This is a genomic window from Leptospira sp. GIMC2001, assembly GCF_028462125.1.
GTDB lineage: Bacteria > Spirochaetota > Leptospiria > Leptospirales > Leptospiraceae.
In genome coordinates this window covers 1,714,097-1,771,767 of sequence record NZ_CP115468.1, presented here as the reverse complement: position 1 = coordinate 1,771,767, position 57,671 = coordinate 1,714,097, and the positions used below count along the sequence as shown (strand labels likewise).

58 protein-coding genes and 1 pseudogene (1 of these 59 cut by a window edge) are annotated in these 57,671 nt (G+C 31.9%); 44 read left to right on the top strand and 15 right to left on the bottom strand.

All coding sequences use genetic code 11. The features are described 5' to 3' along the window. Positions 1 to 405: the 3' portion of a hypothetical protein gene (locus O4O04_RS09560; protein WP_272535671.1), read on the top strand. The gene continues 312 nt to the left of window position 1, outside the view; the window shows 405 of its 717 coding nt (coding positions 313-717); its start codon lies beyond the left edge, outside the window; its stop codon occupies positions 403 to 405. A gap of 185 nt (positions 406 to 590) precedes the next feature. Here the strand turns inward: O4O04_RS09560 and O4O04_RS20420 are convergent, their stop codons facing one another. Both O4O04_RS20420 and merTP read right to left on the bottom strand, forming a co-directional pair. Then, positions 591 to 794, bottom strand: coding sequence for a GDCCVxC domain-containing (seleno)protein (locus O4O04_RS20420; RefSeq protein ID WP_081431666.1), 204 nt, complete (start codon positions 792 to 794; stop codon positions 591 to 593). Further along, a complete protein-coding gene (merTP, locus tag O4O04_RS09555; RefSeq protein WP_012476322.1) occupies positions 785 to 1,414 on the bottom strand; it encodes a mercuric transport protein MerTP in 630 nt (209 codons plus the stop codon). Before merTP ends, O4O04_RS20420 begins: the two co-directional genes overlap by 10 nt. A 103-nt stretch (positions 1,415 to 1,517) precedes the next feature. Between merTP and O4O04_RS09550 the strand changes: the two genes are divergently transcribed. The 19 genes from O4O04_RS09550 to O4O04_RS20480 all read left to right on the top strand — a co-directional run bounded on the left by O4O04_RS09550 (position 1,518) and on the right by O4O04_RS20480 (position 20,350). Continuing rightward, positions 1,518 to 1,901 carry a MerR family transcriptional regulator gene (locus O4O04_RS09550; RefSeq protein WP_012389160.1) on the top strand — a complete coding sequence of 128 codons (384 nt, stop codon included), beginning with the start codon at positions 1,518 to 1,520 and terminating at the stop codon, positions 1,899 to 1,901. A gap of 257 nt (positions 1,902 to 2,158) precedes the next feature. After that, entirely contained in the window at positions 2,159 to 3,328 is a 1,170-nt protein-coding gene (locus tag O4O04_RS09545) for an IS91 family transposase (RefSeq protein ID WP_272535668.1), read from the top strand. A gap of 265 nt (positions 3,329 to 3,593) precedes the next feature. Then, on the top strand, positions 3,594 to 4,364 hold the full coding sequence (locus O4O04_RS09540; RefSeq protein ID WP_272535667.1) for a hypothetical protein: 771 nt from the start codon (positions 3,594 to 3,596) through the stop codon (positions 4,362 to 4,364). 203 nt (positions 4,365 to 4,567) lie between these two features. Beyond that, entirely contained in the window at positions 4,568 to 5,074 is a 507-nt protein-coding gene (locus O4O04_RS09535; RefSeq protein ID WP_272535666.1) for a DUF2628 domain-containing protein, read from the top strand. A gap of 506 nt (positions 5,075 to 5,580) precedes the next feature. Then, positions 5,581 to 6,666 (top strand): WG repeat-containing protein, encoded by a 1,086-nt coding sequence (locus O4O04_RS09530; protein WP_272535664.1) that lies wholly within the window; start codon positions 5,581 to 5,583, stop codon positions 6,664 to 6,666. Positions 6,667 to 6,936: 270 nt separating this feature from the next. Then, on the top strand, positions 6,937 to 7,410 hold the full coding sequence (locus O4O04_RS09525) for a hypothetical protein (protein WP_272535662.1): 474 nt from the start codon (positions 6,937 to 6,939) through the stop codon (positions 7,408 to 7,410). 186 nt (positions 7,411 to 7,596) lie between these two features. After that, positions 7,597 to 8,613: an SIR2 family protein gene (locus tag O4O04_RS09520; protein ID WP_272535661.1), complete on the top strand. Its 1,017-nt coding sequence runs from the start codon at positions 7,597 to 7,599 to the stop codon at positions 8,611 to 8,613. Between the two features lie 209 nt (positions 8,614 to 8,822). Continuing rightward, a complete protein-coding gene (locus O4O04_RS09515) occupies positions 8,823 to 9,035 on the top strand; it encodes a hypothetical protein (protein WP_272535659.1) in 213 nt (70 codons plus the stop codon). A gap of 25 nt (positions 9,036 to 9,060) precedes the next feature. After that, entirely contained in the window at positions 9,061 to 9,999 is a 939-nt protein-coding gene (locus O4O04_RS09510) for a hypothetical protein (protein WP_272535658.1), read from the top strand. Between the two features lie 123 nt (positions 10,000 to 10,122). Next, a complete protein-coding gene (dgt, locus tag O4O04_RS09505; RefSeq protein ID WP_272535657.1) occupies positions 10,123 to 11,508 on the top strand; it encodes a dGTP triphosphohydrolase in 1,386 nt (461 codons plus the stop codon). Further along, positions 11,501 to 12,313, top strand: coding sequence for a hypothetical protein (locus O4O04_RS09500; protein ID WP_272535656.1), 813 nt, complete (start codon positions 11,501 to 11,503; stop codon positions 12,311 to 12,313). The genes dgt and O4O04_RS09500 overlap by 8 nt, the downstream gene beginning before the upstream one ends. Positions 12,314 to 12,529: 216 nt before the next feature. Further along, positions 12,530 to 13,579 carry a hypothetical protein gene (locus O4O04_RS09495; RefSeq protein WP_272535655.1) on the top strand — a complete coding sequence of 350 codons (1,050 nt, stop codon included), beginning with the start codon at positions 12,530 to 12,532 and terminating at the stop codon, positions 13,577 to 13,579. After that, positions 13,576 to 15,108 carry a PIN domain-containing protein gene (locus O4O04_RS09490; protein WP_272535653.1) on the top strand — a complete coding sequence of 511 codons (1,533 nt, stop codon included), beginning with the start codon at positions 13,576 to 13,578 and terminating at the stop codon, positions 15,106 to 15,108. Before O4O04_RS09495 ends, O4O04_RS09490 begins: the two co-directional genes overlap by 4 nt. Further along, a complete protein-coding gene (locus O4O04_RS09485) occupies positions 15,086 to 15,454 on the top strand; it encodes an ASCH domain-containing protein (protein WP_272535652.1) in 369 nt (122 codons plus the stop codon). Before O4O04_RS09490 ends, O4O04_RS09485 begins: the two co-directional genes overlap by 23 nt. A gap of 264 nt (positions 15,455 to 15,718) precedes the next feature. After that, complete coding sequence (locus tag O4O04_RS09480) at positions 15,719 to 16,423, top strand: YqjF family protein (protein ID WP_442915939.1); 705 nt, start codon at positions 15,719 to 15,721, stop codon at positions 16,421 to 16,423. A 73-nt stretch (positions 16,424 to 16,496) separates the two neighbouring features. Continuing rightward, positions 16,497 to 17,417 (top strand): SH3 domain-containing protein, encoded by a 921-nt coding sequence (locus O4O04_RS09475; protein WP_272535650.1) that lies wholly within the window; start codon positions 16,497 to 16,499, stop codon positions 17,415 to 17,417. Between the two features lie 209 nt (positions 17,418 to 17,626). After that, the gene (locus O4O04_RS09470) at positions 17,627 to 18,454 is read left to right on the top strand and encodes a DUF2971 domain-containing protein (protein WP_272535649.1); all 828 of its coding nucleotides are present in this window, start codon (positions 17,627 to 17,629) and stop codon (positions 18,452 to 18,454) included. A gap of 191 nt (positions 18,455 to 18,645) precedes the next feature. Next, on the top strand, positions 18,646 to 20,016 hold the full coding sequence (locus tag O4O04_RS09465; RefSeq protein ID WP_272535647.1) for an ATP-binding protein: 1,371 nt from the start codon (positions 18,646 to 18,648) through the stop codon (positions 20,014 to 20,016). Continuing rightward, a complete protein-coding gene (locus O4O04_RS20480; RefSeq protein WP_442915938.1) occupies positions 19,991 to 20,350 on the top strand; it encodes an HNH endonuclease in 360 nt (119 codons plus the stop codon). Before O4O04_RS09465 ends, O4O04_RS20480 begins: the two co-directional genes overlap by 26 nt. Here the strand turns inward: O4O04_RS20480 and O4O04_RS09460 are convergent. Beyond that, complete coding sequence (locus tag O4O04_RS09460) at positions 20,347 to 21,603, bottom strand: IS256 family transposase (RefSeq protein ID WP_272532316.1); 1,257 nt, start codon at positions 21,601 to 21,603, stop codon at positions 20,347 to 20,349. The genes O4O04_RS20480 and O4O04_RS09460 overlap by 4 nt on opposite strands. A gap of 585 nt (positions 21,604 to 22,188) precedes the next feature. Here O4O04_RS09460 and O4O04_RS09455 point away from each other — a divergent pair. The 5 genes from O4O04_RS09455 (at position 22,189) to O4O04_RS09435 (ending at position 27,814) form a co-directional block, all read left to right on the top strand. After that, positions 22,189 to 22,794 carry an AbiU2 domain-containing protein gene (locus tag O4O04_RS09455; RefSeq protein ID WP_272535646.1) on the top strand — a complete coding sequence of 202 codons (606 nt, stop codon included), beginning with the start codon at positions 22,189 to 22,191 and terminating at the stop codon, positions 22,792 to 22,794. A gap of 255 nt (positions 22,795 to 23,049) precedes the next feature. Beyond that, the gene (locus O4O04_RS09450; protein ID WP_272535644.1) at positions 23,050 to 23,784 is read left to right on the top strand and encodes a hypothetical protein; all 735 of its coding nucleotides are present in this window, start codon (positions 23,050 to 23,052) and stop codon (positions 23,782 to 23,784) included. A 274-nt stretch (positions 23,785 to 24,058) separates the two neighbouring features. Next, complete coding sequence (locus O4O04_RS09445; RefSeq protein WP_272535643.1) at positions 24,059 to 26,536, top strand: P-loop NTPase; 2,478 nt, start codon at positions 24,059 to 24,061, stop codon at positions 26,534 to 26,536. A 219-nt stretch (positions 26,537 to 26,755) separates the two neighbouring features. Then, positions 26,756 to 27,310: a hypothetical protein gene (locus tag O4O04_RS09440; protein WP_272535642.1), complete on the top strand. Its 555-nt coding sequence runs from the start codon at positions 26,756 to 26,758 to the stop codon at positions 27,308 to 27,310. Between the two features lie 327 nt (positions 27,311 to 27,637). Beyond that, complete coding sequence (locus O4O04_RS09435) at positions 27,638 to 27,814, top strand: hypothetical protein (protein WP_272535640.1); 177 nt, start codon at positions 27,638 to 27,640, stop codon at positions 27,812 to 27,814. On the opposite strand, the gene O4O04_RS09430 is transcribed toward O4O04_RS09435, so the two are convergent. Continuing rightward, positions 27,803 to 29,059, bottom strand: coding sequence for an IS256 family transposase (locus O4O04_RS09430; protein ID WP_272532316.1), 1,257 nt, complete (start codon positions 29,057 to 29,059; stop codon positions 27,803 to 27,805). The genes O4O04_RS09435 and O4O04_RS09430 overlap by 12 nt on opposite strands. 193 nt (positions 29,060 to 29,252) lie before the next feature. Here O4O04_RS09430 and O4O04_RS09425 point away from each other — a divergent pair, with 193 nt between their 5' ends. The 7 genes from O4O04_RS09425 to O4O04_RS09395 all read left to right on the top strand — a co-directional run bounded on the left by O4O04_RS09425 (position 29,253) and on the right by O4O04_RS09395 (position 35,205). After that, on the top strand, positions 29,253 to 29,690 hold the full coding sequence (locus tag O4O04_RS09425) for a hypothetical protein (protein ID WP_272535639.1): 438 nt from the start codon (positions 29,253 to 29,255) through the stop codon (positions 29,688 to 29,690). Between the two features lie 263 nt (positions 29,691 to 29,953). After that, entirely contained in the window at positions 29,954 to 30,571 is a 618-nt protein-coding gene (locus tag O4O04_RS09420) for a hypothetical protein (RefSeq protein WP_272535638.1), read from the top strand. Beyond that, on the top strand, positions 30,543 to 31,373 hold the full coding sequence (locus O4O04_RS09415) for an SH3 domain-containing protein (RefSeq protein WP_272535637.1): 831 nt from the start codon (positions 30,543 to 30,545) through the stop codon (positions 31,371 to 31,373). The genes O4O04_RS09420 and O4O04_RS09415 overlap by 29 nt, the downstream gene beginning before the upstream one ends. A 132-nt stretch (positions 31,374 to 31,505) precedes the next feature. Beyond that, the gene (locus tag O4O04_RS09410) at positions 31,506 to 32,018 is read left to right on the top strand and encodes a hypothetical protein (RefSeq protein ID WP_272535636.1); all 513 of its coding nucleotides are present in this window, start codon (positions 31,506 to 31,508) and stop codon (positions 32,016 to 32,018) included. A 1,026-nt stretch (positions 32,019 to 33,044) separates the two neighbouring features. Next, positions 33,045 to 33,707: a suppressor of fused domain protein gene (locus O4O04_RS09405; RefSeq protein ID WP_272535634.1), complete on the top strand. Its 663-nt coding sequence runs from the start codon at positions 33,045 to 33,047 to the stop codon at positions 33,705 to 33,707. Between the two features lie 280 nt (positions 33,708 to 33,987). After that, positions 33,988 to 34,665: a hypothetical protein gene (locus O4O04_RS09400; RefSeq protein ID WP_272535633.1), complete on the top strand. Its 678-nt coding sequence runs from the start codon at positions 33,988 to 33,990 to the stop codon at positions 34,663 to 34,665. A gap of 312 nt (positions 34,666 to 34,977) precedes the next feature. Further along, positions 34,978 to 35,205, top strand: a complete 228-nt coding sequence (locus tag O4O04_RS09395; RefSeq protein WP_272535632.1) for a hypothetical protein — start codon at positions 34,978 to 34,980, stop codon at positions 35,203 to 35,205. Positions 35,206 to 35,569: 364 nt separating this feature from the next. Here O4O04_RS09395 and O4O04_RS09390 read toward each other — a convergent pair whose 3' ends face one another. Beyond that, positions 35,570 to 36,826 carry an IS256 family transposase gene (locus O4O04_RS09390; RefSeq protein ID WP_272532316.1) on the bottom strand — a complete coding sequence of 419 codons (1,257 nt, stop codon included), beginning with the start codon at positions 36,824 to 36,826 and terminating at the stop codon, positions 35,570 to 35,572. A gap of 506 nt (positions 36,827 to 37,332) precedes the next feature. Between O4O04_RS09390 and O4O04_RS09385 the strand changes: the two genes are divergently transcribed. From O4O04_RS09385 to O4O04_RS09350, 7 genes are all read left to right on the top strand, one after another. Beyond that, positions 37,333 to 38,079: a DUF6602 domain-containing protein gene (locus O4O04_RS09385; RefSeq protein WP_272535631.1), complete on the top strand. Its 747-nt coding sequence runs from the start codon at positions 37,333 to 37,335 to the stop codon at positions 38,077 to 38,079. A gap of 632 nt (positions 38,080 to 38,711) precedes the next feature. Further along, complete coding sequence (locus O4O04_RS09375) at positions 38,712 to 38,933, top strand: hypothetical protein (protein WP_272535629.1); 222 nt, start codon at positions 38,712 to 38,714, stop codon at positions 38,931 to 38,933. 834 nt (positions 38,934 to 39,767) lie between these two features. Beyond that, the gene (locus tag O4O04_RS09370) at positions 39,768 to 40,076 is read left to right on the top strand and encodes a helix-turn-helix domain-containing protein (protein ID WP_272535628.1); all 309 of its coding nucleotides are present in this window, start codon (positions 39,768 to 39,770) and stop codon (positions 40,074 to 40,076) included. Between the two features lie 2 nt (positions 40,077 to 40,078). Next, the gene (locus O4O04_RS09365) at positions 40,079 to 40,558 is read left to right on the top strand and encodes a HipA N-terminal domain-containing protein (protein ID WP_272535627.1); all 480 of its coding nucleotides are present in this window, start codon (positions 40,079 to 40,081) and stop codon (positions 40,556 to 40,558) included. 68 nt (positions 40,559 to 40,626) lie between these two features. Next, a complete protein-coding gene (locus O4O04_RS09360; protein ID WP_272532316.1) occupies positions 40,627 to 41,883 on the top strand; it encodes an IS256 family transposase in 1,257 nt (418 codons plus the stop codon). A 17-nt stretch (positions 41,884 to 41,900) separates the two neighbouring features. After that, on the top strand, positions 41,901 to 42,749 hold the full coding sequence (locus O4O04_RS09355) for a type II toxin-antitoxin system HipA family toxin (protein WP_272535626.1): 849 nt from the start codon (positions 41,901 to 41,903) through the stop codon (positions 42,747 to 42,749). Between the two features lie 143 nt (positions 42,750 to 42,892). Next, on the top strand, positions 42,893 to 43,552 hold the full coding sequence (locus O4O04_RS09350; protein ID WP_272535625.1) for an HAD family hydrolase: 660 nt from the start codon (positions 42,893 to 42,895) through the stop codon (positions 43,550 to 43,552). Here O4O04_RS09350 and O4O04_RS09345 read toward each other — a convergent pair. Beyond that, positions 43,536 to 43,979: a hypothetical protein gene (locus O4O04_RS09345; protein ID WP_272535624.1), complete on the bottom strand. Its 444-nt coding sequence runs from the start codon at positions 43,977 to 43,979 to the stop codon at positions 43,536 to 43,538. The two genes, O4O04_RS09350 and O4O04_RS09345, sit on opposite strands and share 17 nt — an antisense overlap. A gap of 643 nt (positions 43,980 to 44,622) precedes the next feature. On the opposite strand from O4O04_RS09345, the gene O4O04_RS09340 reads away from it, so the two are divergent. Then, on the top strand, positions 44,623 to 45,012 hold the full coding sequence (locus O4O04_RS09340; RefSeq protein ID WP_272535622.1) for a hypothetical protein: 390 nt from the start codon (positions 44,623 to 44,625) through the stop codon (positions 45,010 to 45,012). Between the two features lie 625 nt (positions 45,013 to 45,637). Here the strand turns inward: O4O04_RS09340 and O4O04_RS09335 are convergent. From O4O04_RS09335 to O4O04_RS09330, 3 genes are all read right to left on the bottom strand, one after another. After that, positions 45,638 to 46,813, bottom strand: a complete 1,176-nt coding sequence (locus O4O04_RS09335; protein WP_272535621.1) for a hypothetical protein — start codon at positions 46,811 to 46,813, stop codon at positions 45,638 to 45,640. After that, positions 46,813 to 47,133: a DUF2085 domain-containing protein gene (locus O4O04_RS20475; protein WP_442915958.1), complete on the bottom strand. Its 321-nt coding sequence runs from the start codon at positions 47,131 to 47,133 to the stop codon at positions 46,813 to 46,815. The genes O4O04_RS09335 and O4O04_RS20475 overlap by 1 nt, the downstream gene beginning before the upstream one ends. 62 nt (positions 47,134 to 47,195) lie before the next feature. Next, complete coding sequence (locus tag O4O04_RS09330; RefSeq protein WP_272535619.1) at positions 47,196 to 47,561, bottom strand: hypothetical protein; 366 nt, start codon at positions 47,559 to 47,561, stop codon at positions 47,196 to 47,198. Between the two features lie 118 nt (positions 47,562 to 47,679). Here O4O04_RS09330 and O4O04_RS09325 point away from each other — a divergent pair, with 118 nt between their 5' ends. From O4O04_RS09325 to O4O04_RS09315, 3 genes are all read left to right on the top strand, one after another. After that, positions 47,680 to 47,964 (top strand): helix-turn-helix domain-containing protein, encoded by a 285-nt coding sequence (locus O4O04_RS09325; RefSeq protein WP_272535618.1) that lies wholly within the window; start codon positions 47,680 to 47,682, stop codon positions 47,962 to 47,964. 846 nt (positions 47,965 to 48,810) lie between these two features. Further along, on the top strand, positions 48,811 to 51,171 hold the full coding sequence (locus O4O04_RS09320) for a hypothetical protein (protein ID WP_272535617.1): 2,361 nt from the start codon (positions 48,811 to 48,813) through the stop codon (positions 51,169 to 51,171). Positions 51,172 to 51,320: 149 nt separating this feature from the next. After that, positions 51,321 to 52,598: a reverse transcriptase/maturase family protein gene (locus O4O04_RS09315; RefSeq protein WP_272535616.1), complete on the top strand. Its 1,278-nt coding sequence runs from the start codon at positions 51,321 to 51,323 to the stop codon at positions 52,596 to 52,598. A gap of 125 nt (positions 52,599 to 52,723) precedes the next feature. Here O4O04_RS09315 and O4O04_RS09310 read toward each other — a convergent pair whose 3' ends face one another. After that, on the bottom strand, positions 52,724 to 52,909 hold the full coding sequence (locus O4O04_RS09310) for a ribbon-helix-helix domain-containing protein (protein WP_272535614.1): 186 nt from the start codon (positions 52,907 to 52,909) through the stop codon (positions 52,724 to 52,726). Beyond that, entirely contained in the window at positions 52,906 to 53,766 is an 861-nt protein-coding gene (locus tag O4O04_RS09305; protein WP_272535612.1) for a tyrosine-type recombinase/integrase, read from the bottom strand. The genes O4O04_RS09310 and O4O04_RS09305 overlap by 4 nt, the downstream gene beginning before the upstream one ends. A gap of 195 nt (positions 53,767 to 53,961) precedes the next feature. Here O4O04_RS09305 and O4O04_RS20415 point away from each other — a divergent pair. After that, positions 53,962 to 54,321 (top strand): annotated as a pseudogene (locus tag O4O04_RS20415) (integrase core domain-containing protein); the annotation flags it as partial. A gap of 308 nt (positions 54,322 to 54,629) precedes the next feature. Here O4O04_RS20415 and O4O04_RS09300 read toward each other — a convergent pair. The 4 genes from O4O04_RS09300 to O4O04_RS09285 all read right to left on the bottom strand — a co-directional run. Further along, positions 54,630 to 54,905: a hypothetical protein gene (locus O4O04_RS09300; protein WP_272535611.1), complete on the bottom strand. Its 276-nt coding sequence runs from the start codon at positions 54,903 to 54,905 to the stop codon at positions 54,630 to 54,632. Between the two features lie 5 nt (positions 54,906 to 54,910). Further along, on the bottom strand, positions 54,911 to 55,567 hold the full coding sequence (locus O4O04_RS09295) for a hypothetical protein (protein WP_272535609.1): 657 nt from the start codon (positions 55,565 to 55,567) through the stop codon (positions 54,911 to 54,913). Positions 55,568 to 55,734: 167 nt separating this feature from the next. Then, positions 55,735 to 56,046, bottom strand: coding sequence for a hypothetical protein (locus tag O4O04_RS09290; protein WP_272535608.1), 312 nt, complete (start codon positions 56,044 to 56,046; stop codon positions 55,735 to 55,737). Beyond that, a partial coding sequence (locus O4O04_RS09285; protein WP_272535606.1) for an RHS repeat domain-containing protein occupies positions 56,043 to 57,671 on the bottom strand: 1,629 nt, incomplete at its 5' end. The genes O4O04_RS09285 and O4O04_RS09290, both read right to left, overlap by 4 nt.

Below are 57,671 nucleotides of genomic sequence, written 5' to 3'. Positions count from 1 at the left end.
AGTCCTCAACCAAAACCAAATGACGGAGACGACATTCTTTACTTTTTTGAAAACGGACAACTAATACGAATACATTGTGAACAAATAGAACTCGGAATAAAAATGCCTACCGAAATTTCCGACAACAACTTTGCTTATAACAACTTGACAGAAGAAGAAGCATTTTGGGTTATGTGGTATTTCTTAGACGGACATTATGAGTTGGCAGGTGGAGAATTTGACCTATCAGACATTTTGAGTGCTTCACAACCTTTTGAATTTGATGACAACGGACACTTCGATGGACAAGTTAAAGGTAATAGACGAGTTGCACCAGCGGACAGCGGAATGGTTTGGCATTGGAATGAAGCAGTAAAAAAATATAGAGAACACGGACGACCAAAACCAACACCATTAAAGAAATGAGAAAAGCGGCATATAACAGCACCTACCCGCAAGCAGGGGTTTCGTGCTTCGTAGGACAGCGAAGAGGTAAATTTGAAGTTCGGTTTTTCGTAGGAAGTTCAGTGGTTAAAATCCCTGCCTGCGGGTAGCTGCGGAACGTTATGCGACATTTTCAAAGTCAAATTTTAAATTAATTATTTAAGGAATTAACAACATCCTTCAATTTGTTTCGGAGGACATTTCACTGTTCCAAAAGAACAAAATACACAGCAATCGCCATTCTTAGGCTTCATGTAATACAAACAACTATCACATGTATAAAAATGTTGGCATGCATTTATAGGCATCTCTTCTTTCTTTCTAAACCCGCACTCTGGACAAGTTATAGTTGATAATGTAATTATTTCCATTTTCGTTCACCTTTTATATTTATTACTTTATATCCAACTTTATTCTGTATAATATCCTTAAATTCTTGAATACCGACTTTTCTTTTATCATATACTATTTGTGTAACTCCCTTCTTATAATCCGAAGTTACTTTTAAAACTCCAGTTAATTCCACTAAAGCAGTATTCACACTATATTCGCAACCAACGCATGTCATACCTGATATCACAAATTCGGCAACTACCAAGTGTTCACTTTCTAATTTTCCTTTTACTTCATTTACTGATTTCAAAATTGAACTATAATTTGGAAATAGAAATAAAAACAAACTGAGAATCGTGACAAAAGTTAAGTATATTTTACTGTAAAAAAAACGATTGAAGATACTTCTTTCGCAATCACAATCCAAATCAGATTTTTTGGATTTAGTAATAAGATTATACCATAGTAAACTAAATATTACCATAGATAGTATTATCAAAAATGATCGATAAGGTTCTAACCATGAGAAAGTCGAAGCAATTCCAGAGAATCCTCCAATTACTCCAACAATAGGAGAAACACAGCATAATGAAGAAGATATCGCTAATAAAAAACCAGCACTCACTTGAATCCTAAAATCGTTAAATATCTTGTACATGGCAATTCTCCCGAATATATTTTCCTTGCTATATATATGTGACAACATTATAGTTTACTAGAAGGCTTACATTTTTTTATTATTCTCAAAAAAAGGTAATTTTATGCATATCGGAGAGTTTTCAAGAATTTGCAAAATATCAAAGGAATCCATTCGATACTATGAAAAAGAAGGACTTTTGAAAGGGTCTAGAAAGGAGAATAATTATCGAGTTTACTCTAAAAAAGATATACGCGTAGTCGAATTGATCAATTCTCTTAAAAATTCTGGATTTACACTTTTTGAAATTAGAAGTTTTTTAAATTTATATGACTCGGATTCCAAATGCAAAGAAGTTCAAATTAAACTAGAAAACAAATTACTTATCATAAAAGACAGAATTTCTGAACTTATTTCTATTCAGGAAAAGCTTAATAAATCTATCCTAGAATGTGAAGACAATCCCAATAAAAAATTCTGCAATATTGTCTCAAGTTCCCATTTATAGCAAATTGAATTAAATTTACATTATTTAATTTTAAAATAATATGTTAGAATCTTGAAAACGTCGCATAACATCGGCTAAACACTGCGCTTCGGGTCTACGCCCTTGCTTGGCCTGCGGCACATTCCTCTCCGTCACGATTCTTGCTACGCAAGAATACGTGCCGACGCTAACGCCTACTCCGTAGGCTCAGCTCCGAGGAACGTCGTTTAGCCTCGTTCGTTATGTGCAATTGCCCAATGATGCAAGTCTAATATAAAATGAACGATTTCCAAAAGTTAGTGTATAGGAATTTTTCAAAAATTGAAAACACTAATCTCCCAGAGCACGTGAAGAAAGTAGTAGATCAGATAACATTTTGCAGAACGAATGCAGTTCCAGGAATAGTCTTCAGTTGTCCAAAGCATAGACTTTCCATATTCATGCGAGAATCGTGCAACAATCGTTCTTGTCCAGCGTGTCAATATCAGAACCGGGAAGAGTGGAAGTCTAAAACAAAGCAACTCGTCTTAGATACGGGACACTATCATATGGTGTTCAAACTACCAAGTTTCTGTTATCCATACATACTTAAATATTATAAGGAATTCATCGAGATATTATTTTCCTCTTCCAAGAAAACAATAGAAAAGATATTAAACTATTCGAACTATTCACACTCAACGCAAGGGATCATTAGTGTATTACATACTCACGGAGAAGAAAATCAACTTCATCCGCATATCCACATGATAATGAGTGATGTTGGTATATCAGAGAATGGAGAAAGACTAGTTCACTACCATAATGAATTATTCGAGCTACAGAATTATGATTCCATCTATTTGACAATCCTAAAGAAAGCTTTAATCGAGCTACATAAAAGGAATCCAGACATTGGAGATCTATTCCTAAGGCAAGTTGTAAAAATGAAGGAACAGAGAATATTCATATCTGACAAATACGAAACAGCTGAACATATCATTGAATATTTAGGAAGTAAAATCAAGGGAAGCTCTGTTTCATTAAGTTCAATCGATTCTATTGAAGATGGTATAGTTCGCTTTAAAGGCAAGACCTCTCTCACTGAGATGAATGAAGGAGAGTTTCTACGTCGATACTTACTTCATATATTACCACAAGGAACGAAGTCAGTTCGATATTTTGGACTTTACGGTTCTGCCAGTCGTCGTAAATTACAAACTGCTAGAATACTACTTTGTGAAGAGAAATTCTACTCAGATGATTATTATGACAGTTCTAACTACGAAGAACGAAGAGAACCAGATACGCTCATTCAGCCTCACAAGACTTGTCCATTGTGCCAATCCAAAATGCTGATTACAGAAACAGTTGCAGCATATTGCGTCCCAAGGATTGTGTATCTGAGTTATGGGAAGGATCCACCACCTTCGGAATATGAAGATCAGTTCCGTAAGCTCATTGCTTGACACAGAAAAGAAGTATCAAACTCCATAGAGAGAAGAGCCGACTTTCTCGCGTCTTGGAAATCGTAATGAGTGGGCAACAACACATAACAACGACCATCCGCTGCGCCCTGAATTTCGTAAACTCATCCAGGGCTTGGTCTTCGACACATAAATCCTGTCACGATTCTTGCAAAGGCAAGAATACGTGCCAACGCTAACGTCTCCTTTGGAGACTCAGCTAGGATTTACGTCGGATAGTCGGACCGTTATGCGTAATGGATTTAAAATGCACAAATTAATAATAATATTAATAATAAATATATTTTTTACCGTAATTTCCTGTAATCAAAATAAAAATATATCTGATAATCATCCTATTTTATCAAATGTATTAAAAACAAATAGTTTTAAGGACAGTTCTGGTATGCATTCTATGTATTTAGAAATCTACAATGATAATACTTTTATTTTTGCATACGGATCAGAAGGATGGTATTGGTATAATAAAGGTAATTATATAGTTGAAAATGAATTATTAAAATTAAAATCAACTTATTGCGGATCTGACAGTTCTATGAAACAAAATTGTAAATCTACATTTTTAAGCGGAGTTTGCTATATTCAAAGTTCACCCGAAGATTTAGAATATGAATATCAACTTGTTTGCAAGTCTCAGAATAAATTCAAAATCTATACGAATTTCGATAAACCAAACGATACTATCATTTTTCCAATAAAAAGTCATCTTAATCCAATAAATAGTAAGCGTAAATTCAAAGGCATTTCAGTTGTCACATTAGGTAATGTCGTCGGTGAAGTAAGTGAGCCAGTCATTATCCGGACTGGACCTGGAGTCGAATTTTCGAAAGAGGAATATATAGTTAATGCGTATGATGGACCTTACTTGAATAGCATTCCTAAAGGAACAAAAGTTGTAATTCATGCACGAACAGAGCAAAAAACAAAAGTAAATAACTGGGAAAATTATTGGTTATTGATCAGTGTAAATGATAATTACAAAGTTTGGGTATATGGGGAATTCATCTTATTTAATTAAAATCCACTACGCATAACTTCGGATTGCCGTTTCGTTCGGGTCAAGCCCTCACTACAGGCTAAAGCCACATTGGTCTTAGTCACTTCGATTGCTAAGCAATCTCGTGCCAACGGTAACGTGTCCTGCGGACACTCACCTACGACCAACGTCGGCAATCCTACTGCGTTATTCGAAATGTCGTATTAAAAAGGAGAATTAAAAAAATGGAATTAGAAAACGATCAGCGTTCGATAAACGACCAAAGTTTGATTGAAGACTTTTTAATCATTGTAGATGAAAAGAAAAATAATGAGTATTATACCTCTCAATTTTGTGTAACGAAAGAAAATCGAAGAAATATTTATAAATTCAATTTTGCCGCATTAATTTTTGGACACTTTTGGATGCTTTATCGAAATATGATTCTGTTAGGAATAATTTATGGAGCGATTGAAATATTTATTATGATTTATTTGCAAAATATATTACAAATTGACTCCATGTTTTTCATTTTAATTTTATTTTGCTCCATCAGGATAGCTTTCGGATATTACGCAAATCGTATCTATATTGATTTTGCACAAACTAAAATTAGATCATGTCCTATCGATAAATCTAAAATAGATAATCGAATAAAATGGTTAAGGGAAGAAGGTGGAACTTCATATTTTGCCCCGTTTACATTTATGCTACTTTCTAACGCGTATCATATTTTTAATAGGATTTTTTAAAAATATGAAAATTGACTTGTAAGTAAAATAAATTATTTATTCTTAAAGATTTAAATATTCAATTGAAAAAACATAATTTCTAATATTAAACTTATTCCCCTGAAGCAATATTATTAACTTTAATGAAACTTAGTATTTATTGGAAAAATTCAGCGAATTCTGAATTTCAATATCGATTGTGATGATAAATAAAATTTAATGGATTTAATCTGACATTTTAATTCAAAATATTGATTTGAAAGAATCGAAATAAAATTTTTCAGAAAATTCTATGGTTAATATTTTAAGAACGATCGACACTTCGAATAACTCCGCGTTGCTGGACACGTCCTCGCTCCTTTGACCTGAATGAAGAGGAGCTTCAGACCCATTCGGGTGTCACTTCGATTGCTTAGTTCGCTTGGCTCACGCAATCTCGTGCCAACGCTATCGTCTCCGTCGGAGACTCAGCTATCCCGAACGGCAGCAACGCTCCTCGTTATTCGCAATTTTTAAACGGAAGTCTTATGAAAAGATATTTACTATATTTTATTCTAATAATTATTTATAATCCTTCTTTATTTTCAGAAGAAAGAGTGAAATTATATATTGCTTACTCAGAAGGAAAATTCGGATATATTGATTCAAATGGAAAAACAAAGATACCTTTTAAATTTCAGAGTGTGACCAATTTTAGAGGTAAATTTGCAAGAGTGGAAATTGATAATAAATATCATTTTATTGATAAGTCCGGAAAAGAATATTTTTTTGACAATACATATCAAGCTGATTATCTTTTTGATTCTGAAGGTTATATGATTTTCGAATCTTTAGAATCATGCTATCTTGTGAATGAAAATTTTGAAAAAATATTTCCTGCTTTTGCTGGTCGATGTGAAGAATTCGGTGAAGGACTAATGGCAGTACAATTTGATTTTTTTGACGATTCTTCTTATGGATATTTTAATCCAAAAGGAAATTCTATAAAAGGTAAATTTGATTGTGCAAAAAGATTTTCGGAAGGAAAAGCAGCTGTTTGCAGCATTAATAAAGAGAAAGTTTCTAAGATTGGTTTTATTGATCATAATGGAAAATTTGTTATTGATCCTATTTTCGATATTCCTTTGTTAGAGGATCAATTCGGTTTAGAAGTTTCATTTTCAGAATCCAGAGCAAAAGTATTCTCAAATAAAATTGGTAAGTTTGGCTATATTAATGAAAAAGGAATACTAGCTATAGATTATAAGTATCTTCGAGCATCGCACTTTTCGGAAGGATTAGCTGTAGTTTCAAATCCAACCAATTTTAATAAGCAAGAAGTGAAAGAATATATTGATAAGAATGGAAAAGTAATTATAAGTGTGATGGCTATTGAGGCCTATCCTTTTAAAAATGGTATTGCCCGGATTAAAGAATTACCTGGAAAATATTATTGGATAAATAAAAAAGGTAAAAGAGAATTTGAAATTAATTTACAAAATGAATTTATTGAAATTAATGATTTTGACGGTGATTTAGCTTTTTATTTTTCTAATAATTCCAATGAAAGTGGATATGTTAATCGAAAAGGTATGAAAATATTTACTTGGACTTTTACGTTTCCGAAGAACTAAAAACTGCGAATAACTCCGCGTGCTCGGAAACGTCTTCGCTCCTTTGATCTTAAAGTAGAGGAGCTTCAGACCCATTCGGGTGTCACTGCGATTGCTTCTTCGCTTTGCTCAGGCAATCTCGTGCCAACGCTAACGTCTCTTCGAGAATCAGCTATCCCGAACGGCGAGCACGCTCCTCGTTAGCCGTAATGGTTAAATAATCCTTCTTATAATATAATTCTAGTTTTAGTATTGCTTTTTCTATAGATTTTTTGGATATTGAAAAATCATATGCATGAATTAAAAGATAAAAGTGATTTTATTTCTAAGTATTTAGATTATTTAAGTTTAGGCGACAAAGATAAGTTGTTTGAATTTAATTTAAAAACATCTTATTTTTTCATAATTTTATGGTTTATTGTTCTTCTATTTTTTACAGGTTTTTTGATTGTATCAGATAGAAAAATTCTATCTATAGCTCATGATTTAACCAAAATTTTTAAATATATTGAAATAAATTACGTTCATTTAAAAGTTTTTAACTTAGTCATGCTAATAATTTCTAGTAATAGATTAAACGCTGCTTTTAATAGAAGAAATCGTTTACTTAATAATCTCCAAGGTTTTAGAATTTTATTAGATTATATGCGTGTTGATGAAAAAGATTTATTTAAAAATTTACAAATAATTTTTCCTAGAGTAGATACTATTGAATTAATGAATTTTTCTAAATCAGCTTTTAAAAGAAGATCTTTAAAAAAATAACCACTACGGCTAACTTCGGATTGCCGTTTCGTTCGGGTCAAGCCCTCACTACAGGCTTCGCCACATTGGTCTTAGTCACTTCGATTGCAAAGCAATCTCGTGCCAACGGTAACGTGTCCTTGCAGGACACTCACCTACGACCAACGTCGGCAATCCTACTGCGTTAGAAGTAATTATATATAAATAATGAATAAACACCAAAATATCGTTTTTTTTATTGGAGCTGGTTTTTCTGCACCGTCAGGAATTCCCATAATGGGGAATTTTATTAATAAAGCAAAAGATCTTTATTTTTCAGATCCTGACTCTTATTTAATCATTCTTGAAACATTACAATTAATAGAAAGATACTCATTAGTTAAAAATTACATGAACGTCAACTTATTCAATATTGAAGATCTCCTTTCTATAGCATACATGGATTCCTTAATACAAAAAGACACAAAGTCCTTAGATAATATTACCCATTTTATCAAGACGGTCATTACCTCCTATACCGATCCTAATTCAAATCACTTAAATTCTTTTACCAAATTAGTTACAAATATTAAGATCTCCAATACCCAAACGAAAGCTATTATAGGTTCGAAGAGTTATACACAGTTTAACCCAGATGGAATAAAATTTGCAGATACAAAATTCGCTATAATCAGCCTTAATTACGATATGTTAATAGAAAATGCTCTTTCCAATAATTTATTAGAAATATCTAACTATTATTCAGTTAGTCAGCGTATAAATCCTTTTGAAAACTTAATTAGACCAGTAAAATCGCCAAAAAATGAAGGCGTACCTTTTGCTAAATTACACGGCTCTCTTGACACAAGAATTATACCTCCTACATGGAATAAGAATATTGAAAAAGACATTCATGAGGATTGGGAACTCGCTTCGGAGGTTATTAGCAATGCAACACACATAATATTTCTAGGCTATTCATTACCGGTGACCGATAACTATATCAAATTTTTATTTTCAAGTTCGCTTAGCAGAAATAATAAGCTCAAATATATTTCTGCAATAACAATTGACAACGATAACAATACGAAAAATAGATTTAATGCTATGTTTGAACAAAATTTTACTTTTCACAATACAAATTTAGAAAATTTTTTTCTATTTACTAAAGAAATGGATCGAAGCATATACTTTGACTTCGACAATTTTGACGTTAATTTTGCAAAGTTTGTTTCCATGCTTTAAATTCCTCCGGCTAACTCCGGGTAACTGAAAACATCCTCGCTCCTTTGTCCTGGATGAAGAGGAGCTTCAGACCCATTCGGATGTCACTGCGTTTGCTTCTTTGCTAGGCTCAAGCAATCTCGTGCCAACGCAAACGTCTCCAACGGAAACTTAGCTACTCCGAACGGCGAGCACGCTCCTCGTTAGCCGAAATTAACAAAAGGATTACCATGAAATACATATTAATAATTTTATTACTTAGTTTTAAAATTTACGGTCAAGAAAATGACATACCAACAAAAAGTAGTGAAAATATTAAAACTACTGAACGTAGGTTAGAAGAATTAAATAGGAATATTTTAATAATTAATGAAGAGATTCTAAAATTAAAGTATACAGAACATGAGCTAAAATTAACTAAATCGGGATCAGGGCAATCATGATACATTATTTACCAGTATTGGAACAGTGTTTACAATTTTTTCAATTTTACTAGGTACATTTGCAGTGGGTTTGCCAGCTTACGTGTACTACTACAATATAAAACCATCAAGAAAGATTGCAAAAATTTTAAAAAATAAATTCAATGAGTATTATAGAGAATTCGAAAAAGAGCAAATTGACCAAGCTATAAATAATCTTTCATCATCGGATTTTTCATTAAAATCTTTTTCTTCTACAGCTTTATTACTAAGGCAAACCTATGATTTTTCACGTGAACAAATATTTAATATAATTGATATCTCGCAAAAAGAATCTGATTTTAACATAATCAATAGCATGGAAGTTATCCTTGCAGCCCATCCAGATCCTTTAGTAGATAATTATTTCCAAAACCGATTTTTAAACACAAACCATATTAATTATGCGATGAAGTATTTTTTATTTTCAGGATTTGACAAGTTTATTTCTGTATTTTTGCAAAAGATAATTTCCTCTCCTCCTGAGAAAAATACGTTCATAAGCGTAATCTCTTCTCTAAAATCCTTATCGGAAAATGCTACTATTGAATTATTTAATAATGAATTATTTACCGAAATGATTAATAATGAAATACTACTAAAGAACAAATCTTTTATAGAAAAATTATTTTTTGAATCAAAGTCTCAAAATGATTATGAAAAAACATCCTTATTTTTGAAAGCAAAAGAACTGCAAATAGACAGAAATTTGAACAAAGAAATTTTAGAGTCAGGCATTAAGAAGAGCGAGTATGATATCCAAATAAAATTAAAACTCGAAAAGTATGGACTCGTCAGAAAGAATAATTTAATATTAGATAAAGACGGTAATGAACAAAAAAGAAAGATTTTTGCTTACGGTGCATTTGGACCAATAACGGTAAATGAAGTGATCGTTATAGACGGTATTAATATTCCAATTGAAGAAATTCCGATAGATAAATAGTATCAAATTCGGCTAACTCAGGCAATCTCGAACCAATGCTAACTTCTCTGCTAGACTCAGCTATCCCGAACGGCAAGCACGATCCTCGTAATGCGATATTATCACTAAAATTAAGGAGTTTATATGAGCGTTTGGAAAAAATTAATGAATGATGAAAGAAGGAAGACAAAGGATTCTGAAATTAAGAATAGAACTGAGATTGAAAGAGATTATGATAGAATTCTTTTTTCTACTCCAGTTAGAAGATTAGCTGATAAAACACAAGTCTTTCCACTAGAAAAAAATGATAGTATCAGGACAAGATTGACTCATTCACATGAAGTTTCAAATCTAGCTAGGTCTATCGGAACAATCCTGGCATATGAGCACCATGAAGAACTTAAGTTACCGGAAGATTTTAATTATAAGCGAAATTTACCAGCACTTTTAGCTACTATTGGATTAGCGCATGATTTAGGAAATCCGCCATTTGGTCACCAAGGAGAAAAAGCAATACAAAGCTGGTTTAAAGATAATAAAAGTAAAATGTCATCTCTAAATAAAAGAGAAAAGAATGATTTTTTATTATTTGAAGGAAATGCGCAAACGTTTAGATTATTAACGAGATTGCAAATTTTAGATGACGATTATGGATTAAATTTAACTTTTGCAACCTTAGCTTCTATTATAAAATATCCATTAGATTCTTACTGTTTTACGAAGAAAAAGACTAAAGGTAAGATTTTTAAAAAACATGGATATTTTTATTCTGAAAAAGAAATTGTTGAGGAAGTTAAGAAAGCATGCGGCTTAAAAATGGATCAGAGACATCCTTTGACATTTATTATGGAAGCATGTGATGATATAGCATATTCAGTGCTTGATGCAGAAGATTCAGTAAAAAAGGGTATTGTTTCTTTTAGTGATCTAATTGATTTTTTAGAATTTGAAGAAGATGATAAGATAATTAAAGAAGTGGTTAAATCAGCTAAGAATAAAAATATGGAATACAAAAAGATAGGGTTATCACCCTTAGAACTAAATGATATTTCGATGCAAAAATTTAGAGTATTTGCTATTAGCAGCATGATAGCTCAAACTAAAAATTCATTTCTGAGTAACTTTGATAATATTATTAATGGAAATTTTGTAGAAGATTTAATATCGAAAAGTGAAGCAAATACGCTTTGTAAAAAAATAAAAGATTTTGATGTTAGGAACGCATATAAAAATAAATCTGTTTTAGAGATTGAATTAGTTGGATATCAAACTATTAGGGGTTTAATGGATTTAATATGGAGTATTTTTGAAAATGAAGATAAAATCATTAAGAGAAAAATGAAAAATACCACTCCGCTTGCAGCTTATATTTATAGTAGAATTTCAGAAAACTATAGAAGAGTATTCGAAAGTAAAGAAAATAAAATGAAAAGTGATTATAGAAAATTTCAACTAATGACGGACATGATATCTGGAATGACAGATTCCTTTGCGATATCTATTCATGAAGAATTAAAAAAGTATGCTTGAAGATTCGTTTGTATATTCTGAATATTTATTAAGGAAACGTTTAGAATATTTTTTAACAACAAATAAATTAAACAGAAATGAGATTAAAGAATTTATAGAGTTTATAAGAAAAGAATCGAATGTTGTGATATTTGGTGGAATGTTGCGAGATTTATCACTTTCTGATAATAAATTATTTAGATCAGACATTGATCTAGTGGTAGATTCTATTAATCAAAGAGAATTATATAAATTAATTAAGAAATATAATCCCATTATGAATAAATTTGGAGGATTTCGAATTTTATTGAATAAATGGAAGCTGGATATCTGGTCATTAAGTAATACTTGGGCGATAAATGAAGGATTGGTTATAGGTGATAATTTTACTGATTTACTAAAAACATCATTTTTTACCTGGGATGCAATAATTTATGAAATACCAACTAAAAAATTTAAATATTATGATAATTATTTTAAAGATCTTAATTCGGGATTTATCGATATAAATCTAAGAAGTAATCCAAATCCAATTGGGATAACAATTAGGACTTTAAGGATGCTTTTTATGAATAAATGCAAAATATCTTTTGAATTGTTAAATTATATTATCCCGTATTTAAAAAAAATGAGGCCGGAAGACATAGTATCATTCGAAAACAAATCTTTTGAAAAAAAGATTCTCAATAAAGAAAAAATAGAATTGATTAATAAATATATTCATGAGCATGTTCATTCCTATATATATGAACCTTTTGGTCTTCCAGAATTAGAACCACGGTTGCCTTGGAATTTTCAATCCATTAAGAATGCAAACATCGCATAACTCCGCGTGCTCGGAAACTTCGTAGCAATTTTGCCCAAGATGAAGAGGAACTTCAGAATGATTCATTTGTCGCGTCGATTACCCTACTCTTTTAGCTCACAACAATCTCTTGTCAACGCTAACTTCTCCTTTGGAGACTCAGCTATCCGGAATGGCGAGCACGCTCCTCGTTATTCGTCATAACGTAATTTATTATTTATTTACAAAGAGGAACAAATGGAAAATAATTTTTTTGTGTTCACTGAAGCAGATTTAAATATTACTTTCGATAGATTTCATATATGTACTTGGGAATTTATTAACAATTCAGCGCTAATCGAATTCGGCGGAGAAATTAATAATTTTAACCAGATCACAAAGGATCAGATTACAATAGAATTGTTTATTCCCTGGATAACAAAAAAACATACAGTAGTTGACTTGTATAATAACTTAAAAGATTCAGAAAATAGTCGATTTATATTTAACGATTCTGTGTTAAGCACGAAGTCCTTAGACGGAGGTAAAAATAAAAATGGAGTCATACAAGAATTCGAAGAAAGAAAACCATTGTGTATCATTCCAATCAAAGATTCTATAAACGCTGACAAAAGAACAATTAACGTTCAAATAGACCTTAAACCTATAAAAGAAAATCAAATTAAAGATCAAACGAATATCTATTTTAGATTCTACATTGAGGTAAGTAACCATTTACTTTCAATTAGAAAGAATGGAATAAGTAGATCAACAGTAATTTATGATATAAAAGTAAATGAAAAGCGAAATCTTCCGCCAGATTTTTCAAGGAAATCTTTTTGTAAAATAAATAAATGCTTCTATTTCAATATACTACCAAATTCTTTTGAAATGGCTTTTTACGATACAAATGCTCTAAAAAACGTGAGAACACTCGAGTTTGATTCCTTTAAAAAATATCTTGATGATAGCCGAGTTAAAGAGAACGAACTTGTCGTAGTATTCAACAAAAAACAAGGAGAAGAAAGTTATTCCTTCTTTTCTATATATTCAAAAGAAAGAATTGGACCTGGACAATTTGCACTTGCAACGTTTGTTAACTTAATATGTGGTATATTATTATTTCTACCAAATCATAGAGCTGGCTTAGAGAATAATTTACCTTATATTGACTTAGTCACTCGTCTTCCCGTTGAAGTTTACATCTCAGCAATAATCGGTTTTACAATTGTTATTTATTTTATATGGCCAAAAATCACATCTTTGTACGAAAAATTTATTTCAAAATTTAAAAGAAGAAAATTATGAATGTATTATTAGATACAAATATAGTAATACACAGAGAAGCCAGTCAGATTTTAAACAAAGACATAGGAATTCTTTTTAAATGGCTTGAGAAAGGTAAATATACAAAATTTATTCACCCTGTAACCATAAAAGAGATTGAAAAAAATAGTAATGTTTCCACAAGAAATACATTTAAAATTAAATTAGAAAGTTATCAATTACTTAAAACGACTACTCAGTTAAACTCTGATGTCATGATGGTTTCAGCTAAGTTTGACATAAGTGAGAATGATCGAAATGATTCAATATTATTAAACGAAGTTTATACCGGAAGAATTGATTTCTTAATAACAGAAGATAAGAAAATTCATACAAAAGCAGAATACTTAAATATAAGTGACAGAGTATTCAAAATAGACTCTTTTCTGGAAAAAGTAGTTTCAGAAAACCCAGACTTACTTGATTATAAAGTTCTTTCCGTTAAGAAAAAATATTTTGGAGAAGTCAATATAAATGATCCATTCTTCGACAGTTTTAAAGAAGATTATGCTGATTTTGAAAAGTGGTTTCTAAAGAAATCAGATGAAATTGCTTACGTAACAATAAATCGAGATAAAATTTTATCTTTCTTGTATCTAAAGGTTGAAGATAGGAATGAAAATTATTCTGATATTACTCCAAATTTTAATCAGAACAAAAGGCTAAAAATAGGTACTTTTAAAGTTATAAACAATGGAGTTCGTCTAGGGGAACGATTTATTAAAATAATTTTTGATAATGCTCTTCAATTTAAAGTCGATGAGATATACGTAACTATCTTTGAAAAAAGAGAAGAGCAACAAAGACTAATATCTTTACTCGAAGAATGGGGATTCTATTTTCATGGAACTAAATCAGGAACTAACGGAATCGAAAAGGTGTACGTTCGAAATTTTCTACCTAAATTTAATAGTCAAAACCCTAAACTAACATTCCCTTACATATCTATGAATAATAATATTTTTATGATTCCGATCTATCCCGATTACCATACAGAACTACTGCCAGATTCAATATTAACTACTGAATCTTCAACAGATTTTGTAGAAAATCAACCGCATCGAAATGCAATAAGTAAAGTTTACATATCTCGCTCGATTGAAAGAGGTATCAGTAAAGGAGATCTAATAATTTTCTATCGAACCGCAGCCAAAGATAGATCAGCATATTATAGTAGCGTGATAACTACAATTGCAATTGCAGAAGGAAAAATTGATCAAATTTTGGATGAAAATGATTTTATATTGAAATGTAGAAAAAGAAGTGTTTTCTCAGATGAAGAAATTGGTAAATTTTGGAATTGGAATAAAGACAATAGACCATTCATAATCAACTTCTTATATACTCAATCATTTCCAACAGGAAAGAGAATAAATAGGCAAAGGCTTCTTGAGCTAGGAATATTAACCGGACATAGCGATGAGATCAGAGGCTTGAAAAGAATCAATAAAGAACAATTTAAATTAATTTTGAAGGAAACAGAAACAAATGAAAGTCTTATTGTCGATTAAACCTGAATATGCCGAGAAAATTTTCAATGGAACAAAAAAATTCGAATTTCGACGATCCATTTTCAAAAACAAAGATATTAAAACGATTGTAGTTTACGCTTCGTCACCAATTCAAAGAGTAATAGGTGAATTCGAAATTGACTACATTGTAAATGCAGACTTAAATAAATTATGGGATAAAACCAAAAACCACTCTGGAATCTCAGAAAAATATTTTTTTGATTACTTTAAAAATAAAAATAAAGGTTATGCAATAAAAATAATAAATACAAGGCGATATAAGAAACACTTACTGATAAAAGAAGACCTTAAAGTATCACCCCCACAATCCTTTTGCTATTTGTAAGATTATTAAATAATACAAAGTTTATCTGATATTCTCCTGTTCAGCAATATTTAAATGAAACGATACGCCATATAACTCCTCTTTGCTGAAAATGTCGTTGCACCTTTTTCTTTAAATTAGAGGAGCTTCAGACCCATTCGGGTGTCACTGCGATTGCCCTGCTCGCTTCGCTCACAGCGATCTCATACCTACGCTAACGTCTCCTTTGGAGACTCAGCTCTCCCGAACAGCGAGCACACTCCTCGTTAGCCAACATCCTTTAAAATGGATACAGTGAAACAAGAATTACTAAATCATCTTGACCATCGACCATGGGATTTACCAAAGAGAAAATGGTTTTGGTACCAAGAATGGAACAATGCGATATTTCTACATTACAAAGTAGAAGATAATCTTTTAAGAAAATTCATTCCAAAGAACTTAGATTTAGATTATTTTAATAACGAAACTTGGATTTCAGTTGTAGCTTTCACAATGAATAAAATTCATATTCGAAATACTTTTCAAATCAGACCAATTTCCAATTTTCATGAAGTTAATCTCAGAACCTATGTAAAAATGGATGAAAAACAAGGTGTTTATTTTTTGAGTATTGAAGCCGAAAAAATTATTCCTACAATTTTAGCCAATATGATGTCTGGATTACCTTACAAGCATTCGAATATTTCAAGAAATCCTGATTCCTTCAGATTAACAGGGAAAAGAAGTGAAATTAATATTAAATATAATATTTCGGGTAAAAAAAATCCTACAAAATTAGATCAATGGCTGACCGAAAGATACTGCTTATATAAGAATCACAATGAAAATTTAAATCGATTAGAAATTCACCATAAACCTTGGGAATTAATGAGTATTAATATTACAGGTCTAAATATAAAATACAATGAATTTAGACATTGGGTCGATTTTAATAAACCTTTCTGTTCTCATTTCTCTCCAGGTGTTAAAGTAATAGCTTGGACTTAGTAATGCACTGCGGCTTATCCCGTGTGCTCGGAAACGTCCTCATTCCTTTGATTTGAGTGAAAAGGATAAATATATGAAATTAATAACAATTATATTAACATTTTTTGTTTTTACTCTAAATTGTAAAAAAGAAAATGTAGATCACGATATTAAATTAAAAATTAAGCATTCACCAAATGAGATGACTATAAAAGCGAAAGGAGGGTTAAGACTTAGAGATTTTCCTGGTATATCTGGAAAAATCATTACTGTTATTCCAGATGGTTCTAAAGTCAAAATATTTCAATACGCTTCGGATACTGAAAAACATGATGGTGTTTACGGTCGCTGGCAGAAGGTAGTGTACAACCAATATTCTGGTTTTGTATTTTCTGGATTCTTAGTCTATGAAAACCTGTCTCAATATGAAGAAGTTCCATACGTCTTCAGTTCCGAAATTGAATCTAAAATAAAAAGTTTATTTGATTATAATTTATTAGATGAAATCGATTTCAGTAAGGAATCGAGATTACCCGAACTAGAAGAAAGCAAATTAGAAAATCTAGAAGAATTTTTTATCAACGGATATAGAATTATCTCTATTTCACCAAAGGAAGAAGGTTGCTCTTTTTTTGGAGAAGCTAATTGTATAAATATAATCGAGAAGGATCGAAAATATTTGACCTCCGATTTAAATAGAAAATCTTTCGGTAAATTCGAAATGCAAAATGAGAATATAGAATTTTTTATTGAAGCAGGTTGTGGGACAACTTGCGATTTTAGTTATAACTCAACCAGATATATATTAAATACCAAAACCAATTCATTTTATAGAAAAGAAGAATATATTTCTGAAAACCACTGCATAAACGAATTGAGTGAATTCGAACCTGAATGCAAACTTTGTACAGAAGGTTTTAAAAGTGAGCGATTAATTACTACGATTACACATGAATTAAGTTTTGATGGAAAAATTATTAAAAGTGATCGGAAGAATGAAGTAATAAAAGAATAGAACGGCGCATAACTCCGCGTGCTCGGAACCGTCTTTTCTCCCTACCCTGATTGAAAAAGAGCTTCCGGTCCATTCGGAGGTCACTGTGATTGATTTCTTCGAATTCAATCAGGAAATCTCGTTCCAACGCCAACGTCTCCTTTCGGGACTCGGCTATCCCGAACGGCAAGCACTCTCCTCGTTAGCTGCCATTTTAGTAATTTAAAATTATGATTTATCAATACGCATCACTGGGAAAATACCATTTATCGAATCTTAAAAATAGATGGATACATTTTTCAAATGTTAATGCTTTTAATGATCCATTTGATTCTGAAATCAGAGTGAGGCATGAAGGTACCGAAGAGCAGTGGCGAAATTATCTGAAAAAGATAGGTGAAAATCCGAAGAGTATAAATCGGAAAATTTGGATGCTTAAAGCTATTGCGGTTGCTAATAATAGAGATCAGAATAAATTATATTTTCCTCGAAAAGAAAATATTAGGTATAATGCATATGTTACATGCTTTTCTCGTCGATTTGACAGCATCCTGATGTGGTCTCATTATGCTCACAATCATACTGGCTTTACACGCGGTTTTGAAACTAAAATAGAAGAAAATCTTGAATACATTGACATTGAAAAAGGCCAGCTAGAATACCTTAAATTCGGTGACGTTGGTCGAATTGTTTTATTTGATGTGCAATATAGTAGCGACCCACCGCCAACAGCTAATGGACTTCTCGAAGATAAATATGTTGAACGATTTTTGAAAACTAAATACATTGACTGGGCTTATGAGCAGGAGGTTCGAGCATTCTGTTTGAATTCATGGATAAAAAATGAAGATATTATACATTCAACAGATTGCTTAAAGGAGATTATTTTCGGCCTAAAAACACCTATTGAGGATATGAAGAGTATGACGTTAGCATTAAAGGAAAGCGGGGCTAGAGACGTAAAACTATATCGCTGCGAAAGATTACCAGACTCATTTCAGATCCAGAAAAGAGAAATATTTGATTTAGATAGTGAAACAAACAATAACGGCAGCTAACTCCGCGTGCTCGGAAACGTCCTCGCTCCTTTGCCTTGGGTGAAGAGGAGCTTCAGACCCATTCGGGTGTCACTGCGATTGCTTTCTTCGCTTTGCTCAGGCAATACTCGTGGCAACTGTAACGTCTCTGCGAGACTCATCTAGACCGAACGGCAGTAACGCTCCTCGTTCGTTGGGCGCCATAGGAAAAAATGTTTAAAATACTAAAATTTAAAAACAAATTCCACTCATTTGCACTAAATGAAGGGAAAACCTCAGAGAAAAGTAATTTTTTTACTATTTTAATTGGTAACAATGGAACCGGAAAAAGTAATATTCTACGTGACATTATAAAATTCTTTGTATCTATTAAATTAGAATTAGATACCGATATTAAATCGATCGGAACACCGAAAAAAATATTTGCTTTAACTAATACACAATCCGATAAATTTCCTTACGATAAATTTGAAAAATTCAAAAAAGATCCCATTAAATATAACAATAGTAAATATTTTTACCTTGGATCAAAGAATTCATATGGTTCAAACAACAGAACTTATCAACTCTCCCGTGCGATTGATATTATTATTAGCAATTTTAAAAGTATAAAACTGTTCGAAAAACTAAATGAAGTTTTTAAATTTCTGGAACTTCAACCTATCATTAAAATTGATTTTAATTTTACTAAGAACACTTTAGAAAATATCGGTAAATTAAAGGAACTGGATTTAGAAGATTTTTATCATTATTTAGATCAGAATTTAGACGAGGACATAATAGACAATCAAAGAATTTTAAAAAACTATCGGGAACTCTTTAACTATATAGATCGAATTAATGAGAAATTAGAAAAAAATCAGAATAAAATTAGCTTAATATTGAATTTCTCAGATAAGTTCATTGAAAAGCGGCTAAATATTGCAGACATGTATGTAAATCTTTTCGCAGAGTATGCAGTCCTTCATTACCTTCAGGAACGCCAAATATTAAAGAAAAAAACAATAAAAATATATAACTCGAATAATGCAGAATTTGATTTTAAAGAAGCAAGTTCAGGTGAATCGAATATGCTTGTTCAATTACTACCACTATGCGCACTCCTTCAAGATGATTCCTTGATTATCATCGATGAACCTGAAGTGAGCTTACACCCTCTGTGGCAATCTAAATACTTAGAGCTATTAAACAAGATTTTAATCGACTCGAATGGATGTCATGTATTCATTGCCACTCATTCACATCTTTTACTCGCTGATATACCAATTGAAAATAGTGAAGTAATAATATTAAGGAAAGATAAAAATGAATTAAGATCAAAGAAAATTGATTATTCAACCTTCGGCTGGTCTGCAGAAAACATTCTCTTAGAAGTTTTTAAAATGCCTACTACGAGGAATTTTTATACTGCTGAACTTGTATCAAGAGCTTTAGAAATATTAGCAGAACCAAATAATAATATCAATGAGTTAAATATAATTAAAAGGCAATTAAATGAAATTTTTCCAAATCTTAAAAATTACGACCCTCTGCACTTTATCATATCTGAAATACTAAATGAAAACAATTTTCGAAAAAATTAATCGACCATATAAAAAATTAAAAAACGATAATCTATTGATTAGGCTAAATTATTTTGACTATAAGGATTGGGATAAAGGAATATTTTCTAATTTGAAAGAGAAGATAAAAAATCACCTAAGAAAAGAGCAAAATAATCAGTGCTGCTATTGTCGTTCTAAGCTAGGATTTGATATACGCCAGACAGAAATTGAACATATAATTGCCAAATCCAAAGAGAAAAACTTTACATTCATTTCAAAGAATCTTGCTCTCTGTTGTCCGGGCTGTAACTCATCAAAATCAACCAAAAATGTTTTGAAGAGATTGTCCCAAAAACCGTTAGAAATCAATTAGGCGGATAAAGATATATTCATCTCTGTAAAGTTTTCTTCAATTACTTTTTTATTGGCTAAATAATTGGATAGAAATTTTTCTATTTCTTTGTATCCTTTTACTTTTCTGAAATGAAGCTCTTGTGCATATAGGAGAGCTGCTGTCCATCGTGTTGTCATGTCTCGATTTTTACGCCACCTTTTTACTCGGTTCATTTGAAATCTTGGATGTGAAAAGGCTGAATCAATGGGATTCGTTGATTGAAATGTTTTTCGAATTTCGATTGGTAATTGGATTCTATGACAAGTCAATAGATTGTCTTGACCTTCTAACAGACTCATCTTAGCTGTTTCACTGATATTCCCTAACCAATGTTCCATTGCTTTCAAAGATTCTTTAGCCTTCGAGTATTCATTCAAATTGAAAATTGCTTTATATTCAATTTGAAATTCATCATGATATTCTTTGGGCAAGCACGCTTTTATATTTCTCATTTTATGTAAAATACACCTTTGGTGATCATAGTTTTCACCAAAGTATTGCTTAATGCCTTTCTCAATTCCTTTTGAACCATCTGAGACAACCAAAACCCGTTCAGTAAGTGAAATTTCACGATCTTGTAGTTTCCTTAAAGCAGATAATACTATTTCAGAATGTTCACTTGAGCCTTGTACCACCGACAAAAAATGCTTGTGTCCTTCTTTATCTACACCTAATACAACTACTATCACTTCATCCGCTACATGAATACCATCAATGAAAATGGAAAAGAATTCTTTGCCTGGAAATTTTCTCGTATTCAGTTTGTTAAAATGTGCTCTAGAAGCATTTACAAATTCTCTGGATATCTTTGATTTTGAAACTCCAAGTTGCTCAGATACATCTTTCAAGCATTCTCTAAATCGCCGTGTCGTTAGACCAGATACCATCAGTTTGAAAACAATTTCTCCAAGATCTGCTTCGGATTTTAAATTTGCATAGCTTTCTAGTAAAACTTCTTGTCCAGATTTTCTGACTCTTGGTTTTTTGATTTTATGTTTCTGACCCAATATTGGAACAAAAACATTCTCTGAACCTGCACGATATGCTAGACTTTCTTCTACTTTACGGCTAAATCTTTTTCCGCATAGGGCTTCGATTTCCTCTTCCATGATCTCTTGGATAAATTCTAAGGATTTTTTTCGGATTTCAGTTTCTATGTTTGATTTTAAAAAAGATCGAAAACTATCAATATTCGATTGACTATTCGATGTGGTTGTGTTTTTATTTTTCATTGGTGGAACCCCTTTATGATTTTGTTGTCCAAAACTATATTATGGACGGGTTCCGCTTTTTTCAATTCCTAACGGTTTTTGAGTCTAGCTCTGTTTTGAATATAAAAATCAATAGATTCTTTAATCGAACTTCGAGTGATTATACAATAGTTCATCCATATTTCGATAAGTATTCTGATCATATAAATATTAAAGGAAGTATAATTTACACAAGCAAAACCTCAAAAGGACTCGACACAATAAGAATATGTGAGCTAAGTAGGTTAACACTAGCAGAGGAGAATGCTAAGAAATTCTATAGTAAACAAAGTAATATTAGATCTATAATTTTTAATTTAATAAACACTATTGAAAGAAAATTGTAATATCCTAAGGTATATAACTCCGCGTGCTCGGAAACGTCTTCGCTCCTTTGCCTTGGGTGAAGAGGAGCTTCAGAGACATTCGGGTGTGACTTCGATTACTTCTTCGCTTTGCTAACGCAATCTCGTGCTAGAGCCAACATCTCTATGAGACTCGGCTTCCCTGAACGGCGAGCATGCTCCTCATTATGCAAAAGGCATAAACTGAGTTTATAAATAAATTATGACTACTATAGAACAATACATTGATTCAATTGAAATCTACTCCAATATTCTATTCTCAAAGATCTCCTTGAAACTAGCTATTTTCAAAGGATTCGAAGAAAAGCTTAAAAATAATTTCAAAGAATTGGCGAATATTTCACCAATTTTTCCATTTATTACAGAATCATTACATGTAGATTGTGTAATTTCTATTTCTAAACTAATAGAAGGAAAAAGATCAAAAAATACAATTCAAATGTTCATGAAATTCATTTCAGAAAATAAAAGTGAAATTTCAAAAAAGTATCCAGATTTAACAATCGAGTTAATAGAAAATCATGAAAAAATCTTAACAAAAATTCAAAGAGAAATTACCAACATCCTTCACCAAAGAGATAAATATTTCGCTCATTCAGACAATGAATATTTCAATTTACAGGGAAAATTGCTTCATGATTTTCCAGAAACATATGATAATTTAACAATTATATTAAATACTTTAATTAGCATCATTACTGATCATCGATTCTTGATCAAGAAAAGCTATCCTGTAAACATGTCAGATTTCGCATATGCACATGTTGAAAGAATGTATCATTTAATTTTAGAATCAAGTGAACAATAGAAAGGCGTAAATAAATAAGGAAAGTTTTATAGGAAATGCCCTTCACATAACTCGGCGTGCTCCGAACCGTCTTCCCTCCCCTGCCCTGATTAAAGAGAAGCATCAGACCCATTCGAGAGCTACTGCGATTGTTTCTTCGCTTACGCTCAGGCATTCTCGCACCAACGCTAACGTCTCCTTCGTGGACTCAGCTATCGACATCTGCGAGCACGATCCTCGTTATACGCCATATTTAAACTTACTTAAGGAATGCGAATGAATGAGGCAAATGTAAAAATCTATATTGATTATTTTCGGAAACATTTTTATGATGTTGTGTCATTAAATAGAGAGCAAAGTGATTTTAAAAAAATTTTGTATTTTACTATAATCGATTCATTGTCTAAATCCATCTATCCAAGTGACGGTAACAGGGAGCGAATATTGAATTTTTTGGAAATAATAGTTGATTGGAAAAATGGACAACTTTTTAGTCTTCCGCACCTTTTTGCATTTTTTAAACTTCTTCCAGAACCCCAATATTTTGAATTGAAAAACTTTATTATCGAAAAATATAAGGCAATGAAGACTGGCTGGGTTTATAGCATAGACGAAATTGATATTTTATATAATGACATTCTTAAATTTAATTCAACAATCATAAATGATATATTTGATAAAAAAAGTAAAAAATCGATTTATCAATTTCAGCACCTAAATTTATTTTATACGTATAGAAATTCTTTAATTCACGAAATGAAGCCCCTTGGTTCAGACAATACCAGAATAAAGAAACAAGAAATACCACATTACTTAAGCCACCTTGAATATCAGGTTGAGCCAGATTTAGTGGAAGGATACTGGCATCTCTCTTATCCAGAAACGTTTCTAAAAAATATCTGTAGGGTTAGCATAATTAAAACCGAAGAATATTTACTTAGGAATGATATAGATCCATATTACAAAACAAATAAGGGTTACTTTTGGATTGAAGGTCTAAATACTATCTAGAAAAATACGGCGTTTAACTCCCCTACCCTGATTGAAGAGGAGCTTCAAACCATTCTAGTGTCACTGCGATTCCTTCATCGCTTTCGCTCATTCAATCTCGTACCAACGTCTCCTTCGGAGACTCAGCTATCCCGAACGGCGAGCACGCTCCTCGTTATTCGCCGAAATTAAATAATCTTATTTAATTTATTATTAAAATCTAATAAAATGTATTTATTTAACTATTAGATAGTTTAAAAGGAAAATATTTATTTTTGTTAAAGCGAGAGATTATATGAATTATAGCGAAATATTAAGGAAAATTGAAAATCGGTTAGAAAGCGGAATTATATTATTCTGTGGTGCAGGACTTTCAAAAGATGTGACTGACCAGGATTCTAAGAATTTGCCTTTAGGTAAAGAATTAGCAGAGGAATTATGGAACTTATTTCCCTCAATTTTTCGTGAAAAATTTGATAATTCCACTCTTAGAGATATATTTAATATATTGCAAGTCAAAAAACCTAATGAGCTAGCTATGTTTTTAAATAAAAGATTTTCTGTAGATTCTAAGAGTATAAAGGATTATTATAAAAGATATATCGAATTTCCATGGCATAAGATTTACACACTAAATATAGATGATCTTTTTGAGGTATTAGAAAGAAAATTCAATCCTTTGATTAGGATTAATCCAATATCTGGTACAAGATACGATAAAAACAAAACTTCATATAATACATTGGATGTTGTTCATTTAAATGGAACGTATAGTGATGCGCCTTCAGATGTTATATTTTCACAAGACGATTACGCTACTCATCAAGGAAAAGGGCATCCTTTTTATGACATTTTCGCGACAGAATTAAATGAAAATATGGTTGTGTTTATAGGAAGTGAATTGGATGAAGAAATTTTATGGAAGCATGTATCTATTAGGAGTAAAAAGACTAGAGAATTAAAAGAAAGTAGACCAGAATCATACCTTGTAACTCCTTCAATTCAATATGCTAAAAAAATATCTTTAGAAGCTCTTAATATAACACATATCCCAATGACTGGTGAGGAGTTTTCAAATAAAATTCTATCAAAATTAGAGAAAACTTATATTGAGGTGGCAAGTAGAAAAAGGAATCGACTAATAGAATTAAAGAAGGAAGTTACAGTCCCTTTAGTTCAAGATCTTATTTTAAAGAAAAATAAAGGCGAAAAAAGAAGACATATTTTACTTGGATTCAGACCGATATGGGATGATATTACATCTTCCAGAACTATAGAAAGAAAAATTGAAATAGAATTATATCAAGAAGTAATAAATGGTATTGTAAATCCAGATTTAGAATATAAAACTAATAAAATATTTATTCTAAGTGGAAACGCTGGCGATGGGAAAACTGCAATATTAATGCGTTTAGCATATAAGCTATCAAATGAAGGAATAAATGTTGGTTTCATAGATCCCGATAAAGATTTTTTTTATTCAAGATTAAAAAATATTGTATCTGCAACTGAAAAAATAGAAATATTAATAATTGATGATGTACATATTTACAAAGAAAAACTAATTCCTTTATTGAATGAAGTTATAAAGTTAAATAAAGTTAAATATATAATTCTCGCTTGCAGATCAAGTAGAGTGGATAAGGTTTTAAAATTTAAAGAAAATTTACAAGCTCCTCTATGTGAAGTATTTTGCCAAAAATTAAATGATGAAGAAATATTAGATTTACTTAAATTACTAGAATCGGAACAAATGTTGGGTGCTTTAAAAGGTAAAAATTTATCCGACCAAATAGAAATAATAAAAAGCAAACAAAGAAATGATAGACAACTTATTGTTTCATTAATAGAAGCGACTTCTGGAAAAGATTTAACAGAATTAATTAAAAATGAGTATTCTGAATTAGATGGTATTAATCGAAAAATTTATGGAATTCTTTCAATTGCTCAAAACTATGATTCTAAACTTTCCTCTTCTGAATTGTCAATTGCTTGCGACGAAAAAAATTTAGAGTATTTAAATTCATTAAAAAAACTAGAATCTAGAGGACTTATTTTTAAAACAAATACTGGATATTTTAGTCTGCGACATAGAGTAATAGCTCGACATGTGTTTGAAAAAGTTATTGAAGAAGGCGATGCACCTTACTATTTTGAATCAATAGCTAGAATGGCAGCAATTGTCGCAATTGATTCAAAGATGTCTCGCAATAAAAGGATAAAAAGTCTTGCTAGAATATGTTTAGGACACGATCGATTAATTGAAATTACATTTAAAAATATTACTAAAATAAATGATATGTATGAAAACATATCAAAATTGTATTCTGAAAATCCTCACTATTGGCTTCAACGAGCCGCTGTTGAAATTGAAATTGGAGAGTTACCATTTGCAAAAAATCATATTGAATCTGCATTGGCTCTTTCTCCATTAGATCCTCTAATTTTGATAACAAAATATCATATAGAACTCAAAACGGAATTAGTAAAACCTTATAGTGATGACTCAAGAGATATTTTTATAGACATTATTGATAATCTAAAAGACATGTTACCTTCAAGAAAAGAAACCGATCCTAAGCCATATCACATTATAGGAAACCTTGGATTACAGTGGGCTAACCAAAAAATATCGATTAAAAATGATAAAAAGGTATTCTTAATCTCATTAAAAGAAGTAGTTCATGATGGATTGAGAGAATTTCCATCAGACAGCCTATTGAAGGAACTTAATGAAGAATTACAAAGAAGTATTCTTATGTGCAATATATGAATAACGGCGCATAACTTCGCGTGCTCGGAAACGTCTTCGCTCCTTTTACCTTAATGTAGCGGAGCTTTAAACCCATTCTGGTTTCACTAGGATTACTTTCTTCGCATACGCTCAGGCAATCTCGTTCCAACGCTAATGTCATGGCGAAACTATGCTAACCCGAACGGCGAGCACGCTCCTTGTTAATCGAAATGTTTAAATTGAATTTAGGAGAACAGAATGAAAAAAAGAATTACCGAAACTATATTGCTTGCAGCTTTATTAGTGACATGCCAACAGAATGTTAAAAAACAAATCGAGACCCAATCAAATCCTGTAAAAGATGGTTTCAATTTTATTTTGGAAAATCCAAATACAATAATTAACATACCTGAAATTCAACAATTCGGTCTAACAAGACATCCTTTAGCTGAATCAAAACCGCATTTAAGATATATGGGTAATGCAGGCAATGTAAATTTGAGCATAAGTACTCCAACATCAGATAATGGGATGGATGCTGAAGAGTGTGCATCGGCTATTTTCGGTTCTATAATTTCTAGGTATAAGTTAGAAAAAGGAAAATTTTCAGCTATAAAAGGAATAGATAACAATACCTTCGGAATTTTTTTTGCAAACAAAATCTCGGACGTATTTCAATTAAATGCATATTTGGTTTCTTCTGATAAAAAAACGCATTGCATTGAAATTCACATTTCCAAAATTACATTAAATGAAAGAGATATTTTAGATTGGATGAAAGGAATGCCCGGGGCAAGAATTACATTAAAATGAATTTTTGATCTCATACTTACTTCGAATAACACCGCGCTCGCGGAAACACCCTTGCTCCTTAGATTTCTGTCAAGAAGAACTTCGGCATCATTCGGGTTGCGCTGCGATTGCATATACTTCGCTACATTTCGTCACAATCTCGTGGAAAAGTTAACTTGTCCTTTGGAGACTCAGCTATCCCGAACGGCGAGCACGCTCTTCGTTATCCGTAATAAGATACTTTTTTTAAAAATATATATTTAAAATATTAAATTAAATCGATTAGAGGAAAAGCAAATGAAGAATAAAATAATAGAATTAAGTCTAGTTTCCATGATTATTTGGAGTATGAATATTTATTCTAATCCTGTTAATGTAAATAATGTAAAATTATCAGACCAGAGAATTGTTGATACTGGAGGTGGAAATCTAAGACTTCGTGAAGAGCCAAATATTACATCTAATAAGTTAGGATCTATAACAGAGATTGTCCCAAAAACCGTTAGAAATCAATTAGGCGGATAAAGATATATTCATCTCTGTAAAGTTTTCTTCAATTACTTTTTTATTGGCTAAATAATTGGATAGAAATTTTTCTATTTCTTTGTATCCTTTTACTTTTCTGAAATGAAGCTCTTGTGCATATAGGAGAGCTGCTGTCCATCGTGTTGTCATGTCTCGATTTTTACGCCACCTTTTTACTCGGTTCATTTGAAATCTTGGATGTGAAAAGGCTGAATCAATGGGATTCGTTGATTGAAATGTTTTTCGAATTTCGATTGGTAATTGGATTCTATGACAAGTCAATAGATTGTCTTGACCTTCTAACAGACTCATCTTAGCTGTTTCACTGATATTCCCTAACCAATGTTCCATTGCTTTCAAAGATTCTTTAGCCTTCGAGTATTCATTCAAATTGAAAATTGCTTTATATTCAATTTGAAATTCATCATGATATTCTTTGGGCAAGCACGCTTTTATATTTCTCATTTTATGTAAAATACACCTTTGGTGATCATAGTTTTCACCAAAGTATTGCTTAATGCCTTTCTCAATTCCTTTTGAACCATCTGAGACAACCAAAACCCGTTCAGTAAGTGAAATTTCACGATCTTGTAGTTTCCTTAAAGCAGATAATACTATTTCAGAATGTTCACTTGAGCCTTGTACCACCGACAAAAAATGCTTGTGTCCTTCTTTATCTACACCTAATACAACTACTATCACTTCATCCGCTACATGAATACCATCAATGAAAATGGAAAAGAATTCTTTGCCTGGAAATTTTCTCGTATTCAGTTTGTTAAAATGTGCTCTAGAAGCATTTACAAATTCTCTGGATATCTTTGATTTTGAAACTCCAAGTTGCTCAGATACATCTTTCAAGCATTCTCTAAATCGCCGTGTCGTTAGACCAGATACCATCAGTTTGAAAACAATTTCTCCAAGATCTGCTTCGGATTTTAAATTTGCATAGCTTTCTAGTAAAACTTCTTGTCCAGATTTTCTGACTCTTGGTTTTTTGATTTTATGTTTCTGACCCAATATTGGAACAAAAACATTCTCTGAACCTGCACGATATGCTAGACTTTCTTCTACTTTACGGCTAAATCTTTTTCCGCATAGGGCTTCGATTTCCTCTTCCATGATCTCTTGGATAAATTCTAAGGATTTTTTTCGGATTTCAGTTTCTATGTTTGATTTTAAAAAAGATCGAAAACTATCAATATTCGATTGACTATTCGATGTGGTTGTGTTTTTATTTTTCATTGGTGGAACCCCTTTATGATTTTGTTGTCCAAAACTATATTATGGACGGGTTCCGCTTTTTTCAATTCCTAACGGTTTTTGAGTCTAGCTCTCTATAACAAATAGATCCAGTTTAAAATTTATTAAATCTGATAGTAAGGAATACACAATTAATAATATTAAAGGTAGATGGGCATACATAGAATATAATAGTATGCTGGGATGGGTATTTGAACCATTTTTGACAAAAATATATTCATTTAATCAAAATGATAATGCAGGTCAATATTCTTGTCGAAATAAAGATATTTTTTTGAATAAGTTTAAAAGAATTAAAAAAAGGAAACACTTTAAACCTGATGATAATAAGTCAGAAACAGATAAATATGATGATTATTTCGATGAAAATATTGTATCAAAAACTATAATTTATTATGGTGGAGGATATACAACAACTGAGTTCCCGGGAAAAAATATAAAAGAAGTATTTGAGTTTTATAAACAATGTGATCAAAAATTAAATTTTGTAGATTTTGAAATATCGAATAATAAATTTGTTGTTGATTTTTATGATGAGAACAATTCGTCTGAAACTTATAAGTTTGAATTTAAAGATAATAAAACTATAGTTTTTTCTGGTGGACAAGTTTAGAGAAACTCTTACTGCTCATAACTCCGCTTTGCAGGAAACATCTTCGCTCCCCTTGCCCTGATTGAAGAAGAGCTTCGGTCCATTCGGAGGTCACTGCGATTGCTTTCTTCGCATTCGCTCAGGCAATCTCGTGTCAACGCTAACGTCCAGCACCATTCTTAACGCTCGAGGACTCCCTGAATGGTGATGGACTCAGCTATCCCGAAAGACAAGCACGCTTCTCGTTATTCGACTTACTCCTGATTAATATTTGGAAAATAAAAATGAAATTACAACATTTACTATTATATACCTTACTCGTAATTCCTTTTGCGATTCTAAGGGCACATGATGGGGATTCAGAATTGGTCGTAATTAAGAATACTCAATTTAGAGAAAGTCCTTCCAATAATGGGAAGTTAATATATATTCTCTATCCCACTATAACGATTAAAACCAAGATAAATACTAAGAATATTCCATCAGGATGGACTAAAGTAGATTCTGGTATCTGCTCAATAAAGAATGAACATGAAATATGTAATTCGGCTGTTGGATTCATTCCATCAGATGCATTGGCACCTTTTGATAGAAGATTATTTAAAGATTTCTCTCTACCTATGCAAATTAAATTTATTAATATTAATTCGGAGCCGAATTTAAATTACGTTTTTGAAAAGGATGGTACATTTTATCATTACGATCCTAATTGTGGAAATGGTGATGGAAAATGTGGAAAAAGTAAATTATATAGAATTCATAATCTTATTTGGGGTGAACCATTATCAGGTGATTTCATTTATAAATTTTTTATTAATGAAAAAGGACAAATTTGTGCTCCTTATCCGATCGAATTGAATAAATTTCCTTGCAGTGAAGAATCAATTTCAGATAATAATTAGAATCTGGTTAAGAAGATTATTCAACAAATATATGCTCAATAAACTAGCAATATTGTTTATAATCTTTCTTTCTACGGATCTTGCAGCGGAAAGCGTTTATTACATAAATGCCTCTTCAGTACGGCTCAGAGATAAACCTTCTTTAAGTTCAAATATAGTTGAACTTTTACGGGAAAACGAAACAGTCAAATGGACTGGAGAAAAATCAAAGAATTCTTTTATAATTGATTCCAAAAATAATACCAAAATTGAAGGATACTTCTATAAAGTAATTACTTCAAATGAAAATACTGGCTGGGTTTTCTCATATTATTTGACTGAGGAAGCTATTTTTATAAAAGAATTAGACCCATGCACAAGATCAATTCCTGGGGAGACTGTTCATGGTATTAATAAATTAAGCCATTTTAACAGAGAAAATCTCAGTTACTTTGAGAAATTTAAAATCAAAAATGTAAATTACAGCATAAAAAATAATGGCTGCGATACATTTTCGCAAATCATCACGATCGAAGGTGATTTAGATGGAACTTCAAACGATAATAGTGCCATTCTACATTTGACTGCAAAAAGTCTTATTTTGCTAAAGGACTATTATCTTAAAGATTTTGATTTGAATAAAGTAATTTATCACCTTAAAAAAAAGAATATTCAATTTAATTTAAACTATGATTTTAATTCAGGAAAGCAGATAATCGAAAAAGAAGGTGAAGAGTTTGGTTATCGATTTAGTATTCAAGAACCAATAATCAAGAAGAATAAAATCTATATTGAAGTTGTCCTTAGTTCAGGTTTGCTATAGTTGTTGAACTCCGTATAATTCCGCGTGCTCGCTCCTTTTATTTCGGTGTAGAGGAGCTTCAGACCCATTCGGCGAGCACACTCCTCGTTATTCGTAATTCATTAAACATTTTTTAAAAAAAAGGAACAATTTATGAAAATAATATTTTTAATACTATTTCTTATGGTAACGATTAACGTAGGATCATGTAAAACTTCTGAAAATTCATTAGGAAATGAACATATAGTTGATAAATATATGCATATTTTCAAAAGTCTATCTAACAATGAGGTAAAAAGTATAACTGAAAATGTTACATTAAGACACTTTGACGAAGAGCATCATGGAAATCAAATTGAGTATAATAGTTTAGATGGAAAAACTTATCTATGGTATCCAAACAATAAATTACTAGTAATTGGACATTTTAAAATCAAGGAGAATAAAATTATTTGTTTTAATTACAATGGAAAAGTTAAAAACCAACTTACAGGTGAAATTGGTGGAGTTTGGAATTGTCAAGAAATTGTTCCTTATTACAATAGGATTAGAGAAAGAAAAAAATCAAATGTATTTAAATTTAATGATGATAAAAAAGTTCCTTATATATTAAATCGATATCCTGAGGAAAGTATTGACAGTTTAGTTGAAAAATTAGAAAAATAGAATTCTATTTTAGAAAATGCACTAAGCATGACTCCGCGTGATCGGAAACATTTAAACTCCGCAGCAATCTCTTGCCAAGGCTAAAGTCTCATATTGAGACTCAGCTATCTTGAACGGCAGGAACGTTCCTCGTTTTAGGTAATTAGAAATAAAATCTTATATGAACTCAATTATTCAGAAATTACTATTTTTCAAATTAATTCGATTTACTGCTGAGATAAATTTTATTCAATTTTAAAAGTATTTAAGAAACAATATAGTAGAATGGATTCCTATTAGATTTTTCTCTTTTAGCAATTCAGTTTTTGAAGGATACTCATTTGGAAATACTTTTACTTTAAGAAGAATTTCTAGATTTTCAAATAGAGCAAATTCAGTATTAAAAATAAAATTTTTAAATAAAGATTCTATTCCATTAGAAATGGAGATTTTTATCAAACCACATTGGACTATCCATATATTTCTGATTTCTATTTTAATTTTCGATTTTTACACAATAATTTTTTCTATCATTCCAACTTTTGGATTTTTTTTTAAGCAAAACAATTTAGAAATCCTAAATCTTAATTTATTCTTTTCAATCCCTTTAAATTTTTTTCTGATATTTTACTATTTCTGGTTCCACTATGAATTCCTGATTACTATCGCTAAATTTAAGCATCTCATTCCAGAATCTTTTAAATTAATAGATGTATTAAATTCTGATAACTAGATGGTTGGCTTTTTCCTTTTAATTTTAGCATTCAAATAAAATTAAGAAATTTAGATAGAATTTAATCTCTATACTTTTTTAGTTTCAATTGAACAGAAAAAAATAGATTAACCATTTCCAATTACGCTTAACAATGACAATACTCTTTGCCAGTAAAGCAGACTTGATCTTTGAAAGATAAATCCTGTCACAATTCTTGCAATTGCAAGATTGCATGCCAAAGCTAAAGTCTCCTTTGAAGACTCAACTACCCCGAACGGCGAGCAAACTCCTCGTTAGGCAAAATTCAGCTAAGTAACTCTAGGAGAAAAACAATGTCACAAGAACCAGATGACTATTCACAGGCAGGGAACCCAATCTACCGCCACAAAGCACAAGAAAGCGAGTTTGAACCGACAGTCGGAAATGAAGAGATAATCGAGTCGATTGAAAGGCATGTTGAATCACATATCGGACGAATCGAAAATGTGTACCATGAACTTATATCAGATAAGGTACACCTCGATGTTCTTTTCTGTCCACCATCCGAAGAGTTTCCATTCAACACATTAATATCCTGTGGAATGAGTTCAAGACCGATGAATACTCCAGAGGGAGCTGAGCACTTGCAATATGGCGAACTTGTCCTTGCTCTACCGCCAGACTGGCCTTTGAGCCAGGAAGCTTTTGAGGAGGAGAAGAATTATTGGCCAATCCGATCGCTGAAAGCCTTGGCTCGATTTCCACACGACTACAAGACATGGATTTCTTTCGGACATACTATTCCAAACGGTGACCCACCACAACCGTTCGATTCAAGCACCAAGCTGTCAGGATGGATACTTCTCAACCCATTCATCTTTCCTGAAGAATTCTCTGAAAGCACAACTCCTTCCGGGGATAAACTACATTATTACCTAATGCTTCCTCTTTACGCTGAAGAAATGCAGTACAAGCTTGATTACGGCACCAATGCCCTAACTGACAAATTTGCCTAAAATAATATCAGCCCCGTGATCGATTCGAAAAGGAAAAATGTTGTTAAAAAGCGAAGTCTCTGGCCTTTCAAATAATTGGCTGAACTTCAACTAACTTTCGCTCACCTAATCACCGGAATACTGGCTCAATCTTCGCTACATTCCTCTTCGTTACGATTCTTGAATGACAAGAAGACCTGCAGACTCTAACCCCTCCTCTGGAGGCTCAGCCACTAGGAACGTAGGCAGCTCATTCGTTATTCAGAATTCAACAATTTTAATCCAAAAGGAAATTTAAGTAATGAAAACTATTTCAATTTTTATATTTACATTAATTTTTTATACTATAAGTTGCGATGATAAAGAAACTCATAAAATAGATAAAAAAGAAAGAATTACTTGGATTAGAAAATATATTAAGGAAACCGATTTACAAAAAGGTAATTCATCCGATCTCGTAAATAAAGCTTCTTTTTATTATCAAAAAGAAATACTAACTGGAGTAGCTGAACCAGAAGATTTATACTCAAAAACTGACAAAGATTTATTAATTGATTTTATTAAAAATACAAGTAAGAGATTAAAAATTAGGAAACTTAATGAATCTCTAGCTATAATCAAAACTTATGATTTTGATTCTGCGGGGGAGATTATCAAAGAAGATCATTTATGGATTAAGAAAAATGGACTATGGTTTCTATTTGAGCTTGAAGGTGGTAATCTTCCCTACAAAGGACAAAAAATACTAATTGAAGAATTAAAAGATAAGAAAGGAAAATTCATTCTTCTTCACGGTGGTTGTTGTGATACTGAATCATTAGCTATTCTTCCATTATCAAATAATCAGGTTTTGGAACCTCTATACACTGGAACTCTTTATGAAAGCAGCTATAAATTTATTAGAAAAAATGGAAAATTAGTGATTTTCGAAAAAGATATGGAAGATAATCTCACGGAGATTTCTTTGGAACCGCGTTGAATTCCGCGTGTTCGGATACACCTTTGTCTTTAAAGTAGAGGAGCTTCAGACCCATTCGGGTGTCATAGCGTTTGCCCTGCGCTCTTCACTAAGCACCGTCGTAATCTCGTATCAACGTTAACGTCTCCTTCGGTGATTCAGCTATCCCGAACGGCTAGATAGCTCATCGTTATTCGTAATGCAATAAATGAGATCTTCTAAAAAATCCATAAATTACGTTTTTGACCCCCACAAAAACACTATAAAACATAGGATTTAAGGTTGTTATAAACTGGAGAATTGGTTTTTTCTGTTCCACCGTTAAAGTTAAATATGAATATATACATTCATCATTTTCTATTGTTTTCTGATTCACCTGATGACACATTTAATTTAATTCAGGAAGAATATAATTTACGACTAGGATTTCCATTATCTAATTTTGGATTTTTTAAAAGCGGAATGTTATGGATGAAAAATTCCTATGTAGAAATTGTTAACTATCCGAAAGACATTCCTGCACCGAATTGTAATCAATCTAAGTGTCGTTTTGTTGAATAGCCTTAAAAACAGACTTAAATCCAGACCAGACTAAAGAATTCTTAAACAGCAAAAGTATAAACTGCAGTGAAATCCTTGATGAAGAAGTATTAGATAGAGATGGTAAAAAAATCTTAATAGCCAAAATAATAATATTAAATGACTATTTTCAGGATTTTAGAGTATTCTTTGTCTTTCACACTAATGATTTTTTTGATAAAAAAGATGAAGAATTAGCTAATATGCAATGTTCAAAATTTAAAAATTGCTGTCTTTCTGTTCAAAACTCATCAAAAATAGTAGAATTATTTTTAAAACTTGAATTGATATTAATTAGAAAAAATATATTTAAAACGAGATTGTCCCAAAAACCGTTAGAAATCAATTAGGCGGATAAAGATATATTCATCTCTGTAAAGTTTTCTTCAATTACTTTTTTATTGGCTAAATAATTGGATAGAAATTTTTCTATTTCTTTGTATCCTTTTACTTTTCTGAAATGAAGCTCTTGTGCATATAGGAGAGCTGCTGTCCATCGTGTTGTCATGTCTCGATTTTTACGCCACCTTTTTACTCGGTTCATTTGAAATCTTGGATGTGAAAAGGCTGAATCAATGGGATTCGTTGATTGAAATGTTTTTCGAATTTCGATTGGTAATTGGATTCTATGACAAGTCAATAGATTGTCTTGACCTTCTAACAGACTCATCTTAGCTGTTTCACTGATATTCCCTAACCAATGTTCCATTGCTTTCAAAGATTCTTTAGCCTTCGAGTATTCATTCAAATTGAAAATTGCTTTATATTCAATTTGAAATTCATCATGATATTCTTTGGGCAAGCACGCTTTTATATTTCTCATTTTATGTAAAATACACCTTTGGTGATCATAGTTTTCACCAAAGTATTGCTTAATGCCTTTCTCAATTCCTTTTGAACCATCTGAGACAACCAAAACCCGTTCAGTAAGTGAAATTTCACGATCTTGTAGTTTCCTTAAAGCAGATAATACTATTTCAGAATGTTCACTTGAGCCTTGTACCACCGACAAAAAATGCTTGTGTCCTTCTTTATCTACACCTAATACAACTACTATCACTTCATCCGCTACATGAATACCATCAATGAAAATGGAAAAGAATTCTTTGCCTGGAAATTTTCTCGTATTCAGTTTGTTAAAATGTGCTCTAGAAGCATTTACAAATTCTCTGGATATCTTTGATTTTGAAACTCCAAGTTGCTCAGATACATCTTTCAAGCATTCTCTAAATCGCCGTGTCGTTAGACCAGATACCATCAGTTTGAAAACAATTTCTCCAAGATCTGCTTCGGATTTTAAATTTGCATAGCTTTCTAGTAAAACTTCTTGTCCAGATTTTCTGACTCTTGGTTTTTTGATTTTATGTTTCTGACCCAATATTGGAACAAAAACATTCTCTGAACCTGCACGATATGCTAGACTTTCTTCTACTTTACGGCTAAATCTTTTTCCGCATAGGGCTTCGATTTCCTCTTCCATGATCTCTTGGATAAATTCTAAGGATTTTTTTCGGATTTCAGTTTCTATGTTTGATTTTAAAAAAGATCGAAAACTATCAATATTCGATTGACTATTCGATGTGGTTGTGTTTTTATTTTTCATTGGTGGAACCCCTTTATGATTTTGTTGTCCAAAACTATATTATGGACGGGTTCCGCTTTTTTCAATTCCTAACGGTTTTTGAGTCTAGCTCATTTAAAACTTCAAAAGAACAACATATCCAAATCAAAGAATCAAAAAATTCATCAACAGAAATCAATTTTTTTTATTTACAAACATCCCAAAAAGAAGTAGATATCATCACGAATTCAAAAATTTGGAACTAAATATTAAATGCACGACGAATAACTCCACGTGCTAGGAAATATCTTCGCTCCTTTTGTCTTTAAAGCTGAGGAGCTTCAGACTCATTCGGGTGTCACTGCGATTACTCTGCTTTCTTCACTAAGCACCGTCGCAATCTCGTGCCAAAGCTAACATTTCCTTCGGTGATTCAGCTATCTCGAAGGGCGAGTATACTCCTCGTTAGCGGTAATTTTTAAAACGACCTTTTCAATCAAGATATAGTAAAATGAAAAACGAAAAATAATCGTAATAAATATAAAAATATGAGTTTAATTGAGTATCATAAGACAACAACAAAGGAGCTTTTAGCCTTAACAAATAAGGTTAGATATTTGATCAAACATTGGGGTGAAGACGGACGCCACAAAGAAGCTGTTTTAAAAAATGTAATCAAACGATTCCTCCCAGAAAAATATATAATTGGGACAGGTTTTGTTATTAAACAAAATACAGATAGTAGTGAGCATGCCTCTTCTCGACAAATTGATTTAATAATATATGATAACTCTAGCCCAGTTTTATTTAAAGAAGGTGACTTTGTAATTTTAACTCCGGACGCTGTACGAGGAATTATTGAAGTTAAGGCAAATATTCAAAATCAAGGACTAACTAGCGTCTTAAAACAAGCAAACGAAAATGGAAATTTTATATTTTCAGGAAAGGATGACAAAGAACACTTATTCTTCAACGGAGTATTTTCTTATGAAGGATATGGTAATGATTTTAATTTGGATACCTTGCAACAAAAATATAAAGCTAGTAATACAGATTTCATTAGCGATCCAAATTATCATAATTTTTTAGTAAATCATGTGTCCCTTAATAAAGACTGGTTTATTAAAACTTGGATCAATGAAGCCAAACCTCATTCAATTTATAAACTAGATGACTTGTCTTTTCCTTTTTTTATTTCTAATCTGATTGATATATTAGCAGACAAATCAATTAGTGAAAATGAATCAATTTGGTATGCAGCAAATAAGGAACTTAACCGTGTTCGAAATTTTTGATTAAAGAAAAACTACTGCTAAATCCGCGTGCTCAGAACGTCCTCGCTCCTTTGATCCGAGTGCAGAGAACCTTCAGACCCATTCTGGTGTCACTACGATTGTTTCTTCGCAATCGCTCAATCTCGTGCCAACGCTAAAGTCTCCGATGAAGACTCAGCTACCCCCGAACGGCGAGAACTCTCCTCGTTAGACGCAATACTATTTATCAATTCAAATTTGCTTGAGGAATTTGAATAAAAAAGAGAGCTAATGGTAAGCAATCAATTCTTTGATTTAAACATATACAATGTATAATCTATCTTTACCTACCTTTTTATAAATTATCCAAAATTTTCATAAACATTGATTTTTTTTAATTTCTGTGAATAATTCTACAACTAGTGATTGAAACCATTGGTGCTATGTGAAATCATTGTAGACTGATAAAGTCTTTCAAGAATAAAGAAGTAGAGATAATTTGGAAAGGCAATTTGTCTAAAAAAATACCGATTGAAATTCAAAGGACAGCGCGACGGAAATTTAACGGGACAACGTTCAATAAGTATAATTATGCAATATCGAATTTGTTTGGTTTGGAATCAAGGATCGGTTATTGATGTAGAAATTGTTGATTATCATTGAGGAACAAAAATTTGAACAAAGAAATAGAGAATGATCAGACTTCCGAAGTAATTCGTTGGTTTTTAAACAATGAACTATTATTAAATGAAGCGACAAAAACAGTTGCATATTGGCATCAATCTCCTAGTGAAATAGATTTGTCAGAATTAAAAGATTGGATTGCTTCAAGAAATAATTCATTATTAATCGATAAAGTAGATTTTACAAAAGTTGTTATCGAATTATTTATCTAGAAATCAAAACTCCGAATATCTTCGGATTGTCGTTTCGTTCGGGTCAAGCCCTCGCTAAGGGCTAAAGCCACATTGGTCTTATTCACTTCGATTGCAAACCAATCTAGTGCCAATGGTAACGTGTCCTAACGAATACTCACCTAGGACCAATGTCGGCAATCCTATTGAAATAACCGCAAAGCGGCACCCTTGCTATATTTAAAATAGTAAAGTTTAAGCTATTTTCAAAACATATTCTTTTAAATACAATATTCAGTCGTTTTCGGCGACTTGTTTTGAAAGTCGCCTTCAAGATATTTCTGAATTTTTCATTTACTTTTTTGAACTTTTTGACGGTTTTAAACTAGGTGTATTTCCTGGTGTTTTTTTATTATCACTGCGTCTTTGATCTGGCTTACCAGTTGATTTAGCGATAGGTTTTGGTCCGGGTTTTAATGGCATAAAGATTTACCTCTTAAGTAGACAATTGTTTACTATTCAATTAAGTATGAATACTTTTTTTTTAACAAATATTGATTAAATAACTTTATCTCGCTTATCCTCTTATTGCCATATTCTTCGGGTGTTACGCCCTTAAAGTCCCATAGAACTTAGTAACTTTAATTCCAAAATAACGTTGATTCATAAGTAACACTGTCTACTAATGGAAACATTACTAACCTGCATAGTAAAATAGGCAAGGTCATCAATATTCAAAGTAATCCTGCATAGTTTAATTGTCATTTTTTAATTTGACAATTTTAGATATTACTACTAAACTATGCACAGGAAGGCAATCTTAATATGAATGCCTATTAAATTATGCAAACAGAACCCACTGCACCAATAGAATCCTTGTTAAAAGCAATCGGAGAAAATCTTAATGCACGTTTAAAACTTTCTAATTTAAATCAGCAAGATATCGCGAAGATTTCTGATTTGAATAGGAATACAATTAGCACCGCTTTGGCAGGGAAAGATATAAAATTGTCTACCCTGATCCGAATTACTCGTAATTTAGATTTTACGGATTGGTTGATTCCCCTTTTAAATCCACCTCCACCCTCACATTTAAGTCAATTGTCTAAAAGTAATAAACAATCTAAGTTTGAGCTAGTTAAGCCATCAAGTAGAAAATTAGGACTTACAAAGAGAGATTTTTAGAAATGAATGCTCCAGTTGTAGTTAAATTATGGGGAGAACGAGTTGGTGCTCTCCTATGGGATTCTACAAGTGGTTATGCAACTTTTGAATATGATAAAGAGTTTGTGAAATCGGGCTTAGAAGTAAGCCCATTAATGGTTCCCCTTTCAAATAAAATCTATCAATTCCCTACCCTTAAAAGTACAAAAACTTTTCAAGGACTTCCCGGCTTCATAGCAGACAGCTTACCTGAAAAATATGGAAATCGACTACTAGATACATTCCTAGCACGTCATGGAAAAAAACTGCAAGATCTAACACCTTTAGAAAGGTTATGTTATATTAGCACACGAGGAATGGGTGCTCTTGAATACGAACCTGATTTTGAAACTAGAAAGTTAAATACTCCTATTCATTTCGAAGTCAGTGATTTAGTTGAGTTGGCTCAATCTGCATTAAACGAAGGAGAAGCTTTTAATAGAGCTAGACTCAAAAACCGTTAGGAATTGAAAAAAGCGGAACCCGTCCATAATATAGTTTTGGACAACAAAATCATAAAGGGGTTCCACCAATGAAAAATAAAAACACAACCACATCGAATAGTCAATCGAATATTGATAGTTTTCGATCTTTTTTAAAATCAAACATAGAAACTGAAATCCGAAAAAAATCCTTAGAATTTATCCAAGAGATCATGGAAGAGGAAATCGAAGCCCTATGCGGAAAAAGATTTAGCCGTAAAGTAGAAGAAAGTCTAGCATATCGTGCAGGTTCAGAGAATGTTTTTGTTCCAATATTGGGTCAGAAACATAAAATCAAAAAACCAAGAGTCAGAAAATCTGGACAAGAAGTTTTACTAGAAAGCTATGCAAATTTAAAATCCGAAGCAGATCTTGGAGAAATTGTTTTCAAACTGATGGTATCTGGTCTAACGACACGGCGATTTAGAGAATGCTTGAAAGATGTATCTGAGCAACTTGGAGTTTCAAAATCAAAGATATCCAGAGAATTTGTAAATGCTTCTAGAGCACATTTTAACAAACTGAATACGAGAAAATTTCCAGGCAAAGAATTCTTTTCCATTTTCATTGATGGTATTCATGTAGCGGATGAAGTGATAGTAGTTGTATTAGGTGTAGATAAAGAAGGACACAAGCATTTTTTGTCGGTGGTACAAGGCTCAAGTGAACATTCTGAAATAGTATTATCTGCTTTAAGGAAACTACAAGATCGTGAAATTTCACTTACTGAACGGGTTTTGGTTGTCTCAGATGGTTCAAAAGGAATTGAGAAAGGCATTAAGCAATACTTTGGTGAAAACTATGATCACCAAAGGTGTATTTTACATAAAATGAGAAATATAAAAGCGTGCTTGCCCAAAGAATATCATGATGAATTTCAAATTGAATATAAAGCAATTTTCAATTTGAATGAATACTCGAAGGCTAAAGAATCTTTGAAAGCAATGGAACATTGGTTAGGGAATATCAGTGAAACAGCTAAGATGAGTCTGTTAGAAGGTCAAGACAATCTATTGACTTGTCATAGAATCCAATTACCAATCGAAATTCGAAAAACATTTCAATCAACGAATCCCATTGATTCAGCCTTTTCACATCCAAGATTTCAAATGAACCGAGTAAAAAGGTGGCGTAAAAATCGAGACATGACAACACGATGGACAGCAGCTCTCCTATATGCACAAGAGCTTCATTTCAGAAAAGTAAAAGGATACAAAGAAATAGAAAAATTTCTATCCAATTATTTAGCCAATAAAAAAGTAATTGAAGAAAACTTTACAGAGATGAATATATCTTTATCCGCCTAATTGATTTCTAACGGTTTTTGGGACAATCTCCTTTTAATACAAATATCAATGAGAAAGGAATAGATACATTAATATCTGTAGGTACTAGTGCTGGAGGAGCGAAAGCAAAAGCTATTATAGCAATTAATGATGACACTAAACAAGTTTTATCAGGTCAGACAAATGTTCCTGAAGGTTTTGAGCATTGGATAATAAAATTTGATGAATTTGAGAATGAAGAGCATGCCACATCAAAACAAATAGGTAGAATTGAATATGCTTACAACGAAATGGCATATGAAGCAGGCATTAACGTAATGGAATTTCGGTTGTTACAAGATGGTGAAAAAGCACATTTTATGACAAAACGTTTTGATCGAATTGATGGGAATGAAAAAGTTCATGTTTTAACTTTTGCTGGAATGACGCATTTAGATAGAGATCCCCCAGGAAATTTTGGCTATGAAAGAATCTTTCAAACAATTCGGGATTTAAAACTTTCTCAAGTAGATTTAAATGAAATGTATAAGCGTATGGTTTTTAATATATGTACTAGGAACCAAGATGATCATACAAAAAATCATGCATTTTTAATGTTTGGAAATGGTGAATGGCAATTAACTCCAGCATATGATTTGTGCTTCAGTTATAAACCGGGGAATAAATTCATCGAACAACATCAAATGTCTTGTAACGGAAAAAGGGGAAATTTTACACTAGATGACTTACTACAAGCCGCAAAAGCTGCTGATATCAAAAAACCAAAAGAAATAATCAAAGAGGTTGAGGAAGCTATTCTAAAATGGTCAGAAATTGCGGCTAAAATTGGCTTACAAGAAATTCAAATTAATCATATTAAAAATCTTCATAAGTTATTTCTAAATTGAAACTTAATACAATTTGTTTTTTCTTTAAATAGCTATGGCTTTATTAGGAATGATTCCCTTCCCTTCTACCTTAAAAATAATTTTGAGTCTAAGAAATTTCCGTAATGCTATTTTGTCTTACATATGTTTGCTACGAATAATCAATGAATAGAAAATATAAAACCTTAATCTTTGATTATGATGACACTCTTGTCCAAACTAGAGAAATTCGATATAAAACTATAAAGAGAATATATAGTGAAGTATTTAAATGCAATATTTCAGATAAAGAAATTGACTTGGCTTGGGGTTTGCCAGCCGATAAATTCTTATTAAAATTATTTGGTAAATTTACCACTGATTTGAATTACTTATGGGAGATTTACAATAAATACAAACAAGCCGATCTAAATCGACCCCATGCGAATGCTTTTAATTTTGTTCGTGACTATCAAAAACTATTCCACTTTGGAATTCTTACATCTTCCAGCTTCAATGTTGTAATGAATGAATTAAAAGATATGAAAATTGATCAAAATCTTTTCTTTAATATTCAAGGGGCTGAGCATACATCAGTTCATAAGCCACATCCTGATGTTTTCATACCTACTTTTGAAATTCTTTCCAAGAAAGAAATTAATAAGCATGAGATTTTATATATCGGTGATTCTCCTGCTGATTACCACTCTGCAATTAATTTTGGTCTACATTTTCTAGGTATTGCACATGATGATAGGCATTTGAATTTTTTTCGTGATCTAAATATCAACTATATACGCAGTTTTTTTGAACTAGAATCAATTATATTTAATTTAAAAGCTTAATATTTCCTGTCCCTCCTTTCCTGTCCCTTCGGTACCGTCCCATGCCCACGAAGTAATCCATTTTCATTATGGAAACCCTGTTTTTTATTGATAATTTTGAGATTTTACCGGATGCAAATATTATTCTTATTGTTTTATTACTCTGTCTTAAATGCTTATAGAGAGTTCCTCCTAGATCTTTATCTAAGTATATAAGTTTATATATTTTTTCATGACTAATTTTAGTGTAGTCGTTTTCTATAAGCCTCAGTACGGATGGGATTAAACGAAAAAACTTCTTAAAAATAATTTTTCTTATGAGAGTAAAGCTATGAGCCTTTCTATAACGGTTTCCTTCCTTTCCAGAATTCCTCTGAATCTCTTTTGAGATTTTGGATTTATTCTTTCCTATACTGTCCGCTATATCTTGAAGTGTTAATTTATTCAATGTTACGGAGAACCATATCGAAAATCCTATAAGATTTATATCATCTTTTTTTTGAAGCTGGCTGGAATCAGGTTAAGGACGAGAAAATACGGAAAGCAAAGAGTTCCGTATTTTTCAATTTGCATTTCTGACGTAAAAAGAATGTTATGTTTCGATCTTCGACGCAGCGAAAATGATGCGGAATTAAATATACTTCAAAAATGGTTATGAATTAAACCTAGTCATTCTGGATCGGAGTTTCAAGTAATTCATTCAAATCGTCTTTTACCTAGATGTCGAGATAAGTCTTCTACATTGTTAATTGGAAATATGCGATTATGGTTAAACATTGAGTCGGAAATTACCTCGCTATTGATTTAAGCAATTTGCAAATTTAAGGGTCACAGTTGCCAGACTGTATCTTCGGTCGTAAAAGTAATGATGCTAAAATGGTCTTGATATCAGAAAATCAAAATGAAAAAAGGAAATCCTTAGAAAAAGTAAGATATTCGCCAATGGATTACATTTTTGTTTGCAGATTTGAAATCGATTCATCTTTTTCCTCAAATAAGTTAGTAATGCATTTAGGGTAGGATATATTCATAAATATGTAGAACAAAGGTCTATCCGATTACTAATTAAGAAAGTAGAGGAGCTTAATTTTATGTTTTACACTTGGTTTACAGAAAAAAATAATCTCAGAATAAATTCGGGATCTGGATACATTTCACCGATGGAAGCGGAGAAACTCATAGAGGAAATGACTTGCCATTTTATTACCATTACTTATCTGAATGCGATAGATAACATCTTAATCGAAAATAAGGATATCTTTTTGTTAAATGAGTATCTCACTGAATGTTCGTCCCATCCGATATTTACAGATTTTGTTTCTAATATTCAAAAGAGGAAATTTAATTTCCTACCTAAGCACTCTTTCAAAGAGTTGTGTTTTATTTTAGGTGGTTTTTACTTTGAAAGATATTCTAATTTTGAAACAGGGATTCAAGATAGATTAAATAATCTATATGATATACTATCGAAAAGTATATAATTGAGCAAAAATAGTTTCGATTTCATATAATTACATGTGGGATCAAAAAAACCATGAAAACATTTGAACAAAAGTTTTTTTAGTGAAATCAAAATTATTTAAACATGAAACTGATCAAAATAAAACTAAAGTTTGGAAGCTCAAATCGTTGTCATGAACTGATTACGAAAAGGTAGAGAGATTATTTGTCCGAACTTGAAGAACTTGGGTAAATTAATTTTTACCCTGAGATTTTGGATGGAGAGTAATTATGAATAGATAATATATACGTACCGACAACCGTAAAGTTCGTTCTCAAACATATCCGTAGATTGTTTCAACAACTTCAATCTCGATTTAATTTTCACAGATATGTTATAATCTCTCTGTCTATCATCATCCTTGTAGATTTCATGAAGATAAGAATAGAATACAACTTCCCCACACTTCATCTTTATTTATTTTAATTTAAAGTCTGGGTGGCTATACAATAACATGCGTAATAATTTATCAATAAATCTCCCAATAGGATCAAAGTTGTTCTCTACACCAGTGAACCCTTCTTCAATACTTTTCTTGTTTCAATTGTTTAGTTCGATACATGTCATATCTATTTCTCATTTAGATTAATAAATTTTAAATGAATTTATTGTTTCCAATATGACTTTCCTGAGTAAGAGGAATAAATTCTATAATTTAAAACTTTTAGTTTAATCTGCCTGTACGTGATATTTTTTTCAATAGTGTAAGGTAACTCAGCTTTGTAATTTATTTTATATTGCTCATAATTTTCTTCATTTAGTATCCTAGCATATCTAGGAAAATATGCCTTCTCTTTCTTTGTGATTACTTCATAATCAGCTATACATTCTACGTTATCGAAATCTAATATCTCCTCATATTTTTCAACATCTACCTTTAAAACTATCGGTGGAGAGAATATTCTTTGAAATCCTCCATCATACTCACTTTGTATATATAGATTAAATGCTCTCTTTTTAGTATCATAATCACTAAAAATCGGTTTTGCTTGAAAAATAAGAAATTTTTTAGATTTTAATGGTTGCAGATCCTTATATTTTTTCTCAAATTCTGATAGGCGAAGATTTTCATTTTCTGGTGTTGCTCTAAATTGCAAATCTGGATCAGCTAATACATTGAAATAAAGGAAAGAGAAATCTTTTTCATTTTCTTTCACTCTTAAATCTAATATTTTCTCAGGACTATATTTCCTCACTAACTTTTCATCAGCCAAATCGTTTTGACCACTTTCACTTGCTATAAATTCTTGAAACTTTTTTAAAGAATCATCTCCGATTAATACGTAAGCGAACCCCCAGTCAGTGAAAACTTGCTCTTTTTTTATCACACGTGATAAATCATGACCTTTTGATTCTGCATTTTTTGTGAACATATCAATCAAAGGCTTACCTTGAAATGTTTTAAAATTCAAACTTCCGTCAGTCATAATCTTCTTATCGTATAAAGAATTTACTCTTCCAGACCATCCATCTACCAGGTGTGTAGATAAACTATATTTTTCTTCACCACATAAAATAAAAGTTGATCCAAAAGAATCTAGAACATCCCATTCTTTACAATTCGATAGAGATTCAAAATCAGTTTTAACTGAGCCATCTTCCTCGAGGAGCAAATAGAAAACTTTACCATACTCTTTAAGAGAAAGAAAATAGATCGGTGTTCCAATAATTTTAAGTACCGGATGATTTAATTTTCTTAAATTTTCTAAATTGGTAGCACAATTTAAAGAAAGTAGAATTAAAATTAAAGTGCATAATTGCCTATGTAAATTTAGATTCATTAATATTCTCCTATTTTTAATAAATTCCATACTAATATAAAGATATTGCTTAATATAAATATATATCCATAGCCCAACATTGATCCGGTTATTATTCTTCTCTGATTATTGGATGAAATGCCTAAGTACTGTTGAAAACACCAATCGATTATCGCTGGAATAACAAGGACAAAAGCATAATAAAATTCTACTTTACTTTGAGTAAAAAATAACATGATGAAAGCCACTACTTGCCCAATGAAAACACCAGTACACCTAGCACATACGGGAAACTGAGTATCCTTATAAAAAAAACTTCTCTCTGGAAGTTGGTGGCACATAAAAGGAAAGTATGATAATTTGATCCTAGTATAATTAAAAAATTTAGTTAAAAGCACTGTAATTATTTCTTGATAATCGTTGTTTTAGTTTTTCCTGATCCACATAAACCACAAAGTAAGCCCATGGGTCCTAAAATAGGTGCTAACAATGTAAATCCGAAACAGGCTTTTAGAAAGCTAAAACCTTTCGTTTCTGATAAAATAGTTATATTTTCATTAAGATTGGAATCTACGGGATTATCTTTGATATTTGAAGATATTGGATCTGGAGCTTGAACCGCTACTCTGAGATCTGCAAGATTCTTAATTTTCTTTTTATGGGATGTCATAAAACAAGAAACGCAGATTTTTGCACCTTCAAATAGCGTTCTTGAAGTATTCCAAAAAGTTAGTTCTCCATTACACGAGGGACAATAGTTTTTACTCATATACCTGACCTTATGTAAAAGGATTTAAAGTTCTAAATAAAAGTCAACACTATTACGTCTTTTTTATCGTGATATTCATATCGTGGCTAATTTAACAGATATGCATTAAAATTTAAATGTGGCTGAAAATTACGATAAAATACTTGTAGAAATTACAGAAAAAATTAGAAAAGTTCGCGAAGATAGAGACATGAGTCAAGAATCTGTCTCTGGTATGGAGCTAAGTGTCCGAAACTATCAGAAAATAGAATCTGGTAAAGGTATGCCGTCACTAAAATCCCTTCTTATTATTGCTGATGCTCTAGGAATTCATCCCAAAGAGTTACTAGATGTTCCAGGATTATCAAGTCGTCCAATAAAGAAAAAATTTCAAACTCGAAAGAGAACAATTAAAAAGAGTTAATATTTTAATAACTCTTAATTGAATCTATCTGTTTTTTGTCTCCAATTCATTAAACTATGCGAAAACATAAGAAAGTAAATTTAAAATTCTTTTAATATTAATTTAATTTTATACTATACTATGTCCTTATAAAAACCTCATTCATTTATTTAAAGCTCACTAAAGTTAATATTTATATATTATTTTATTTATTTTATTATAGCAAGCGCTATGCTTTTTTTTCATAAATCTATAATTTTATTTTTGACAAAAATAACGATTGAAAATACATTGAAAATTAGTGACATTCGTCGCTAGGACGCATTTTTTAATTCGCCCCGTTCACCTTAGAACTTTTAGTTCTCTTAGAATGATTAAAACCAAATTCTATGTCAAGGGGTGAGGTATGTACCAACTCAAATAAAAGTTTTCAATCTAGAAGATGATTTAGGTCAGCTTAGATGGCATTTTAAAGAGAGTTTGGAGGTTAATTCTACCTATGTACGCTCATGGGATATGAATCTAGACTCTGCTCTTAAAGAAATTTACACCATACACATAAAATAATTACCTTTTGGAGGTAGTTATTAATGGCAGCTAACGCAAAATCAGTGTATTTTCCGAACTAAATGACTAGGCACCATCGTGTCTAGCAGTTTGGAGACTACTAATTTACTGGATGGATTTTCTAATTTGAATGAAGAGCTGATTTTCATTGTTAATAACAAAATACATCCTCCTTCTTTGCTTTTGAATCGATGAATCGATTCCTGAGCCAAGAGAATTCTTTAAATATGTGGGCTTCTGGAATCTTGTCAGTCGCCCGATTTAAAATTTTTAAAATTATATAACCTGTAGGCCACAACTATGTCCACAACATTATTAACAAATGGTTCATTTAAACCACTAGATAAAAACGAAGCAACTAAAAGCTTTTATATAAACCCCGCGATTACAGGTTCAGAGTCGAACTTTGATGAGAACTATGACTTTGATAGAGCCGTAATGATTAATCAAAATCATAGTAGCTTAAATAACCTAATTAATAAGGCGAATACGGTAGCTGAAGTATACAAAGGGATATATATACCATATTTTATTACTTTCAGATCAGAATTTATCTCTGGTTATGGTTATCTCGATCATAATCAACTAAAAGAGGTTATTCAAGATACGTTTAGAGAATTAGATATCCTTTATTTTCAAGGTTCTCAAAGAAAAGGACTCTCATTCGTAAAATACACATTTCCAGGATTTGAGAATAAGGATAAAAAATACCTTCCCCATTTCCATACACTCATCTATTTACCAAGGAACCGAAGTCTCATAATCGCACTGGAAGCTATTTATAAATCTAGTATCAAAAAATTTGCTGAAAAAAATGAAATTATGGCTGAATCTTTGTTTTGGAGTAAGTATTATACTTCAGATACCAATAACTTTTTTAAGTATTGCGAAAGACAAGAATTGAATGATTTAAGAGGAATTGATAAACTAGATATTCAATTATCTTGTTTTTTGGGCTATAGTGCTGGAAGTCGCAAATTACCTAATATTTCTGATAGAAATGATGTTGATTTAAATTTACTCTATAATTATCACAAAGAAAAATATGAATCATTTGCTACTAGAATACGAACCAGAAAAAAAGCACTCGGATATGGTTTAAAACTTGAAGATCTTTTATTACCTCCAGATCTTACATCTTCTATTAAACGAAATGGTTTAATTTCATTTCAAAGAGAAAAATTATCGAGTATAAGAAAAATATTAAGTAGAATATTCAAAAATGTTTTTCATTCAAATGATAATCTTGTTCACCTTATCAATGCGAAAACTGGAGTTGGTAAAACGAAATTATTGGAAAAAATACCAACAATGCTAAATGATAAAGTGAAGCGAGTTTTGATAGTTTGTCTACGTATCGATAATATTGATTCAATACGTGTAGGTCACGCCTATCCGAATCGTCCTGATATTCTTGATATCGATGATAGAATAGTGAAGATAAAAGGATTATCTCGAAGACGTTATTATGCGGAATTAAAAAGAAGGAATCCTGATGATCCACGAGTTATTGCACATACAAAATTTGGTATACAGGTTGGAGAAGCACTTAACAAGTATCCGATATTAAAAATAACTCATAAGCGGTTTTTCTCTTATTTTTCCCAAGCGGACATGGAAAAATTTGACTTAATTATTTTTGATGAGTGTTTAATAAAAGCAAGATTTAATTCTGATTCTATAAAAATAAATGAAATAGAGATCCTTCTAGAAAAAATCAAATTATCTAATTTGAGTAATTCTCAGATAAAAAAATTCGAAACCTTTTGTAAACGAGTAAAGAAAACAAAATCTGGTTACATTACTAGAATTCCAAAGTTTAGTGAAGAATTACTAGAAAAAGTGGAAAATATTATTGATGAATTTCAAGAATTGAAAGCATTTCAGTATCTAAGCAAAGAAGATACTGCTCTTAGTAATATATCCGAGAAGCTTAATTATTTTTTAAATAGTAGATATTTTACGCGGGTTGGCAACTCTATAGAATTCATTAAGACTTTTGATTTTCCAAATAAAAAGATAATAATTTTATCTGGCACACCTTCCGAAACTATCTATTCTCAATTATTTGGAGAAAGATTTGTTCACTATGAATTACCAATACCAAAAATTAGAGCCAAAATAAGACAATTCGGTGACTTTAGTTTTTCTAAATATAATATAAAGAAAAACGATAATCAATATAAAAGTGTAATCAATAAATATAAAAAATTAGGTTATGCTATAATAACTTACAAGAATAAGGAATTAGAAATTGATTTGAACCTAGGAGCTACGGAATCTAGCAATGTACTAATCGGACGAAATATACTAATAGCAGGTACTATGAATCCTCCAGTCCATTATATCCGTTTGATTTCAGCCGAGCTTAATCTTCCATATAAAACGATCAAAGATTATGATAAATGTAAATCGGAAATGCATACATATAAAGGGATTACTTTTCCTTATTTAGCCGTATCAGAAAATATTACAATTAGGAACATACAATTTGATTTCACTTCAGCTATATTAGAACAGGCTGTCGGAAGAGGAAGATGGAGTGGATATAAAGTTGATATCGTTATATATTCCAATTTTCCATGCATACATGCTAATTATTATGTAGATGATGATTATAATTTGAAAAATTTTGTTAAAATTAAAGCTCCTTTAATGTAATATTTTAATTTAACATTTATTTTTTCAAAAATATCTACATTTTGCTTTAGTATTTTTGAGACATTTTTATCCTGTCTATTAGGGATAGGATAAAAATATTTACTGTTCGATGAAAATAAAAGGTATTATGGGGAGCATAAACTTAACAAATGAATGATTTAATGATTAATAATCTACTATCTCTTGAAGATTCATTGAAAGTAGTTAAAGCAGAATACCTTTTGCGAGGTAAGATTATAAATAATCCTGTCGAAAAGCTCCACGTTAACATGATTAAACAACTTTTATCCCTACTGAAAAGGAAAACAAAGGAGCAGAAAAATGCCATAGCTGAATGGAAAAACAATCCTTCTCTTTGTAAAGATCTGATTCTCAAGTGTAGAAGTAATAAGTATGAATTTGGTCGTGCACAGCAAACTAAAATTATTACCAGTGGAAAGGAGAGAATTATTTATTCATATCGAACGCAGGATAAGATTATTCAAAAGTACATTTCATTGATTCTAAATGAGATATTTGATGATTCCTTTTATCCAGAAAGTTTCGCATATCGTCGACGCAGAAGTATTAAGAAAGGTGTAGAGTTGATTATTTCACAGTCTAAATCTGCGAAATACTTTCTCAAACTGGATATTAATAAATGTTTTGCTTCAATTGATACAAATATGCTTCTAGGGATCATTGAAAATAGGATATCAAATCCAGACTTTCTGAGACTGATACGTAAATCCTTAAAAAGTTACAGTGTTATTGATGGGAAGAAAGTAAAGCTACCAGGCGTACCTCAAGGTAGTATACATGGTCCTGTCTTATGTAATATTTTTCTGGATCATGTGCTAGATAAACCAATGCGGAAAGAATTCCCAAATGTTCAGATGTATAGATATGCAGATGATATATTCATAACGTTCGAGGAGGATAATTATGTAAAACAAATCAATGAATGGGTAGAAAGCACCCTTAACAATTCAAACCTTCTCATATCAGAGAAAACCCCAAATATTTCGACGGATATAAGAAAGGAACAGACATTCCTAGGATATAAGTTAAAGGGTAATGAGGACGGAATCATCATAGATATACAGACAATAAGAATCAAAGCTAAGATTCTTGAACTTTGTCTACGAGATACGCCAGACAATATTACAAATTACCTGAGAAACAGATTTAAATCAACCCCGCTGTCAGACAAAACTCTTCAATCGTGGAAAAGACTATTGGAAACATTACCATCCTCTATAACTAACAATCTGAAGAGTAGAGTTGAAATTAGCCGGTTAGATTACATCATCCGCAGTATGGAATTTGATATAGACTCGTTGCTAAGAGAGATTTCATATCTACTCGCACAACTTCCGAGCAGGCGTAACCGAATAAAGATACATTACCTAGAAACTAAGGAGGAAATAAATAATAAGGTATTCTAGAAGTAAGTAGATGATTTAAACACGGATACGGACAGCAGTAAGCTCGTAATTCATAGAAAATTAGATCTATGTCTGCGAGCTTTTCTTTATTAAGAAAATACGAATAATGCCCCTCAATCTCATAACTAATAATTCTCTACAAAGTTTTTAACAATCATTTCAATCTGCCTAGTTCTTGATCTGCCCTCCTTCGTGGATATTTCATCTAAGCTATTCAACAATGGCTCAGGTAATCGTATCGATACCGCTACAGTTGGAATCAATTTAGGGTTAGTAGGTCTTCCCTTCTTTTTAGCTATAGCTTTCTTCATTTAAACAGATCCTCAGGAGTTATTTCATCATGGTTGTACATCTGCTCAGTAATCGCTGAAGAAGAGTGACCTAGATACTTCTGAACAGCTTTAACTGATCCTCTCTTTTTAATCTCGCGAGTAGCAAAGCTATGACGAAATGTATGTAATCCAATTTCTCTGTTCAGAATTCTAATTCCTAGGTCTCGGATATCTTGGTATAGCATCGCTCTATTATATTTTTTACCTTGAACTGATGTAAAAAGGTATTCATTGGAGTTAAACTCTAGCTTGATCTTATCAAAAAGTTTTTCTGGGATAAATATTCTCCTAGGCTTACTTCCCTTGCCCATAATTTGAATATAAACTATACCTTTTTGTTTTTTACAATCCTTTAGCTTGATATGAATTAATTCAGAAATACGCAATCCAGTAATAGACAAGCATTCTATTATGAGCGCATACCTTTCCCTTTTGTTACCACGATTCCATCCCCGACCTTCTATCTTTAATGTATCTTTGATGAGCTTCGAGATTTCTTTTTCAGATAAGGTCTTTTCTGAATGAATAGTTCTCTCAATTTTTGCTACTTTAATAGTTTTAGATTCTTCAACAAGTGCCGCCCTTACCCTAGAATCAAATGTCATCTTCTTAATTGCTTGGAACAATGCTGTTTTCCGAAGCGCAATTGATGCAGGAGAATAATTTCCATATCCTTTCTTCTTCGGTTGTGCTAGGAATTGCTTTATCGACTCTGGAGACAAGGTTCGACCCTCTATTCTCTGAAAGTCTAGGAATTGCTGTATAGTTGCGTTATACGCCAATGGTAAGCCCTCAGAAGTGATGCTTAGCTGATTTTCTAGCTTTTGTAAAGACATGAGTCAACTTTAAGAAATTAGATTTGAATGCCTATTAATTTATTTTATTATATTTATATTATTTTAAAACTATCATTTGATTCATTATGATAGTATTTTGACTCAAAATGAAAAATTTTGGATAATTAATAGCTTTAGCTAGTAAATATTACTCTATCAATTCGAAAAGCTATTCAATCCGATCTTTAGATCAAATATGTTATATCTGATAACGATTCACTTTTCGGTAAACGCATCACTCGTTTTCTTGGGAAAGTTAAAGTAAAACATGAGAAAGCTTCGATTCTTTCTCTTCGGTAGAACGGATACACTGAGCGTTTTGTCAAAACCTGCAAAGAAGAGTTCTTAGATTACTTTATTCCAGTCAATCAATACCTTCTAGTATCAAAGTTAGATGAATTTATTCAATTCTATAACAACCATAGAACTCATATCGCTATAAACAAGGAAACTCCCATTCCGTCTGTTATAGAGAAACCACCAGATTCTAAGTTAGTTGCGACTCCTGTATTGAATGGGCTTTATCATATTTACTCATATCAGAAAGTAGCTTAGATTCTGATTTTAGATTGAATCTTTTTTCTTATCGTATCAGGATCGCACTATATTCAAATAGAAAGGATATTTTCAATATTTTGTGATTTTCCCAATTTTTTTTATATATACTCCTGTTTTAGTTTCAATTTCAAAACGTTAATTCTTTCAAATCGAATAAATATCTACCTTAACAGACAATAAGTCCAATTATTTTTTTACGAGCCTCAGTTGTAATTTTTATCCAGCATAACTGAAAAAAATTACAATGAATTAGTTTTTACGAGGTGCTAAGTGGTGCTAAGCGAGACACACAAACTTAATTTTCCTTAATATCCTATATGAGGAATTAAGTTTGATTCTCCTTCACATTGCTTTTCTTCTTCTATTAAAGTAAGACAGTCTAGAAGAAAATAATTCTTCAAATTATCAACCGTTCTTTCTGAACGATCAGCTCCGCCATTTCTTGATATTGCCTCATAACCAAAATATCGACTGCATGCATCAAAGGATTTTCCTCTAAAAGTAATTAATCTTGAGTGGCACATATCTCTTTGTGTAGTGCAATGATTAATAAGTATTAGAATGAAAAATAACAATTTCATTTTATTCACAATTTCCACTTCCTGGCTATATTAGAATTTTTATAGCGGTTACGATTGATTCCTCTTTGTAATCGTATAATCGAATTAGCTATACTGAACAATATCATACCCATTAAAGCCATCGCCGCATCACCGACTGTTGTTCCTATTGTATTAACCGTTGCAAATAAATCCCTTGTATCTCTACAACTCCCTTTCGTTGCATTCCATTCTCGCTTATAATTTCGACTCCATGTATCATGACTAAATGATGCTGATCTTGCTTGTCCCATCCATTTAGAATTCGCCTTTCTATTCTTAGGTCTTCGAACATTAGAACCATACTGATCGTGATAAAAAGATGCTTTATCGACAGACGATCTAGCATTACCAACATTATGTGTCATGCTAAGAAAGATTGATGCATATAATATTGGATTATTGCTATTTTCATTTTCAGAAATTAGTAGCAAAGTTAATTCATCTCTGGTCAATTCTCCAAGCAGAGATGGCTCTGATCCACTCAGTGATCGTGTATAAATAAAAGTAAAAAATTCAGCTTGACTTCTTTCATTTTCTCCTTCAATATTTGTGATATAAGGGAGCAATAAAGATAAAATAGCCTGTTCTTCCTGAGGCATTTCTTTATAACAGCGACTGCCACCTCCATTATAATTTCCCATAACACCTACACCAGCGGCAAAGTTAAATCAAATCCTTTGTGTTCATCTTTCGTGGTTGTTATCCAACATAAAGGACAAAACATTCAAGGAATTATTTTTATCGAGACTTACAATAAATAATACAATTTTAACATTCGCTAAATATAAATATTTTTCTTTTAAAGTATTTACCACAATGGGTTTCTAAATTCAGGGTTTAGCATTATATTTGACTCTTTTCCACATTCGGCTTCAACAATAAATCCATAGTAACAGAGACTTAGTGCCGCTTCGTAATTCAATTCTGCATTTCTTCGAACAAATTCTGGCAGATTCTCATTCTTCGCATCTTCACCTATTCCATAAGCCATAATACATGAAATATTCCTACTTCCGTCATCCGAACTCACACCGAATTTTTCGAAACAAACCTTTCTTTCTGTCGCACAATTTAATTGAATTAGTGTCGCACATAGTAGCATAACTATTTCTTTATTCATAACTTTATTTTACCTCTGGCTTTTCTTATGTAGTACCTAGATTCTCGTATAGTCCCAAGACCAGTTAGACCATTTGCAATGCTAAATGTTATACTACCTACGGCAGCTGTTACTGCGTTACCGATTGTAGTCCCAATGGAATTGATAGTAGCGCAACCAGCTCTAGCTCTACCACAATGCCCAGCGGCTTCGTATTCCCGTTTATAATTTGAACTCCAAGAATCATGACTAAAGGCTGCGGTTTTCGCTCGCCCCATCCATTGAGAATTGGCTCTACGGTTATTCGGGTCTAATATCTTCGGACCAAAATGATCATGATGCATTGAAGCCGTGTCAATGGCTGTTTTTGGATTTAAAACTCCTGTTGTCATCATCGAATAAATTGCAAAATATATTGCAGGGTTTAGATTTGTGGTATTTTGCTCAAGAAGCAAAAACAGTTGGAGTTCCGTTCTACTCATTTTTCCAAGCGGTGAAGGTCCTTTACCTGTTAACCCTTCTATATACATCATACCCATATATAACAATGCATTTTTCTCTCCGGGATCGGCTATAGTCTGTGCTCGAAAGAAAATTAAAAATCCTAATGCATGCTTTTCATTGGGCAACTTCGAACAACTGCCTCCGCCTGTATGGTTACCTGACACTCCACCTCCGGCAGCAACGAAAGAACCTATAACTGGTCCTAAAAAAACTAACGCAAGAGCACTAAAGACATTAGCTCCACAAATATTACCACTGGGATCACGAAACGATATTGGATCTCCACTAACATACATCATACGATTCATTCCGTTCGGTTCCAGCGCATTCACTTCGGTATCATTCTGCATAAACCTACCCATAGCTGGATCGTAGTATCTTGCTTTATAATAATATAACCCTGATTCCATGTCTTCTTCCTGACCCGTGTATTTGTATTTAGATACATCGGGTCCATAACTATCAGTTCTTAGTATTTCTCCATATGGTTTGTAGGTTATATGTGATTTTCCACCCATTTCACCACCTGCGAGAACATTACCATATCCATCTGTAAGCATGGTTATGCTACCCAAATGGTCAGGATGCATAAAGAACATTCCTGGGATTCTAGCGGTTTCTTGGCTGGCACTTCCGCCACCGCCTCCACCAGATGTGGTGGTTGGTGAGTTCACACCTTGTGTATCAGCTGGGATTCCAAGTCCGAGGAGCCAAGGAGGAACTCCTTCTTCGCCAGAAGCTCCACCGTAAAATAGCGGTGAACAACTGTAGATATTGATGAAGAGGAATGGAACTAAAGCTAGTGCAGAAGCAAATCTGGAAATAACTTTGATTTCTGATGATATATTGATCGCAATATAGATCACAAGAAGCATTAATCCTATCCAGAGAAATAGTTTAACGGGTGCAACAACTGTATAACCCGCACGAAGGATTGAAACTGTCGGTATTCCATCCAATACAAGTGTTAGATCACGTTTGACTTCATTGTATCCGACCATCATAATGTACGCAAGATCTTGTTCATTCTGTTCGGATAGAGAATCATTGATCGCTACTTCATTTAATAGATTGGCATCAGGTCTTGTGTATTGAGATACCAAATCTCCGGATATTCCTGAGATGAATAAGGTATGTCTCTC

Excerpts from the sequence above, each read along its gene's own strand:
- O4O04_RS09490 (WP_272535653.1), top strand. The coding sequence starts at position 13,576 with ATGAATGTATTATTAGATACAAATATAGTAATACACAGAGAAGCCAGT.
- O4O04_RS09295 (WP_272535609.1), bottom strand. The coding sequence starts at position 55,567 with ATGGGAAATTATAATGGAGGTGGCAGTCGCTGTTATAAAGAAATGCCT.
- O4O04_RS09550 (WP_012389160.1), top strand. The coding sequence starts at position 1,518 with ATGCATATCGGAGAGTTTTCAAGAATTTGCAAAATATCAAAGGAATCC.
- O4O04_RS09290 (WP_272535608.1), bottom strand. The coding sequence starts at position 56,046 with ATGAATAAAGAAATAGTTATGCTACTATGTGCGACACTAATTCAATTA.
- O4O04_RS09430 (WP_272532316.1), bottom strand. The coding sequence starts at position 29,059 with ATGAAAAATAAAAACACAACCACATCGAATAGTCAATCGAATATTGAT.
- O4O04_RS09330 (WP_272535619.1), bottom strand. The coding sequence starts at position 47,561 with ATGAGTAAAAACTATTGTCCCTCGTGTAATGGAGAACTAACTTTTTGG.
- O4O04_RS09500 (WP_272535656.1), top strand. The coding sequence starts at position 11,501 with ATGCTTGAAGATTCGTTTGTATATTCTGAATATTTATTAAGGAAACGT.
- O4O04_RS09315 (WP_272535616.1), top strand. The coding sequence starts at position 51,321 with ATGAATGATTTAATGATTAATAATCTACTATCTCTTGAAGATTCATTG.
- O4O04_RS09400 (WP_272535633.1), top strand. The coding sequence starts at position 33,988 with ATGAAAACTATTTCAATTTTTATATTTACATTAATTTTTTATACTATA.
- O4O04_RS09545 (WP_272535668.1), top strand. The coding sequence starts at position 2,159 with ATGAACGATTTCCAAAAGTTAGTGTATAGGAATTTTTCAAAAATTGAA.
- O4O04_RS09525 (WP_272535662.1), top strand. The coding sequence starts at position 6,937 with ATGCATGAATTAAAAGATAAAAGTGATTTTATTTCTAAGTATTTAGAT.
- O4O04_RS20420 (WP_081431666.1), bottom strand. The coding sequence starts at position 794 with ATGGAAATAATTACATTATCAACTATAACTTGTCCAGAGTGCGGGTTT.
- O4O04_RS09455 (WP_272535646.1), top strand. The coding sequence starts at position 22,189 with ATGACTACTATAGAACAATACATTGATTCAATTGAAATCTACTCCAAT.
- O4O04_RS09310 (WP_272535614.1), bottom strand. The coding sequence starts at position 52,909 with ATGAAGAAAGCTATAGCTAAAAAGAAGGGAAGACCTACTAACCCTAAA.
- O4O04_RS09365 (WP_272535627.1), top strand. The coding sequence starts at position 40,079 with ATGAATGCTCCAGTTGTAGTTAAATTATGGGGAGAACGAGTTGGTGCT.
- O4O04_RS09435 (WP_272535640.1), top strand. The coding sequence starts at position 27,638 with ATGAATATTTATTCTAATCCTGTTAATGTAAATAATGTAAAATTATCA.
- O4O04_RS09300 (WP_272535611.1), bottom strand. The coding sequence starts at position 54,905 with ATGAAATTGTTATTTTTCATTCTAATACTTATTAATCATTGCACTACA.
- O4O04_RS09535 (WP_272535666.1), top strand. The coding sequence starts at position 4,568 with ATGGAATTAGAAAACGATCAGCGTTCGATAAACGACCAAAGTTTGATT.
- O4O04_RS09470 (WP_272535649.1), top strand. The coding sequence starts at position 17,627 with ATGATTTATCAATACGCATCACTGGGAAAATACCATTTATCGAATCTT.
- dgt (WP_272535657.1), top strand. The coding sequence starts at position 10,123 with ATGAGCGTTTGGAAAAAATTAATGAATGATGAAAGAAGGAAGACAAAG.
- O4O04_RS09520 (WP_272535661.1), top strand. The coding sequence starts at position 7,597 with ATGAATAAACACCAAAATATCGTTTTTTTTATTGGAGCTGGTTTTTCT.
- O4O04_RS09360 (WP_272532316.1), top strand. The coding sequence starts at position 40,627 with ATGAAAAATAAAAACACAACCACATCGAATAGTCAATCGAATATTGAT.
- O4O04_RS09390 (WP_272532316.1), bottom strand. The coding sequence starts at position 36,826 with ATGAAAAATAAAAACACAACCACATCGAATAGTCAATCGAATATTGAT.
- O4O04_RS09475 (WP_272535650.1), top strand. The coding sequence starts at position 16,497 with ATGAAATTAATAACAATTATATTAACATTTTTTGTTTTTACTCTAAAT.
- O4O04_RS09445 (WP_272535643.1), top strand. The coding sequence starts at position 24,059 with ATGAATTATAGCGAAATATTAAGGAAAATTGAAAATCGGTTAGAAAGC.
- O4O04_RS09320 (WP_272535617.1), top strand. The coding sequence starts at position 48,811 with ATGTCCACAACATTATTAACAAATGGTTCATTTAAACCACTAGATAAA.
- O4O04_RS20475 (WP_442915958.1), bottom strand. The coding sequence starts at position 47,133 with ATGTGCCACCAACTTCCAGAGAGAAGTTTTTTTTATAAGGATACTCAG.
- O4O04_RS09350 (WP_272535625.1), top strand. The coding sequence starts at position 42,893 with ATGAATAGAAAATATAAAACCTTAATCTTTGATTATGATGACACTCTT.
- O4O04_RS09305 (WP_272535612.1), bottom strand. The coding sequence starts at position 53,766 with ATGTCTTTACAAAAGCTAGAAAATCAGCTAAGCATCACTTCTGAGGGC.
- O4O04_RS09420 (WP_272535638.1), top strand. The coding sequence starts at position 29,954 with ATGAAATTACAACATTTACTATTATATACCTTACTCGTAATTCCTTTT.
- O4O04_RS09515 (WP_272535659.1), top strand. The coding sequence starts at position 8,823 with ATGAAATACATATTAATAATTTTATTACTTAGTTTTAAAATTTACGGT.
- O4O04_RS09425 (WP_272535639.1), top strand. The coding sequence starts at position 29,253 with ATGCTGGGATGGGTATTTGAACCATTTTTGACAAAAATATATTCATTT.
- merTP (WP_012476322.1), bottom strand. The coding sequence starts at position 1,414 with ATGTACAAGATATTTAACGATTTTAGGATTCAAGTGAGTGCTGGTTTT.
- O4O04_RS09540 (WP_272535667.1), top strand. The coding sequence starts at position 3,594 with ATGCACAAATTAATAATAATATTAATAATAAATATATTTTTTACCGTA.
- O4O04_RS09440 (WP_272535642.1), top strand. The coding sequence starts at position 26,756 with ATGAAAAAAAGAATTACCGAAACTATATTGCTTGCAGCTTTATTAGTG.
- O4O04_RS09495 (WP_272535655.1), top strand. The coding sequence starts at position 12,530 with ATGGAAAATAATTTTTTTGTGTTCACTGAAGCAGATTTAAATATTACT.
- O4O04_RS09405 (WP_272535634.1), top strand. The coding sequence starts at position 33,045 with ATGTCACAAGAACCAGATGACTATTCACAGGCAGGGAACCCAATCTAC.
- O4O04_RS09410 (WP_272535636.1), top strand. The coding sequence starts at position 31,506 with ATGAAAATAATATTTTTAATACTATTTCTTATGGTAACGATTAACGTA.
- O4O04_RS09480 (WP_442915939.1), top strand. The coding sequence starts at position 15,719 with ATGGATACAGTGAAACAAGAATTACTAAATCATCTTGACCATCGACCA.
- O4O04_RS09465 (WP_272535647.1), top strand. The coding sequence starts at position 18,646 with ATGTTTAAAATACTAAAATTTAAAAACAAATTCCACTCATTTGCACTA.
- O4O04_RS20480 (WP_442915938.1), top strand. The coding sequence starts at position 19,991 with ATGAAAACAATTTTCGAAAAAATTAATCGACCATATAAAAAATTAAAA.
- O4O04_RS09460 (WP_272532316.1), bottom strand. The coding sequence starts at position 21,603 with ATGAAAAATAAAAACACAACCACATCGAATAGTCAATCGAATATTGAT.
- O4O04_RS09395 (WP_272535632.1), top strand. The coding sequence starts at position 34,978 with ATGAATATATACATTCATCATTTTCTATTGTTTTCTGATTCACCTGAT.
- O4O04_RS09450 (WP_272535644.1), top strand. The coding sequence starts at position 23,050 with ATGAATGAGGCAAATGTAAAAATCTATATTGATTATTTTCGGAAACAT.
- O4O04_RS09385 (WP_272535631.1), top strand. The coding sequence starts at position 37,333 with ATGAGTTTAATTGAGTATCATAAGACAACAACAAAGGAGCTTTTAGCC.
- O4O04_RS09485 (WP_272535652.1), top strand. The coding sequence starts at position 15,086 with ATGAAAGTCTTATTGTCGATTAAACCTGAATATGCCGAGAAAATTTTC.
- O4O04_RS09530 (WP_272535664.1), top strand. The coding sequence starts at position 5,581 with ATGAAAAGATATTTACTATATTTTATTCTAATAATTATTTATAATCCT.
- O4O04_RS09335 (WP_272535621.1), bottom strand. The coding sequence starts at position 46,813 with ATGAATCTAAATTTACATAGGCAATTATGCACTTTAATTTTAATTCTA.
- O4O04_RS09340 (WP_272535622.1), top strand. The coding sequence starts at position 44,623 with ATGTTTTACACTTGGTTTACAGAAAAAAATAATCTCAGAATAAATTCG.